The 53,729-nt window shown below is 69.6% G+C and carries 57 protein-coding genes; 24 read left to right on the plus strand and 33 right to left on the minus strand.

The window, feature by feature from the left end; genetic code table 11:
- Positions 1-201: 201 nt before the first annotated feature.
- The 3 genes from ACY34I_RS28950 to ACY34I_RS28960 all read right to left on the minus strand — a co-directional run bounded on the left by ACY34I_RS28950 (position 202) and on the right by ACY34I_RS28960 (position 2,406).
- The gene (locus tag ACY34I_RS28950) at positions 202-648 is read right to left on the minus strand and encodes a DUF6896 domain-containing protein (RefSeq protein ID WP_462758210.1); all 447 of its coding nucleotides are present in this window, start codon (positions 646-648) and stop codon (positions 202-204) included.
- 416 nt (positions 649-1,064) lie between these two features.
- The gene (locus tag ACY34I_RS28955; RefSeq protein ID WP_148803567.1) at positions 1,065-1,697 is read right to left on the minus strand and encodes an adenylate kinase family protein; all 633 of its coding nucleotides are present in this window, start codon (positions 1,695-1,697) and stop codon (positions 1,065-1,067) included.
- 118 nt (positions 1,698-1,815) lie between these two features.
- Positions 1,816-2,406: a hypothetical protein gene (locus ACY34I_RS28960; protein WP_462758211.1), complete on the minus strand. Its 591-nt coding sequence runs from the start codon at positions 2,404-2,406 to the stop codon at positions 1,816-1,818.
- A 142-nt stretch (positions 2,407-2,548) separates the two neighbouring features.
- On the opposite strand from ACY34I_RS28960, the gene ACY34I_RS28965 reads away from it, so the two are divergent.
- The 4 genes from ACY34I_RS28965 to ACY34I_RS28980 all read left to right on the plus strand — a co-directional run bounded on the left by ACY34I_RS28965 (position 2,549) and on the right by ACY34I_RS28980 (position 6,837).
- Positions 2,549-2,893: a VOC family protein gene (locus ACY34I_RS28965; RefSeq protein ID WP_462758213.1), complete on the plus strand. Its 345-nt coding sequence runs from the start codon at positions 2,549-2,551 to the stop codon at positions 2,891-2,893.
- Between the two features lie 262 nt (positions 2,894-3,155).
- The gene (locus tag ACY34I_RS28970; protein WP_462758214.1) at positions 3,156-4,658 is read left to right on the plus strand and encodes an IMP dehydrogenase; all 1,503 of its coding nucleotides are present in this window, start codon (positions 3,156-3,158) and stop codon (positions 4,656-4,658) included.
- A gap of 378 nt (positions 4,659-5,036) precedes the next feature.
- Positions 5,037-5,933 carry a hypothetical protein gene (locus tag ACY34I_RS28975; RefSeq protein ID WP_462758215.1) on the plus strand — a complete coding sequence of 299 codons (897 nt, stop codon included), beginning with the start codon at positions 5,037-5,039 and terminating at the stop codon, positions 5,931-5,933.
- 223 nt (positions 5,934-6,156) lie between these two features.
- Complete coding sequence (locus ACY34I_RS28980; protein ID WP_462758216.1) at positions 6,157-6,837, plus strand: hypothetical protein; 681 nt, start codon at positions 6,157-6,159, stop codon at positions 6,835-6,837.
- A gap of 224 nt (positions 6,838-7,061) precedes the next feature.
- Here the strand turns inward: ACY34I_RS28980 and ACY34I_RS28985 are convergent, their stop codons facing one another.
- The 3 genes from ACY34I_RS28985 to ACY34I_RS28995 form a co-directional block, all read right to left on the minus strand.
- The gene (locus ACY34I_RS28985) at positions 7,062-7,514 is read right to left on the minus strand and encodes a hypothetical protein (RefSeq protein ID WP_264998685.1); all 453 of its coding nucleotides are present in this window, start codon (positions 7,512-7,514) and stop codon (positions 7,062-7,064) included.
- Between the two features lie 185 nt (positions 7,515-7,699).
- Positions 7,700-8,743, minus strand: coding sequence for a zinc-dependent alcohol dehydrogenase family protein (locus tag ACY34I_RS28990; RefSeq protein WP_462758217.1), 1,044 nt, complete (start codon positions 8,741-8,743; stop codon positions 7,700-7,702).
- 35 nt (positions 8,744-8,778) lie between these two features.
- Positions 8,779-10,065 carry an MFS transporter gene (locus tag ACY34I_RS28995; protein WP_462758218.1) on the minus strand — a complete coding sequence of 429 codons (1,287 nt, stop codon included), beginning with the start codon at positions 10,063-10,065 and terminating at the stop codon, positions 8,779-8,781.
- Positions 10,066-10,201: 136 nt separating this feature from the next.
- Here ACY34I_RS28995 and ACY34I_RS29000 point away from each other — a divergent pair, with 136 nt between their 5' ends.
- Positions 10,202-11,101: a helix-turn-helix domain-containing protein gene (locus ACY34I_RS29000; protein WP_148804205.1), complete on the plus strand. Its 900-nt coding sequence runs from the start codon at positions 10,202-10,204 to the stop codon at positions 11,099-11,101.
- 396 nt (positions 11,102-11,497) lie between these two features.
- Here the strand turns inward: ACY34I_RS29000 and ACY34I_RS29005 are convergent, their stop codons facing one another.
- Complete coding sequence (locus ACY34I_RS29005) at positions 11,498-11,890, minus strand: HflX-like GTP-binding protein (RefSeq protein WP_462758219.1); 393 nt, start codon at positions 11,888-11,890, stop codon at positions 11,498-11,500.
- 315 nt (positions 11,891-12,205) lie between these two features.
- Here ACY34I_RS29005 and ACY34I_RS29010 point away from each other — a divergent pair, with 315 nt between their 5' ends.
- The 4 genes from ACY34I_RS29010 (at position 12,206) to coaD (ending at position 14,171) form a co-directional block, all read left to right on the plus strand.
- Complete coding sequence (locus ACY34I_RS29010) at positions 12,206-12,391, plus strand: hypothetical protein (protein ID WP_462758220.1); 186 nt, start codon at positions 12,206-12,208, stop codon at positions 12,389-12,391.
- On the plus strand, positions 12,388-13,005 hold the full coding sequence (locus ACY34I_RS29015; RefSeq protein ID WP_462758221.1) for a GNAT family N-acetyltransferase: 618 nt from the start codon (positions 12,388-12,390) through the stop codon (positions 13,003-13,005). Before ACY34I_RS29010 ends, ACY34I_RS29015 begins: the two co-directional genes overlap by 4 nt.
- Before the next feature lie 89 nt (positions 13,006-13,094).
- On the plus strand, positions 13,095-13,457 hold the full coding sequence (locus ACY34I_RS29020; RefSeq protein WP_462758222.1) for a VOC family protein: 363 nt from the start codon (positions 13,095-13,097) through the stop codon (positions 13,455-13,457).
- A 237-nt stretch (positions 13,458-13,694) separates the two neighbouring features.
- Positions 13,695-14,171 carry a pantetheine-phosphate adenylyltransferase gene (gene coaD, locus ACY34I_RS29025; RefSeq protein ID WP_462758223.1) on the plus strand — a complete coding sequence of 159 codons (477 nt, stop codon included), beginning with the start codon at positions 13,695-13,697 and terminating at the stop codon, positions 14,169-14,171.
- A gap of 43 nt (positions 14,172-14,214) precedes the next feature.
- Here the strand turns inward: coaD and ACY34I_RS29030 are convergent, their stop codons facing one another.
- Together ACY34I_RS29030 and ACY34I_RS29035 are read right to left on the minus strand one after the other, a co-directional pair.
- Positions 14,215-14,712, minus strand: coding sequence for a YcxB family protein (locus ACY34I_RS29030; RefSeq protein WP_462758224.1), 498 nt, complete (start codon positions 14,710-14,712; stop codon positions 14,215-14,217).
- 240 nt (positions 14,713-14,952) lie between these two features.
- Positions 14,953-15,222, minus strand: a complete 270-nt coding sequence (locus ACY34I_RS29035; protein ID WP_148804210.1) for a helix-turn-helix domain-containing protein — start codon at positions 15,220-15,222, stop codon at positions 14,953-14,955.
- Positions 15,223-15,309: 87 nt separating this feature from the next.
- Here ACY34I_RS29035 and map point away from each other — a divergent pair, with 87 nt between their 5' ends.
- A complete protein-coding gene (gene map / locus ACY34I_RS29040) occupies positions 15,310-16,134 on the plus strand; it encodes a type I methionyl aminopeptidase (RefSeq protein WP_462758225.1) in 825 nt (274 codons plus the stop codon).
- 107 nt (positions 16,135-16,241) lie between these two features.
- On the opposite strand, the gene ACY34I_RS29045 is transcribed toward map, so the two are convergent.
- From ACY34I_RS29045 to ACY34I_RS29080, 8 genes are all read right to left on the minus strand, one after another.
- A complete protein-coding gene (locus ACY34I_RS29045) occupies positions 16,242-18,023 on the minus strand; it encodes an ABC transporter permease (protein WP_462758226.1) in 1,782 nt (593 codons plus the stop codon).
- A 1-nt stretch (position 18,024) separates the two neighbouring features.
- On the minus strand, positions 18,025-18,756 hold the full coding sequence (locus ACY34I_RS29050; protein ID WP_462758227.1) for an ABC transporter ATP-binding protein: 732 nt from the start codon (positions 18,754-18,756) through the stop codon (positions 18,025-18,027).
- Positions 18,757-18,799: 43 nt separating this feature from the next.
- On the minus strand, positions 18,800-19,339 hold the full coding sequence (locus ACY34I_RS29055) for a PadR family transcriptional regulator (protein WP_148804214.1): 540 nt from the start codon (positions 19,337-19,339) through the stop codon (positions 18,800-18,802).
- Positions 19,340-19,573: 234 nt separating this feature from the next.
- The gene (locus ACY34I_RS29060) at positions 19,574-20,653 is read right to left on the minus strand and encodes a sensor histidine kinase (protein WP_462758229.1); all 1,080 of its coding nucleotides are present in this window, start codon (positions 20,651-20,653) and stop codon (positions 19,574-19,576) included.
- On the minus strand, positions 20,646-21,362 hold the full coding sequence (locus ACY34I_RS29065; protein WP_462758230.1) for a response regulator transcription factor: 717 nt from the start codon (positions 21,360-21,362) through the stop codon (positions 20,646-20,648). The genes ACY34I_RS29060 and ACY34I_RS29065 overlap by 8 nt, the downstream gene beginning before the upstream one ends.
- Positions 21,363-21,420: 58 nt before the next feature.
- On the minus strand, positions 21,421-22,074 hold the full coding sequence (locus ACY34I_RS29070; RefSeq protein ID WP_462758231.1) for a VanZ family protein: 654 nt from the start codon (positions 22,072-22,074) through the stop codon (positions 21,421-21,423).
- Positions 22,075-22,329: 255 nt separating this feature from the next.
- Positions 22,330-23,373, minus strand: coding sequence for an ABC transporter permease (locus tag ACY34I_RS29075; protein WP_462758232.1), 1,044 nt, complete (start codon positions 23,371-23,373; stop codon positions 22,330-22,332).
- A gap of 40 nt (positions 23,374-23,413) precedes the next feature.
- Entirely contained in the window at positions 23,414-24,136 is a 723-nt protein-coding gene (locus ACY34I_RS29080) for an ABC transporter ATP-binding protein (protein WP_462758233.1), read from the minus strand.
- A gap of 88 nt (positions 24,137-24,224) precedes the next feature.
- Here ACY34I_RS29080 and ACY34I_RS29085 point away from each other — a divergent pair, with 88 nt between their 5' ends.
- Positions 24,225-24,884, plus strand: a complete 660-nt coding sequence (locus ACY34I_RS29085; RefSeq protein WP_148804566.1) for a response regulator transcription factor — start codon at positions 24,225-24,227, stop codon at positions 24,882-24,884.
- Entirely contained in the window at positions 24,871-25,938 is a 1,068-nt protein-coding gene (locus ACY34I_RS29090) for a sensor histidine kinase (RefSeq protein ID WP_187413964.1), read from the plus strand. Before ACY34I_RS29085 ends, ACY34I_RS29090 begins: the two co-directional genes overlap by 14 nt.
- 139 nt (positions 25,939-26,077) lie before the next feature.
- On the opposite strand, the gene ACY34I_RS29095 is transcribed toward ACY34I_RS29090, so the two are convergent.
- Entirely contained in the window at positions 26,078-26,506 is a 429-nt protein-coding gene (locus ACY34I_RS29095; protein WP_148804568.1) for an ASCH domain-containing protein, read from the minus strand.
- Between the two features lie 154 nt (positions 26,507-26,660).
- Positions 26,661-27,134: an aldehyde dehydrogenase family protein gene (locus ACY34I_RS29100; protein WP_462758234.1), complete on the minus strand. Its 474-nt coding sequence runs from the start codon at positions 27,132-27,134 to the stop codon at positions 26,661-26,663.
- A 351-nt stretch (positions 27,135-27,485) separates the two neighbouring features.
- On the opposite strand from ACY34I_RS29100, the gene ACY34I_RS29105 reads away from it, so the two are divergent.
- From ACY34I_RS29105 to ACY34I_RS29115, 3 genes are read left to right on the plus strand one after another with little or no spacing between them, the layout of a single operon-like run.
- A complete protein-coding gene (locus ACY34I_RS29105) occupies positions 27,486-28,391 on the plus strand; it encodes a hypothetical protein (protein ID WP_462758235.1) in 906 nt (301 codons plus the stop codon).
- Positions 28,392-28,400: 9 nt separating this feature from the next.
- Positions 28,401-29,594, plus strand: coding sequence for a sensor histidine kinase (locus tag ACY34I_RS29110; protein ID WP_462758236.1), 1,194 nt, complete (start codon positions 28,401-28,403; stop codon positions 29,592-29,594).
- A complete protein-coding gene (locus ACY34I_RS29115) occupies positions 29,591-30,253 on the plus strand; it encodes a response regulator transcription factor (RefSeq protein WP_462758237.1) in 663 nt (220 codons plus the stop codon). Before ACY34I_RS29110 ends, ACY34I_RS29115 begins: the two co-directional genes overlap by 4 nt.
- A 73-nt stretch (positions 30,254-30,326) precedes the next feature.
- Here the strand turns inward: ACY34I_RS29115 and ACY34I_RS29120 are convergent, their stop codons facing one another.
- A complete protein-coding gene (locus ACY34I_RS29120; RefSeq protein ID WP_462758238.1) occupies positions 30,327-31,508 on the minus strand; it encodes an endonuclease in 1,182 nt (393 codons plus the stop codon).
- Positions 31,509-32,051: 543 nt separating this feature from the next.
- On the opposite strand from ACY34I_RS29120, the gene ACY34I_RS29125 reads away from it, so the two are divergent.
- From ACY34I_RS29125 to ACY34I_RS29140, 4 genes are all read left to right on the plus strand, one after another.
- Positions 32,052-33,149 carry an AI-2E family transporter gene (locus ACY34I_RS29125; protein WP_462758239.1) on the plus strand — a complete coding sequence of 366 codons (1,098 nt, stop codon included), beginning with the start codon at positions 32,052-32,054 and terminating at the stop codon, positions 33,147-33,149.
- 93 nt (positions 33,150-33,242) lie between these two features.
- Complete coding sequence (locus ACY34I_RS29130; protein WP_462758241.1) at positions 33,243-33,677, plus strand: hypothetical protein; 435 nt, start codon at positions 33,243-33,245, stop codon at positions 33,675-33,677.
- Between the two features lie 140 nt (positions 33,678-33,817).
- Positions 33,818-34,375: a DinB family protein gene (locus tag ACY34I_RS29135; RefSeq protein WP_462758242.1), complete on the plus strand. Its 558-nt coding sequence runs from the start codon at positions 33,818-33,820 to the stop codon at positions 34,373-34,375.
- 339 nt (positions 34,376-34,714) lie between these two features.
- Positions 34,715-35,263, plus strand: coding sequence for a GNAT family N-acetyltransferase (locus ACY34I_RS29140; protein WP_462758244.1), 549 nt, complete (start codon positions 34,715-34,717; stop codon positions 35,261-35,263).
- Between the two features lie 26 nt (positions 35,264-35,289).
- On the opposite strand, the gene ACY34I_RS29145 is transcribed toward ACY34I_RS29140, so the two are convergent.
- The 10 genes from ACY34I_RS29145 to ACY34I_RS29190 form a co-directional block, all read right to left on the minus strand.
- A complete protein-coding gene (locus ACY34I_RS29145; RefSeq protein WP_462758245.1) occupies positions 35,290-36,192 on the minus strand; it encodes a ribokinase in 903 nt (300 codons plus the stop codon).
- Positions 36,193-36,450: 258 nt separating this feature from the next.
- Complete coding sequence (locus ACY34I_RS29150; RefSeq protein ID WP_462758246.1) at positions 36,451-38,664, minus strand: Ig-like domain-containing protein; 2,214 nt, start codon at positions 38,662-38,664, stop codon at positions 36,451-36,453.
- A 154-nt stretch (positions 38,665-38,818) separates the two neighbouring features.
- The gene (locus tag ACY34I_RS29155) at positions 38,819-39,775 is read right to left on the minus strand and encodes a glycoside hydrolase family 16 protein (protein ID WP_462758247.1); all 957 of its coding nucleotides are present in this window, start codon (positions 39,773-39,775) and stop codon (positions 38,819-38,821) included.
- 137 nt (positions 39,776-39,912) lie between these two features.
- Positions 39,913-40,989, minus strand: a complete 1,077-nt coding sequence (locus ACY34I_RS29160) for an ADP-ribosylglycohydrolase family protein (protein WP_462758249.1) — start codon at positions 40,987-40,989, stop codon at positions 39,913-39,915.
- Complete coding sequence (locus tag ACY34I_RS29165; protein ID WP_462758250.1) at positions 40,986-41,999, minus strand: ADP-ribosylglycohydrolase family protein; 1,014 nt, start codon at positions 41,997-41,999, stop codon at positions 40,986-40,988. The genes ACY34I_RS29160 and ACY34I_RS29165 overlap by 4 nt, the downstream gene beginning before the upstream one ends.
- Positions 41,996-42,898 (minus strand): carbohydrate ABC transporter permease, encoded by a 903-nt coding sequence (locus ACY34I_RS29170; RefSeq protein ID WP_462758251.1) that lies wholly within the window; start codon positions 42,896-42,898, stop codon positions 41,996-41,998. The genes ACY34I_RS29165 and ACY34I_RS29170 overlap by 4 nt, the downstream gene beginning before the upstream one ends.
- Before the next feature lie 13 nt (positions 42,899-42,911).
- A complete protein-coding gene (locus ACY34I_RS29175) occupies positions 42,912-43,832 on the minus strand; it encodes a carbohydrate ABC transporter permease (RefSeq protein WP_462758252.1) in 921 nt (306 codons plus the stop codon).
- A 6-nt stretch (positions 43,833-43,838) separates the two neighbouring features.
- A complete protein-coding gene (ngcE, locus tag ACY34I_RS29180; RefSeq protein ID WP_462758253.1) occupies positions 43,839-45,275 on the minus strand; it encodes an N-acetylglucosamine/diacetylchitobiose ABC transporter substrate-binding protein in 1,437 nt (478 codons plus the stop codon).
- Positions 45,276-45,293: 18 nt separating this feature from the next.
- The gene (locus tag ACY34I_RS29185) at positions 45,294-46,046 is read right to left on the minus strand and encodes a sugar isomerase domain-containing protein (protein WP_462758254.1); all 753 of its coding nucleotides are present in this window, start codon (positions 46,044-46,046) and stop codon (positions 45,294-45,296) included.
- On the minus strand, positions 46,043-47,020 hold the full coding sequence (locus tag ACY34I_RS29190) for a MurR/RpiR family transcriptional regulator (RefSeq protein ID WP_148803459.1): 978 nt from the start codon (positions 47,018-47,020) through the stop codon (positions 46,043-46,045). Before ACY34I_RS29190 ends, ACY34I_RS29185 begins: the two co-directional genes overlap by 4 nt.
- A 121-nt stretch (positions 47,021-47,141) precedes the next feature.
- Here ACY34I_RS29190 and ACY34I_RS29195 point away from each other — a divergent pair, with 121 nt between their 5' ends.
- Positions 47,142-48,191 (plus strand): N-acetylglucosamine kinase, encoded by a 1,050-nt coding sequence (locus ACY34I_RS29195; protein WP_462758255.1) that lies wholly within the window; start codon positions 47,142-47,144, stop codon positions 48,189-48,191.
- Positions 48,192-48,261: 70 nt separating this feature from the next.
- Here ACY34I_RS29195 and ACY34I_RS29200 read toward each other — a convergent pair whose 3' ends face one another.
- Together ACY34I_RS29200 and ACY34I_RS29205 are read right to left on the minus strand one after the other, a co-directional pair.
- Positions 48,262-49,209, minus strand: a complete 948-nt coding sequence (locus tag ACY34I_RS29200; protein ID WP_462758256.1) for an alpha/beta fold hydrolase — start codon at positions 49,207-49,209, stop codon at positions 48,262-48,264.
- 332 nt (positions 49,210-49,541) lie between these two features.
- Positions 49,542-50,966, minus strand: coding sequence for an MFS transporter (locus ACY34I_RS29205; protein ID WP_462758257.1), 1,425 nt, complete (start codon positions 50,964-50,966; stop codon positions 49,542-49,544).
- A gap of 100 nt (positions 50,967-51,066) precedes the next feature.
- Between ACY34I_RS29205 and ACY34I_RS29210 the strand changes: the two genes are divergently transcribed.
- The 4 genes from ACY34I_RS29210 (at position 51,067) to ACY34I_RS29225 (ending at position 53,504) form a co-directional block, all read left to right on the plus strand.
- Positions 51,067-51,654, plus strand: coding sequence for a TetR/AcrR family transcriptional regulator (locus tag ACY34I_RS29210; RefSeq protein WP_462758258.1), 588 nt, complete (start codon positions 51,067-51,069; stop codon positions 51,652-51,654).
- Between the two features lie 559 nt (positions 51,655-52,213).
- Entirely contained in the window at positions 52,214-52,726 is a 513-nt protein-coding gene (locus tag ACY34I_RS29215; RefSeq protein WP_462758259.1) for a flavin reductase family protein, read from the plus strand.
- A gap of 20 nt (positions 52,727-52,746) precedes the next feature.
- Positions 52,747-53,112: a hypothetical protein gene (locus tag ACY34I_RS29220; protein ID WP_462758260.1), complete on the plus strand. Its 366-nt coding sequence runs from the start codon at positions 52,747-52,749 to the stop codon at positions 53,110-53,112.
- A gap of 5 nt (positions 53,113-53,117) precedes the next feature.
- The gene (locus tag ACY34I_RS29225) at positions 53,118-53,504 is read left to right on the plus strand and encodes a RidA family protein (RefSeq protein WP_462758261.1); all 387 of its coding nucleotides are present in this window, start codon (positions 53,118-53,120) and stop codon (positions 53,502-53,504) included.
- 37 nt (positions 53,505-53,541) lie between these two features.
- Here the strand turns inward: ACY34I_RS29225 and ACY34I_RS29230 are convergent.
- On the minus strand, positions 53,542-53,729 hold a 188-nt coding region (locus tag ACY34I_RS29230), incomplete at its 5' end, for a hypothetical protein (protein WP_462758263.1).

The raw sequence follows: 53,729 nt of genomic DNA on the forward strand, positions 1-53,729 counted from the left end.
GCTTAGTGCTCGCGTGCGGCGGGCGAGTCGGAATGCGGTTGGCCGTCGACCACGGTGGACATGCTCAATTCGGCACGACCGCGCACCGGACGCCGCCGCTCACATGTCACGTACCGTGACGCCCGGTCGGCGGCATATCCGGATACCTGTGAGGTGCACTGCTTCAAGACGGACGGCGGCGGGTTGCCGCGTGTGGGTGATTCACGCTGGACCGCCTGGAGCGTCAGGCAGCGCGAACCAGCGGCCTTCAACCACCTCGCGTAGGTGACCCTCGCCGGCAAGATGGGTACAGGCCGCGTCGATGTCCTCATTGCTGTAGCCGTCATCTGCGGCTTCGTCGAGGAACCAGCGAATGCGCCATGCATCGAACGCTTCAACCTCGCGCCCGAGCAAGGGGTCGGTGACCAGGTCGACGTCGACCTCCCTGCCATCAGAGCTGATCATCCGGCACCCCGCGCCGTGGACGGTGTACTCGATTCCGCTACGGGTGACACCTTCCCTGGGCAACTCTCGACGCGAGCGGACCGCTGCCAGAAGGTCCGCGATGTCCGCGACGGGGAACAAATCGGCGAGCAGCTGACCACGTATCTCGCGCAGGGCAGCGGCGAAGCGCAGCACAGCGCCAACCGACGGAAGGTCCCGGGCCATGCGGCCCAGTATGAGTGTCCTCCCACGCCCTCTGGCGGACCGACCACGAATTCCGCGTCGCCGCCACGTGTGATCATCTCGCCGGGCACTGGGCATCCGCTGATCGGGGCCCGGGGGGTGCCCCCGGGGTATCCAGAGAGCAGTACACGCGGTTCGGCACCGCCACGTTCGCCGTGGGTGTGGGATCGACGGCCAGCCGCCGCGTTGCGGAGCCAAACCCCGCCGCTACCCACGGGGTAACGACCGAGCTCCTGGCGAATGTCTGCGGGCCGAACATGTAGCTCTCATGACGGAAGTGCACTCAATTCGGTATGACCGGCCGCCGTGCCTCGTCACGAAGCGCCCGCAGTGGGTCCGCATGCGCGGAGCCGAGATCCGCGTGGTCATGACGGCGATGCCGCTGCCTGGGCCTCGGGTCATCCGAGTGCCTTGGCGGTGATCTCCGCCGGTGTGAGGGTGGCGTCGATGGAGGTCAGCTTGCCTGATGCGCGGTAGTGATTGAGTGTGGCTGCCGCGGCTGGTCGGTAGGACTGTAGGCCCGCGGTGATGCGGTCGGGGTTGTCGTCGTGGCGCTGGAACAGTTCGCCTCCACAGCGGTCGCAGACGCTGGGGCGCGCTGGGGCAGCGAACTCGGTGTGCCAGGTTCTGCCGCAGCCGCGACAGGTGCGACGGCCGGCCAGGCGGCGAACGACCTCGGCGTCGGGCAGGACGAGGTCGATTGCTCGGTCGATGAGTGTGCCGAGGTCGAACAACACGGCGTCGAGCGCCACCGCGGTGACGGCATGGTTGGGGAAGCCGTCGAGGACGAAGCCGGCGGCGACGTCGGGCTGGGTGAGGCGGTTACGGACCATGGACAGGAGAACATGGTCTGGTACGAGTTCACCAGCGTTCATATGCTTTAGGGCCTGGAGCGCGGCAGGGGTTTTCGCCCGCATCTCGGCTTGGACGGCGTCCGCCAGACTGAGGCAGGGAACGCCGAGACTCGCGGCGATGGAGCCGGCGATAGTCTCCCGACCAGAGCCGGGTGGTCCGAGAACGGCCAGGCGCATCGACGCAGCCTATCGTTGTAGCCGCGAAGGGTGAGGGTGTCGGATCACGCACGGCCGGGTAGCGACGGCGTATCGCTGCTGCCGCCGCCCCTCAGAACCAGGGTGTGAGCCGGTGGTGTCATGGTGATCCATTGGTCAGCAAGAGCATCAGGATGTCGCCGCGGTGCAGGTATGTGGCAGTGTCGTTCGGGCCGCCGTCGAAGTAGGCGGCGTCTGATTGCGGCGGCTGGTCGCTGTAGTAGCCGGTGAGGTACATGAAGTCTGGGTGCACAGACCAGCACGACCAGCCTTCGCCGCCGGCGGCCGGCCTGTCGTGGTCCAGCCAGTTCAGGAACTCGTCGATGACCTTGTCGGCGTGTGCCGCGTCGAGGTGTCGGCGGTATGGGCTGAAGGCCGTGCGCAGCATCCACGACAAGCGGACACGGAAACCTGCCATGCCCAGTTCGGTCAGCTTGAGGGTGGTTGCGTCGGGAACCAGTCGGCCGGACTGCAGATTGTCCCAATGACGGGCGCGGTCGGCGGCGCGCACCATGTCCGGAAACAGTGGGCCGTGGACGAACGCCTCCAGCACCGACAGCCGGTTGCCTGGGGTGATCGGTTCGCCGACGCGTGCTTTGAGTAGCAGGGTGTTGCTGTTCATCACCTCATCAACCGCGGTCAGCAACGCATCGACCGCAGGGACATCAACCTCGGGTAACAGCGAACGCACCAGCCCATCTAACCTCGGCCAGACCCAGGTCTGGGCAGTCGCACACGAGTAGCTCCTCCGGTTGCCGCGCACACTCGGCGGCATGACAGGCGCCGGCTCTTCACCGTGTGCAGGCACGCGGTTACGGGGTTAGGGTGAACGCGTGACGGTCGACCTCTTCGCGGGGCTCCCGGTGAGCGACTACCAGCGCGCGCTCATTTGGTACGAGCGGCTGCTGGGCTCCGAACCCGCGTTCCTCCCGAACGCGACGGAGGCGGTGTGGGAGCTTGCCAAGCACCGATACCTCTACATCGAGGAGCTGCCCGAGCGCGCCGGCCATGCACTGCACACCGTATTCGTCGACGACCTCGATCAGCGGGTCGAGAGCATCGCCGCCCGAGGGATCAAACCCGCCTCGCGCGAGACGTACGGGAACGGTGTGCGCAAGGTGATCTACCGCGACCCCGATGGTAACGAGATCGGCTTCGGCGGCGCCCCGGTCGAGTGACCGGCGCGTCCTGACCGCGGCCATGAGCGGTGAGGACGTGCGCGCGGAGCGGGACTGGCGTATACCGTGCAGCGGCGGAGCGCGTTGCGGTGCTCGCACGGGGGCGCAAGCGGACACGGGCCTCCCGCTGAGCGTGGAGGCCGGCCTCACCTACGGCCGACCTGCCCGGCTATGGGACCGACCGCAGCGGCTGCTGCCGCGCTGGTAGCGTGTGTTTGCATTCCAGCCAGCCCGCCGTGGCGGAGTGTTTTAGGAGCAACGCGTGGCCGTGATCCTCCCCGAGGTTTCCCGCACCCTCAACGAGTACCTGCTCGTGCCGAACCTCACCACCGAGGACTGCACCCCGGACAACGTCGACCTGTCCACTCCCATCGTGCGGCACCCGGTCGGCGGGTCCTCGCCGCTGCGCATCGCTGTACCGCTCGTCAGCGCGATCATGCAAGCGGTCTCCTCGCCCCGCCTCGCCATCGCGCTCGCGCAAACCGGCGGGCTGAGCTTCATCCACCAGAACCAGACCGTCGAGGCGCAGGCTGAGTCCGTCAGCACGGTCAAGCGCCACAAGGCGGGCTTCCGGCACTCCGACATCAACACGAAGCCATCCGCGACGCTCGGCGAGGTCAGCCTTCTGCTCAAGGCCGCCGAACGGGACGTCGCGGTCGTCACCGACGACGGCACCGCGAGTGGCCTGTTCATCGGCCTGATCTCCACCGCCGACTTCCATCCCCAGCGTCACGACCTCAACGGCACGGTCGAGTCCCGGATGCGCCCGGCCAACGGTCTGGTCACCGCGCCACCGACGATTTCACTGTCCGACGCGAACACCCTCATCTGGGACCACCGCCTCGACCTGCTGCCGATCGTCACCGCCGACGGTCACCTCGCCTCGATTGTGCTGCGCCGCGACTACGAGCTGCACAAACAGTTCCGCAGCGAGTCCATCGACGACGATAAGCGGTTCCGGGTCGGTGCCGGGATCAACACTCGCGACTACCGCGACCGGATCCCCGCCCTCGTCGAGGCTGGCGCGGACGTGCTGTGCATCGACTCCTCCGACGGCTACTCGGTCTGGCAGCAGAAGACGTTGCAGTACGCCATTGGTGAGTTCAACGGCACTGTCCCGGTCGGCGCAGGGAACGTCGTCGACGGCCGCGGATTCCGGTACCTCGCCGATGCCGGTGCCGCGTTCGTCAAGGTGGGTATCGGCGGCGGGTCGATCTGCATCACCCGCGACCAGAAAGGCATCGGCCGGGGGCAGGCTTCCGCACTGATTGACGTGGTTGCCGAACGCGACCGGTACGCAGACGAAACCGGCATCTACGTGCCGATCTGCTGCGACGGCGGTCTCCTCGCCGACTACCACATGGCGATCGCCCTCGCCCTCGGCGCCGACTTCATCATGCTCGGGCGCTACTTCGCGCGATTCGACGAAAGCCCCTCCAATCTCGTCAATCTCGACGGGCAGATGTTCAAGGAATACTGGGGTGAAGGGTCCCAACGGGCCCGGAACGTCGCCCGGTACGACCAGGGCGAGACCGAGCTGCCGTTCGAGGAAGGCGTTGACGGCTACGTGCCGTATGCCGGCAGCCTCTACCCCAATATTGCCCGTACGGTCGCGAAACTGCGCGCCACCATGGTGAGCTGCGGTGCCATCACGCTGCCGGACTTTCACCGCGACGCGATGCTTGTTCAGGTGTCGCAGCAGAGCTACGAACAGAATGGCGCCGAAGTCCGGTTGCGCAGCGGCTCAGGCGGCAGCGGACAGTAGAAGGCCGCCCCGTCATCCGCTCGGGCAGCCTGGGCACTGGATCCGCGTTCCCAGGCACGGCACCGCGCTTCATCGCCGTCTCGGCGACGCATTAGCGCTCGGTCCATTGCCCGGGGTGCCGCCCGGCTCAGTCGTCGGCGGCCCTGCGTGGCGGGGCTTGGCACGCACACACGCATGCGTTCACCTCGGCGGTCGGGCGACGCGTTCACATCGGCACGTCCGCGCGCCACCCGTCAGCCGGCTGCGCTCCACCACGCGCGTCTGCGGCAGGTCAGGGCGTCGCGGTGAGAGGTTTGTCCATGGATGCGGGGACTGTCTTGAGCCGCTGCAAACGCGCTGGGCGTTCCTGGCTGTCGACCGGCCGGTACGCTCGCCGCTGTGACTGACGCGCCAACAATCGGCAACGGTGACGAGGCTCCCAGCACAACGCTGCTAGAACGTGTGCTGGCTGAGGCTGCTGAAGTTCTGATCATCGAGGCATCCGTTGACGAGCTCGACCGGCCCGACGCGGCTCGGATTGTGGTGTCGGGCAACGAGGTTGCAGAGCTGACTCCCCTGCTGGCTGTCGTTGACGGCGGCACCGGAGATCACTGTCGGTGCATGGGATGGCCGACAATCCTCGTGTCGGATGCCGCCGGCCGCGAGATCGCCCGCTGGACACTGCATCATCAGACCGCTATTAGCGGCCTCGGAAATTGCGATGCGGACCTCCGTGATGGCCCTGGCCTGACCGCCTGGCTGGCTGACCGAGGGCTGACCGGATCGCGCGAGGTCCAGCAGTTGTTGGCCCGCCAAGCGGCTGAGGAAGAGGCGCGCCGCGTCCAGTGGGTGAAGGCAGCGCCGCCAGCTCTCGCCGAGGCCGCCGAGGCGGCGTCGCGCCGAGAAACCGGCGCGGAGGAAAGGCTTGCCGACCTGGTATCCCGGCGATACCCCGATGCCATCGAGCGCATCCGAACGCTGGTGGCGTGGGCTGGCTTTCCGCCTCGCCACACGACCACGATGGGTGGCACACCGTGGTACGAGCTGGCGCCCGCGCGCATGCTGGTGGCCGAGCCAACCGAGTCGATCTTCAACGCGTTGACGTCGACATCGTTGACTCCGAACCAACTCGATGGTGCCGCAGAGCTGTTTACGTCCCTTGAGTGGATTGGTTCGCAGCGCGCCGACATTCCCGAGTCGCTGAGGTCTGCGCTGATCGCGCACATGACGGCGACCGGGACCGATCCCATGAAGTTCCGGATGCGCCATGGATACGGCGCGGAGCGAACGGAGTGACGCCGGTCGGCGCGCCGCAGGGGCTTTTCCCTGACCGATGGGCCCGGCGCCGCACACTCAATTCGGCTACTTGTCGAGAGTCACGTCGGCATCGACCGTTGCCCGCCGCAACCCACCACGGTCAACGCAGCGATGCGTCCGCCCGTACTCTGCTTCGGTGCACCTCACCTCAACTGCGCCCCGCCCTCGCCGGCATCGGCACGCAGAACCAGCACCCCTCAGGGTGATCGCCGGATTCCTGGCCACGCTGCTGCTCGCCGGCTGCGGGCTCGTCGCTCGCCCCCGCCCCGCCGCCACACTGCGGTTTGAGTTCGCGGCCACCACCGGGGACGGGTACATGAACCAACTGCTCACCATCTACAACGACAGCACCCAAATGCTTGCCCCGACACTGGAGTTCACGGCGCTCGACGCCACCCGAAGCCCGCTACCGACAGTAAAGGTCACCACGGTCTACGGCAGCGACCTGGGCAAGCTGGTCGTCCCACCGGGCGGTGGCGTCGACGTGCTGATCTTCACAGGCGAGGGAGCCCAATTGGCCGAGGATGTGGTCGTGTCCGTGCGCGCCACGGAGACGGTCAAGGCCCCAGCCGTCCATGTCGAGCCCGTTGTCACCCCCGTGGACGAATCCGGCCATGTGCTCGACCGCAACAGCCGGTTCACGGCCGTGTCGCTACGCAATGACGACAGCGAACACATGAGCGTCCGGCTGGTCTACATCATCTGGACCGATCCCGAGAGAGATCAGCGCCAGCAGGCCGATCAGGTCGTACCGGTCGGCGACCTGATAGTCGTACCGCCCAAGCAGACCACTCTGGTGCCGGTGGCCGGCGAGGCGCGGACCGCCATGGCGGGCGCTGCAGGGCGCTTCCCGACAAGCATCAAGGCGTACCTCTCCCGGTAGCCAGCAAGCCGCTTCGACGGCCTCGGATCGACCGAAGAAACTCGGCTACGTCAGTACGTCGGCGCCTATTGTGGAGTTCTCGGTCTCGCGCCACTCGTACTCGGGACTGACAGCCTTGCAGTCAGGGCCGTGTACGCCACACACTCGCATCGGCACCCCCGCGCGTCGAGCGTTCGGCACGTCCATCACTCACGTGTCGATCCGCGGTAGATGTGCGTGCCGCGTCAGCAGACCCAGCAGTAGAGGGAGTTCCTGCTCCGCACCGCGTCAGCCGCCAGTGCCGCCACCTCTCCGATGAGCTCACGGGCAAGCTCGTCGTCGATGGCTTCACCCTCCTCGGCCCGCAGCACGCTCCACCGCTCTGCCAGTCCGCCAAGCGCCTCGGCGTCAGCATCAGCCAACGCCTCTGTGAGATCGCGAGAGACGAGCAGGACCAGAGGGCTATCGCTGCCGGCGACTACGTCCGGGCCTCCCGCAGCGGTGGGTTGTTCAAGCTCCCGGTCCGTCAGAAGGCTCTCCCACTCCTCGAGCGTCGACCAGACGTCGAAGTTGCCGTAAGTCGCCGACTCGAAATCCTCACCTGGCCCGCTCCCGACAACACCGCTCGCGATCGTGTTGTCGCGCGCAGCGAAGAACTTGATGATCGAACTCACGTCGTCATTATCGAGGCTTGCCATCGGGGCACCCTTGGCAGCTGTGGCGGGGTGATCAACCGGCGCGCACGACCTGCGGCTAGATGTGTGCACGTGCGGTCTCCGTCGGCGACGCCTTCAAGCAGGGTGTCGTGGGCGCGTTGCCGCAACGACGAAGGTCCCGCCCTCGTGTCGTTGCGCTGGAACCGAAGGCGGGGCCGTGCACGGCGTCAGGGCTTGATGAGGACCTTGAGGCTCTTGCGGTCGTCCATGTCCTGGTAGCCGGCGGGCACACCGTCGAGGTCGGTGGTGGCGTCGAAGACCTTGCCGGGCTCGATCGCGCCGTCGAGGATGTCGGGCATCAGTTCCTCGATGTATGCGCGCACGGGTGCGGGGCCGCCGGCGAGGATGATGTTGTGGCGGAAGAGGCTGGCGAAGCCGATGGGGGCGTTCTCGTACTGGGGGACGCCGACGCGGCTGATCACACCGCCGGGGCGGACGACGCCGATGGCCTGTTCGTAGGCGGGCATGTAGCCGACGGCTTCGAGCACGGCGTGGGTGCCGTGGCCGCCGGTCAGTTCGCGGACCTTGGCAATGCCCTCGTCGCCGCGTTCGGTGACCACGTCGGTGGCGCCGAACTCGATGCCCAGGTCGGTGCGGGCGTGGTGGCGGCCCATGAGGATGATCTGCTCGGCGCCGAGGCGCTTGGCCGACAGCACGGCCAGGAGCCCGACGGCGCCGTCGCCGATGACGGTGACGGTGCTGCCCTTGCGCACGCCGCCCTTGACGGCGGCGTGGTAGCCGGTGCCGAAGACGTCGGCCAGGGTGAGCAGGGACGGGATGAGCGCGGAGTCCGCGGCGACGGGCAGTTTGACGAGGGTGCCGTCGGCGAGGGGGATGCGGATCGCTTCGGCCTGCCCGCCTTCGCCGGGGATGCCGTCCAAGAAGTTGGCCTGGGGGTGGGAGCAGGAGGTCTGCAGGTTCTCGCGGCAGAACTGGCAAGTGTTGTCGGAGATGGCGAAGGGGGCGACGACCAGGTCTCCGCGCTTGAGGGTGGTCACCTCGGAGCCGGTGTCCTCGACGATGCCGATCAGTTCGTGGCCCATCCGTGCCGGGCCGGCCTCGCGGGGCATCGAGTGGTACGGGTGCAGGTCGCTGCCGCAGATGCAGGACGCGGTGATCCGCACCAGCGCGTCGGTGGGCAGCTTGATCGTGGAGTCCGGGACGTTCTCAACGCGGACGTCGCCGGCACCGTGCATGAGGGTTGCGCGCATGATCTTCCTTTCCTTCGACTTCTTTGTGGGGGTTGTCAGATGGCGGCGCCGGCCCCGGCCAGCGCGTTGGTCGTCGTGGCGTCGCCCGGTTCGGGCGTACGCGCGGCGCGGCGGCGCGCGATGAGTGCCAACGCCACCGCGGGGACCACCGCCAGGACGACGATGACCAGGCCGACCGCGGCGGGGCCGGCGGCTCCGAGCGTGGAGGCCAGCGCCAGACCGGCGATCCAGGAGCCGACGGCGGTACCGGCGTTGAACGCCGACACGGTCAGCGCGGATCCGAGCGTGGGAGCCCTGCCGGCGAAACGCACGGCGAGGGCGATCAGTACCGGGTTCGCGCCCAGCCCGAAGAACCCGAGCAGCACGACGACACCGGCGGTCAGCCACGGCATATTCGATGCCAGGCAGATCATCCCAAGCAGGATCGCGGTGGCGACGGGCGCCACAAGCGTGACCACGTGCGGGTGAGCGTCGCCGTGACGGCCGGCGACCAGGGAGCCCACCAGGGCACCGACGCCGAACCCGACCAGCGCCAGCGGCACCAGTCGTGTCGGCACACCGGCCTGGTCGGTGAGCAGCGGCGCGATGTACGAGTAGGCGGCCAGGACGCCACCGGTGGTCGCCGCGCAGCCGGCCAGTGCCAGCCACAACCGGCCGGACCGCAGCCCGGCCAGTTCGGCGCGCACCGATACCGACCGTGTGTGTCCCTCCTCGTGAGGAACGTGACGGGCAATCAGAGCGGTAGCAGCCAGCGCCAGCATCGCGAGGGCCCAGAACGTGCCCCGCCACCCGATAAGTTGCCCTGCGAACGCGCCGAGCGGAACACCCAGCGCCGTGGCGAGCATGCCTCCGGCGTTCACCAGGCCCATGGCCCGCGCTCCACGCGCCGGCCCCGCGACGCGGGTCGCGACCACCGCGGCCAGCGCCCAGAACGCGCCGGTGGCGAACGCGGTGATCAACCGCGCCAGCAGCAGCACCGCAAAGCTGTCACCAACTGCCACGACGATGTGGCCCACCGCGAAGACCGCCAGCGCGAGGATCAGGGCCACGCGCTGCGGCAGCCGCAGCGTGAGCATCGCCATCAGCGGCGCACCGACGATCATCCCGATCGCGAAGACCGTGATCAGCAGACCGGCATGGGCGACACTGACCTGCAGGTCACCGGCGATATTGGGCAACACACCCGCCACGATGAACTCGGTCGTGCCCATCAGGAACGTCCCCAGCGCGAGAACGTAGATCAACAAGGGCAGTGCAGCGGAACGGGCCGCGCTTGCGCCGGCCCGGGAACCGCCGTTCAGGGGAGTTGTTTCGCCCTGCATACATGAACTCCTGTGCAGCTTCGGAAGCGTCTTCGCATCCATTTGAGCGCCGCACCCGGGCATGAAAAAGGTGGCGTTTATGGGGGGTACAACCTCTCCCCCCGCAAACAGGCTTGGCCCGGCTTACCGTGGGAACATGCCCGACTCGGCCGATAATCGCACCACTATTCGTGACTTCCTGATCAGCCGCCGCGCCAAGATCAGCCCCGAGCAGGCAGGGCTGCCTGCCGGTAGCCGGCGCCGGGTGCCCGGCCTGCGCCGGGAAGAGGTCGCCGTCCTCGCCGGCGTCAGCACCGAGTGGTACACAAGACTGGAGAAAGGCCACATCAGCGGAATCTCCGAAGACGTCCTCGACGCCGTGGCCCGAGCCCTGCACCTCGACGAGGAAGAACGCACCTACCTGTTCGACCTCGCCCACGCCGCCCGGCCGAAAGCCCGCCGAAATCCCCGACGCACTGAGGCGAAGGTCGAACCCCACCTGCAGTGGCTGATCGATTCCATCACGATGTCGGCAGCATTCCTGCGCAACGGACGCCTCGACGTGGTCGCCAGCAACGCGCTCGCCCGCGCACTGCACGAACCCATGTTTACCAGCGACACCACCACGGCCAACGGCAGAGCGAACTTCGCCCGCTACCACTTCCTCGATCCGGCATCACAAGACTTCTTCGCAGACTGGGAAGCCGGCGCCGCCGCGACCGTCGCCCTACTGCGCGCCGAGGCCGGTCGACACCCCGACGACCGGCTGCTGCGTGAACTCGTCGGCGAGCTCTGCACCCTCAGCACCGAATTCCGGGCGATGTGGGCATCACACGACATCCGCATCCGGCACGAAGGAGTCAAACGTCTGCAGCACCCCGTCGTCGGCGCACTCGAACTGACCTACCAGCCCCTCGTACTGCCGGCACCGTCGCGCGCCGTCCACGAGCTGACCGTGTACACCGCCGAGCCTGGAACCATCCACGAAGAGCGGTTGAAAATCCTCGCCACCTGGTCCGCGACCGCCATCGCAGAAGCCGCCCACCGGTCTGACTGACGACATAAAGCACCGGCTACAAGAACCCGGAGAAAGCTGCATCCGCTGGCGACCGCGGCACTCCGCATGATCAGGTGCACGCTCATCGACACGTCCGCGCGTCGCCACCCGTCAGCCGGCTGCGCTCCACGACGCGCGGCATGCGGCAAGTGAGGACGCCTGATCATGCATGTCGGACGGGGCTTCCGGAGGTTGGTCCGCGATGGCGCAGCTGACGGTGACGGTCCAGGTCGTCGGCAACCTGCTGGTGTTCGCGGCGCTGGGTTCTTCGCCCCGCTGCGGTTCGCGGCGTTTGCGTCGGTACCGCGGATTCTGGCGCTCGCGGCGGGCTGCTCGGTCCTGGTCGAGGCCGCACAGTACGTCCTGCGGCTGGACCGGACGTCCTCTGTGGACGACTCACTGCTCAACGGTGAAGAGGTCCTCGCCGCTGATCACGAGGCACCCGAACATGTCTTCGAGAACAGCTCGTTGGTGTTTCGCCAGCGGATTTACGAAGACCGCAACCCCGACCTCCGCGACCCGGCACGCTTGCGCGATTTCGCGTGCTTTGCCGGGGCTGATCAGCGTACGCCGCGAGAACGACTCGGTCATCCTGGCCGCGCCGCCGTGTGAGACACCCCGCCGTTGGACGTGCCGGCCCACTACCCGCCCACCATGTGCCTTCACCAAAGCCGCCAGCAGATCGAGCTTCGCGCCGACCGCCTTATCCTTCGCAGAGAACAGGCCAACGAGCACCACGTCGGCGCCCGCCAGCATGGAGACCGGTGGCCCAGTCGGATCCCGCCGCACGGGAGCATGGTGCCAGACGCCTCACCGGCATCCGCCCGTGCTCACGCGAGGAGGCGCTGGAGTGGGCTGCCAAGTTCGCTGTCGCCTGCCGCTGCGCGCAGGAGGTCAGGGAAATCATGTTCGACCCGCTCGTCTGATCGAAGGAGACCCGCCCCGGCCAGTGCAAGGTTTGCCTTGGGCGGCTCCAAGCATCACAGGCCGCTCATCGGCATGTTCGAGCGTCGGCCGCGCCGATTCACCGTATCGCTGAGTAGCGCGCGGATCGCGGATGCGCGGACGTCCCGAATCAGCGCCCCCGTCTGCCACCATGGGCTCGTGGACGAGCAGATCACGCCGATCCGTCGCACCAACAACGCTGAAGCTGCCGTGGCCTGGTATGCGAGGCCGGGCTGGCTCATACCAAAAGCGGTCGGTGCGCTGCCGACCAAGTGGCTCGCCCACCCCGCCCGCACCGCGAACGTGACCATCCCTACCGTTCTCGGCGAGGAAGTTGCGTCGTGAACGCCGACGCGATCAGACTTCGCCGCGGCCAGCACCGGCAAGGAGCGGACGTGCTGATCGCGAGCCACGCCGCCTACCCGGCATTCCGCCACGTCTTCCCTGACCCTCGGCGCCGCTTGCAGGCACTGCGTCCCTTCTTCGAAGCCACCGTGCGCGACGCGATCCCATTCGGCTCCGTGTACGCCAGTATCGATGCCGGCGCAACGGCCGCCGTCGCGGTCTGGCTGCCTCCGGGCGCTTTCCCCTGGACCGGCACCCGGCAGGCGCGCGCCGTGCCGACACTCATCCAGACCATGATCGCCGCGCCCCGGTCATTCCCCGCCTTCATGCGCCTTGGGTCCAACGCCGCGCGCGCACACCCCACCGAGCCGCACTGGTACCTCGTCGTGCTCGGAGTACGTCCGAGCCACCAGGGCCACGGCCACGGATCCCGGCTCGTCGCCGCGGGACTTCGACATGCCGACCGCGCCGGCACCGCCTGCTACCTGGAGACCTCCGACCCGGACAACGTGGCGTTCTATGAGCGGTTCGGCTTCACCGTCGTCGACGACGCGTTGCCCCTCGTGCCCGGCGGCCCGACCCACATCGCAATGCGCCGCCCACCGGTCAGGTAGCGACCGGCACGTCATGGTTCGAGCGCTTCGCAGCGTCCGCCCTGGCGCCTGGTGAGCGGGGCCCACCACCCGTACGAGCCGGTACTTCCATGCCAAAATCCGGCATGACGATTCGCCGTGCCGTGCCCGATATCACCACCGCCGACCCGGTCGCGAGCAGCAGCTTCTACCAGCTTCTGGGCTTCCGCGAAGAGATGAACCTGGGCTGGGTGGTCAACTTGGTCTCACCGTCCAACCCCACCGCCCAGGTCATCCTCATCACCGAAGATGCAGCGGCCTCCGTAAACCCGGACCTCAGCGTGGAGGTCGATGACGTCGACGCCGCCTACGAGGCGGTACGCGCGACGGGCTCAGAGATCGTGCACCCGATTACCGACGAGCAGTGGGGCGTCCGGCGCTTCTTCGTCCGCGACCCAGACGGCAAGGTGGTCAACGTCGTCAGCCACCGCTGACCGGCAGGAGGGCCAACGGCCTACCGTCCCGACGAGCCTCCTCGCGTCTGGCGAGCTGGTGACTCGTGCGGAGCGTGACGTCTCCGCCGGTCAACGAGCGCTCTAGAAGCGGCAGATCAGGAAGCCTGCGGCGGTCGGCCGTGACGGCGAGGCCCGAAGTCGGGCCGGCACCTGCACTGCTGGCATGATCGTGGCCATGTGGTTGGAGACGCGGTGACGGCTACGTCAACTCCTGGAGTGGCGCCGGCACACGGTTCGCTGGCGATCTATCCCGGTACGTTCGATCCGTTCACCCCGGGGCACCGCGACCTTGTGGCCCGCGCCCGGGTGATGTTCGACCAGGTCATCGTGTTGCTGGCGGTGAACGCCGACAAGCGACCAACCGCCGAGGCCACTGTCAGGGCCGCACGCGTGCGTGACGCCTTGCCGGCAGCCTGGGGCAATGTCGAGGTGGACACCTGGACCGGCCTGACCGCCGCCTACTGCGTGCGCCGCGGCGCCACGGTCATCGTCCGCGGCGTACGTAGGGCCGCGGACCTTCGCCAGGAGTATCAGCTCGCTGCGATGAACGAGCAACTCGGCATTCAGACCGTCTGGTTGCCGTCCCGTCCGGAGCTGGCCGCCACTTCGTCCACGGTCGCACGCGAATACCGCTCGGCACGGTGGGGAAGACCACTGCGCCCTCAATCCAAAAATGCTCGTGACGCACCGTAACGCACCGTAACGCACCGTGACGCCCGGGCGGCGGCAAGTGAGTTCACCGAGGCTGGAGCAGCCCACGTTTGGCCATATACGCTCGCAACGTCTCGGCGTCCTCGGCGGACATCAAGCGGCGTGGGATCACGGTGGCCGGCATCCGGCCGACGTACACGATCCAGAATTCAGGGGTGTCCTTTACCTGGGCGACGCCGTCCCAGGCGATGCCACCGGACTCTGAGCCGCTGCGCATCATGATGTTGTCGTCGGTGATGTCGTAGGCGCCCTCGACAGCGTAGCGACTGGAGCGGCGCCGGGCGCGCAACCGCACCAACGGCGCGTACAGCATCGACAGCAGGCCACCCACGACCATCGCCATGCACAGCGGCGAGATCTGGTCGCCCCAGGCGAACCCCCGCGAGACGGCGAAACCGATCGCCCCGACCGCCGCCAGCACCGCGCCGATATAGCCGTACTTGCGCAGCCGAACACTGCTGAGCGCAGCGGCCACGCGGCCGGGGTAGGCGGGATCGGCTGGGACGTCAAAACGAATGTGCACGCCAGAACGATAGTGCCCCCACCCGCCTCCGGGCAGCGCCTGGCTCGCGCCCCGCTGGCCGGATCGTCGGGGGCCGCCCGTTGTCAGCGGCATGACCGTGTGCCACGCGGGCAGCGGCACTAGCGCTCCGCGACGTGGGGTCTTGCTCATGGTTTTCCAGCGATTGCCGGCACCAGCTACAGGTACTACTTGTCACTTTGCGATGTTGTCGGCCGGTTCCGTGGACGGGTGGGGCAGCGGCTACAGGGCGGCTTCCAGCGAGAGGTCGCTGCCGCGCCAGGTGGCCGCCAACTCCTGCAGCGGCAGGTTGAGTGCCTCACCGAGGCAGATGATCGTGCCGAATCCGGGAGAGGGTAGCCGTCCGGTCTCGATCTTGCGCAGGGTTTCCGGCGAGATGCCAGCCGCATGCGCGACTTCCGCTAGGTCGCGTCCCGCTCGCGCATGGCGCAGCAGGGCGCCGAGACGCTTGCCAGCTTCGATCTGCTCAGGTGTGAGCGGTTGGCGGACCATGCTCCCAGGATATGACTGGTATTACTATACCGGCAAGTGCTAGCGTGCCGGTATAACTATACCGGCACCCTGTGACGCGAGGTATTCGTGATTGAACTGAAGACGCCTGCGGAGATCCAACGCATGCACGTGGCCGGGCGCTTCGTCGCCGAGGTGCTCTCCGAGGTCGGCCAGCTCGCCGACGTGGGCGTCAACCTCTTGGACTTGGAGCACCACGTGCGCGGCATGATCAAGCGGCGCGGGGCGGAGTCATGCTACTGGGACTATGCGCCGTCCTTCGGGCGCGGCCCGTTCCGCAACGTCATCTGCCTGTCGGTCAACGACGCGGTCCTGCACGGCCTACCCCACGACTACACGCTGCGTGACGGCGACGTACTCAGCGCGGACCTCGCGGTCCGCGTCAACGGCTGGGTGGCCGACTCCGCGCGCACGATCGTCGTCGGAACCGCCGCCAAAGAGGACCTGCGGATCATCCGCGCCACCGAGGAAGCGTTGGAGGCGGCGATCGAGGTGGCGCGTCCGGGCAACCGCCTTGGTGACATCTCGGCGGCCATCTGGGCGGTAGCCAACGACTACGGCTATCCGGTCAACACCGAGTTCGGTGGCCACGGCATCGGCCGCACCATGCACGAGGATCCCCATGTTTCGAACAAGGGCCGGGCAGGGCGCGGCCTCACGCTCCGGCCGGGCCTGACCCTCGCGCTCGAACCCTGGTTCGCCCGCACGACCGACCGGATCGTCTATGACGCCGACGGCTGGACCATCCGGTCGGCCGACGGCTCACGCACGGCCCACTCCGAGCACACAATCGCCATCACCGAGGACGCCCCCTTGGTGCTCACCCGGCGTGAACAGGAGGACCCCCTAACGAGGGGTGATTCCGCCAGTCGTCTATCCACAAAGGACGCCTAGCACGCCAACGGTGCATTGTGTAGTTGATGTGTCAGCTGCGAGTGCCGTCTCGCTCGGCGGTTCCGCTCGTCGGTGCCGTGAGCAGACTGTAGGCCATTGGCGGCCGGTCAGGTTGGTGTGGATTGGAGGGCGTCGGCGACCGGGCGGCGGGTGGCGGCCAGGGCGGGGATGGCGCTGAGTGCGGCGACGGTGAGCAGGACCGTAAGCACCAGGGCCAGCATCCAGGAGGCGGGTGCATACTGCGGGTCGCCCGTACTGGCGACCAGATACAGCCCGATGCCGGCCGGGACCCCGAGGGCGACGCCGGGTATCGCGGGAAGAAGCTGCGCCACCGCCATGCCCGCGGTTATTTGTCCGGGTGTGGCGCCGAGCGTGCGGGCGACGGCCAGCGGGTGGCGGGCGTCGAGGACCGCGGTCCAGGTGCTCACGATGGCGTTGATGAGCGCGAGGACGCACAGCACGACGATGACGAGGAACATGGCCTGGAGGGTCCGCGCGCTCTGGGGGTTGGTCAGCTCCGATTCGCCGAGCTTGACCCGCGGGTCCTGCGCCAGGCCCATGAGCAGGGCGGCGACCCCGGTCGTGGTGATCAGGGTGTTCACCATGACGAGGCGGGCGCGGCGGGGGCGGCGGGCGTTGATGCGTACCCCGATCAGCAGGGCGGCGGGCATTCGGCGGGACAGCCAGACGCGCCACCGGCGGCGGCGCGGTGGCGTGGCGGCGTCGGCCAGCGCGTGGACGGTGTCGGTGGTGGCGGCGCGTAGCACGGGTGCCAGCGTCGCCACGGCGGCGATCGCGAGGGCGAGGGCGGTGGCGGCGAGCACGGTGCGCAGCGCGGGTGGATGGGTGCCGGTGGAGCCGAGGAGCCCGGCGCCGGGGTTGGTGAGTGCGGGTGCGGCGAGCCAGCCGGCGGCGGCCAGGCCGGTGCCGGCGGCAGCGAGCCCGATGACGAGGTATTCGGCGAGGTGGACGGCCGCGATCATGGCCGGTCCGGCGCCGACGGCCTTGAGAAGTCCGACCCGGCGGCGTTGGTCGACGACGCGGCCGGCGACGATGTTGGCGACGCTGGCCACCGCGAGGACGGTGAGCAACCAGCTGCCGACCAGTAGCGCCAGACGCGCCTGTTTGACGAGCTTGCCGTCCGCGTCGGCGATCTCCATCCAACTGGTGTATTCGATCCCGCCCACGCTCTTGTGGGTAAACGAGGTGCTGGCGTGCGGGTCGGCGTATTTCAAGTTCAGCGTGTACGACAGCGGCCGCGTGCCGGCCAGCGCACTGATCTGGCTACGGTCGACCCATACCAGGCCGGCGAACTCGGTCAGAGGGCTGCCCTCATCAGCGCGCCAGTCGGCGCGCGGGTAGACGGCCCTGGCGGCGGTGACCGCGGTCCCGACCACCCGCAGCGGGTGGCCGTTGATGTCGACGGTGTCGCCGATGTGCACGCCGAGGGCGTTGGCGAAGGTGGGCTCGATGACCACCCCGCCGGGGCGTACCCAGGTGCCGGCGGTCACCGCGGGCCGGTCGAGCGCCGCCGGGGAGTTGTCCCGGCCCGCGACGACCGCGGGCACGGTCTTGCCGCGTGCGGTCAGCATCAGATAGGCGATCGGGTACGGTCCGCTGTGTGCGGTGACACCGGGCGCGGTGGCCAGCGGCGCGAGGGCGGCCAGGGCCTCCGGGCCCGTCGCTCCCGGCATCGCCACCACGTCGGGGCCCGCGGTGGCGGCCCGGGTCCGCTCGTACGGTTGGGCGAGAGCATTGTTCAGGGCGAGGCCGAGAGTCAGCGTCGCGGTCGCGGCGCTGATCGCGAGCAGCAGCAGTACGGTCTCGGTGCGCCGCCGGCGCAGGTCCCGCACCATCAGCCGGCACACCAGCAACAGACGTCCGGCCACCTCAGCGCCACCCGCCATAGACCGTGCCCGTGCCGGCGGTTTCGGCGAGTTGGCTGTCGTCGGCGAACGACCCGTCCCGCATGGAGATCACCCGGTCGGCGACCGCGGCGATGCGCGCGTCGTGGGTGACCACCACCAGCGTCTGCCCCGCTGTACGCAGCTCCTCGAACAACCGCAGCACCTCCAGGGTGGCGGCGCTGTCCAGGTTCCCGGTGGGCTCGTCGGCCAACACGACCAGCGGCTCGTTGCTCAACGCGCGGGCGATGGCGACCCGCTGACGCTGGCCGCCGGACAGCGCCGACGGCAGGTGCTTGGCGCGGTCGGCGAGCCCGACCCGGTCCAGCAGGTGCATGGCCCGCTTGCGGGCCCGGCGGGGAGACCACCCGGCCAGCAACGCGGCCAGCTCGACGTTCTCCACCGCGGTCAGCTCGTCCATGAGGTGAAAGGACTGGAAGACGAAGCCGATGTGGTGGCGCCGCAGCCGGGCCAGGTCGCGTTCGCTCATCCCGTCGATCCGGTGCTCGGCCAGCCAGATCTCGCCGTCGGTCGGGCGTTGCAGCCCGCCGAGCAGGTGCAGCAGGGTGGACTTGCCGCAGCCGCTGGGACCCATGATCGCCAGCGTCTGCCCGGCGGGCACGTCCAGGTCGACCTCGTCGACCGCGCGGACCAGTGCGCTTTCTCGGCCGTACCACCTGGTCACCCCGCGCGCCCTGAGCAGCGCCGACCCGGTCATGCGGCACCACCGGGCATGTCCTCGCGGCCCTCGCTCCGCTCGGTCATCGGCTCCCCTTCCGTTCAGTCCGGTCGCGTTCGGTCCACATCCGTTCGCACGCTTCCAGCCAGTCCAGGTCGGCCCGTAGCCGCAGCACGACCCCTTCCAACAACAACCCGACGACCGGATCCACCGACCGCTCCATCGCAGCCCGCTGGGTATCCCGCAGCCGGCGTAGCAGCTCGCGCCGCTGCGCATCGATCAGGGCCACCGGATCGGCCAGCCGGGCGGCAGCGGCCGCCACCAGCTTGAGATGGAACTCGCTGAGGTCCGGCTTCGGCCAAGTCACCTCGGCCAGCCACGCGGCGACCCGCTGCTGCCCCGCCGAAGTCAACGCGTACACCCGCCGGTCCGGCCGGTCCGGCAGTCCCTCGGCCCGCTGCGAGGTCACCAGCCCCGCCTTGGCCAGCCGGGACAGCGTCACGTAGATCTGCCCGGCGTTCATCGCCTCGCCGAGCGGGCCGAGCGCGCCACGCATCCGGCTACGCAGCTCGTAGCCGTACGCCGGTTCCTTCGCCAGCATGGCCAGCACCACGTCCTGCACCCAGCACACCCTCCGTAGATCGACAATAGATAACCGCTATCCATGACGCTGTCAAATCGGGAGGGGCGTGCCGCAACAGACCCTTGTAGGTTCTCAATCCTGATGGCGGATTCTCATGATCTTGCCGGGCCGCACTGGCGGATCCGCCATGATCATGAGAGTCAATGGGCGTGGCGCTCGACCTGACCGCCAGGAACGGTGCCAGCCCGCACGGGCCCCGCTCAGGGGCGATGCCTAGGGCGTGCCGGGCAGTCGAACCGTGACGAGAAGACCGCCGTTGGGGCTGGGCACGAGGTCGAGGGCCCCGTCGTGGGCGCGGACGATGCTGTGCACGATGGCCAGGCCGAGGCCGACGCCGGGGTGTTCCTCGGTGCGTACGCGTTCCGTTCCGCGCTGGAAGGGTTCGGTGAGGGTCGGTACCAGTTCCGGTGGGAGCCGGCGACCCGTGTTCTCGACCCGCAGCACGCTCGTGTCGCCGTGTGCCTCGGTGTGGACCGTCACGGTGCCGCCGGCCGGGAGGTTGTGGACGATGGCGTTCTGGATGAGGTTCGACACCATCCGCGACAGGAGTTCGGCGGAGCCGCTGGTCGGGGCCGCCCCGCCGGTGACGTCGAGCGTGGTCCGGCGCTGTTCGGCGAGGGGAAGCAGCGTTTCGGCGGCGTCTTCGGCGATGAGGGAGAGGTCGACGCTCTCGCGGGTGAAGTTTCCGCGGTCGCCGCGGCTGAGCAGCAGGAGGGCCTCGGTGAGGTCGATCGCCCGCGTGTTGACGGCGTGCAGGCGTTCGATGAGTTCGCCTCGGTCCCGCGTGGGGTCTTTGCGGGCGACGTCGAGCAGTGTCCGGGAGATCGCCAGCGGGGTGCGCAGTTCGTGGGAGGCGTTCGCGGCGAACCTCTGTTGCTCGGCGACGTGGGACTCGAGTTGTTCGAGCATCGAGTCGAACGCGTCGGAGAGTTCACGGAATTCGTCCTGGCTGCCCTTCATGCGGATCCGATGGGACAGCGACCCCCTCCCTGCCATCCGTGCCGCATCCGTGATCTGTGTGAGTGGTGCGAGCATCCGGCCGGCGAGGATCCATCCCCCCAGGAGGCCGAACACGAGCAGGAAGAGCATCGCCACGGCCGCGGCGGGGGCGAAGGTGTGCACAAGGAGGTAGCGGTTGGGCGAGATCCCGAGAAGGCCCTGGGAGTTGTCGGGTACGTAGCGCAGCAGGAACCCCCACACCACGGCCAGCAGGAGAGCGCCGGCGACGGCGAGGAACCCGGCGTAGCTGAGGGTGAGTTTCAGTCGGGCGCTGAGCCCTGGGCGTCTAGGCATGCGTACTGCCGGGGGCGGTGGTGTTCCTGCCGGGGGTGGCGGCGCCCATACTGGTGTCGATCCGGTAGCCGACGCCGGGCACGGTGGCGATGATCCATGGTTCGCCGAGCCGTTTGCGCAGTGCGGAGACGGTGATTCGCACGGCGTTGGTGAGGGGGTCGGCGTTCTCGTCCCAGGCCCGTTCCAGCAGGTCTTCGGCGCTGACGATCCCGCCCTCGGCGGCGACGAGGACTTCCAGCACGGCGAACTGTTTGCGGGTGAGCGCGACGTAGCGTCCGTCGCGGAAGACCTCCCGGCGGAAGGGGTCGAGCCGCAGGCCCGCGATCTCGCGGACCGGGGGCCGGGCGTACGCGCGTCTGCGGTCGAGCGCCCTCAGCCGCAGGACGAGCTCCCTCAGCTCGAACGGTTTGGTGAGGTAGTCGTCGGCGCCGAGTTCGAACCCGGAAGCCTTGTCGTCGATCCGGTCGGCAGCGGTGAGCATGAGGATCGGGATGCCGCTGCCGGACGCGACGATGCGCCGGGCGACCTCGTCGCCGGAGGGGCCGGGAATGTCACGGTCGAGGACCGCGAGGTCGTAGGAGTTGACGGTGAGCAGTTCCAGGGCGGCGTCGCCGTCGCCGGCGATGTCGGCGGCGATCGCTTCCAGCCGCAGACCGTCACGGACGGCTTCGGCCAGGTAGGGCTCGTCCTCCACGATCAGCACGCGCATACCTGAAGCCTATAATCAGCATAAAATAGTGCCGGCGTGTGCACACCGGGCACGCGACTCAGTCTGCCGGTGCCAGCGCGGGGCGAGGCTGGTCCGACGGCCTCTCCGCCGTAGTGCGCCACCAGCGGCGCGACGCCAGCGCGGCCAGCACGGCGCCGGCGGCGTTGACCAGAACGTCATCCACGGAGGAAACCCGGTCCAGCCGCAGGACGTACTGTGCGGTTTCGACCAGGACCGAGCAGCCTGCCCCGAGTGCCAGGATCCGCGGCACGGACGCCAGCGCCGCGAAACGCATCGGAGCGAAGAACCCCAGCGCCGCGAAGATCAGCAGGTTGCCGACGATCCCGACCGGCCCCATCGTGAGCAGGTCCCGCAGCGGGACCAGACTCACCCGGCCGGGGACGATGCCGGCCCCCGGGCCCGGCATCATGGTCATCCATACGAACGGCACCGTCCCGTAGACCATGCCCACCTCGGCCAGCGACATCCGCCACGCCGATGTGACGCCGGCAGCAGGCCGGCAGCGCGCCAGGGCCCACACCACCAGAGCGGCCAACGGCAGGGCGACCAGCATCATGAGCAGTACCCCGTTGAACGTATCGAAGCAGCCGTGCCACCGCCCGGCAAGGCACCTCGGAGCGGACATCATCAGCGGCCGCCGCACGACGAACGCCGCGCTCGCCAGGCCGACGATCGCCAGGCTGACCAGCACGATCCTGCGCGTGCGGCGGGGCGGTGCTGACGGAGACGCGCTGTGGTTCATGCTCCCATTGGAAACGGAGGGCCGTTGCGGTGGCGTATGCAATTTTGGATACGTCCGCGATACACGAGATCCCCGGCATCGTCGCCTGGCACCTCTGCCGCGACCGGGGCCCGCAGCCGGCTGGCCAGCCTCGTTTTTGATCTTCGCTTTGGCCAAGGGGCGTGCCGGGTCGGGCATTGGCCCGGCCCGGCATCGGTCCGTCGATCAGCCCCGGAAACGACGGAGGCGGTAGTACGCGTACCCGCAGAGAAGCGCCGTGACGAACCCGAACAGTGCCAACTCCCACCACTGGAACATCCAGTAGCGGTCGCCGGGTTGATAGGTGACGACCTGGTGGTAGTCCTCGCCGATCCGCGCTACGCAGTCGTGCATCCGCTGCCGGACGGCTTCCGGAGCCGGGCCCGCCGGACCTCCCGGCCCCTGGCCGAGCGTCGGGCAGGTCGCTCGCAGCACCTGATCGGTGAGCGGCTCTCCGGCGGCGTCGACGATGCGGACGGACTGGATCCAGGCGTTCGGGATGTCCGGCGTGGTCGGTTGCAACGTGCTCGGTCCGACGCCAAACAGGATGTTCCCGCCCGAGCCGTACCCGGTCGTGTCGGGGTCGAGCGGCATGGACACCACGCGCGGGGCGAACACGAGCGGCCGGATCCACTCGGTCACCAGGATCCGGACTGTCAGCAGACCGGCCAGGGTAAGAGCCATGGCCGGCAGCGTCCGGCGAGTGGCCAGACCCGCGGTCACGCCGAACGCGAAAGCGAACAGCGCGTACCCGATCGGCACGATGTCGCGCTGGTCGAATGTGCCGTAGACGGCCGCCGCCGCGTGGTCCAGCGGTGCGGCCCACCACGTGACGAGTGCGCTGAGCAGTGCGGTCGCCACAACGGTCGCGGTGCCGGCGACCACCAGCTTCACCGCCAGCCAGCGGCTCCGGCTGATGCTCTGCGCCCAGACCAGTCGATGGGTCCCGGCTTCGAACTCCCCGGCGATCATCGGCGCACCCCAGAACGCGCCGATCAGCGCGGGTGCCACGGTCACGACGAGACCGAAGACGGTTCGCGCGGCCGTGTTGTCGAGTGCGAACGCGGTGAGGGCGGGGCAGTGGGCGTCCGATCCGCAGGCGTGCTGCGCGGCTGCGGCGGCGTCGGCGAGATGCGGCCGGGTCGCCACGACCACTGAGGCGACCGCGACGAGTCCGACCACGGCAGTCCAGGCCGAGGTCCGGAACTGGCGGAGCGCGAGCCAGATCATGCGACCTCCCAGGTCATCGTGGCGATGGTGAGCAACCGATTCATTGGGAGGACCCTTCGTCGGTCGCCCGGCCGAGCTCGTCAAGGACCACGCGCTCCAGCTCAGCGGGGGTGGCGCACAGTCCCGCGATCGCGGCGGCGAGCCGGATCCGACCCCCGGCAACGACCACCACGTGGGTACAGGTGTGGGCCAGATCGGCGACCAGGTGCGTGGAGAGCACCACCGCGGTGCCGGTGGCCGTCGCGGCCGCCACCGTCTCGTCCAGGAACGCGCGGCGCGCGAGCGGATCAAGGCTGGCCACCGGTTCATCGAGGACCAACAGGTCGGGGCTTTTCGACAGGGCGAGCGTGAGCGCCAGCTGGCCGCGCTGACCGCCGGAGAGACGGCCGGCTTTCTGCCGGGGCGGCAGTCCCAACCGTTCCACCCGCTCCTTCGCCGCGGCTGCGTCCCAGCGATTTGAGTTGAGCCCCGCACCCAGACTCAGGTGGTCGGCGACGGTCAGGCCGGCGTACGTCGGGGCGTCCTGCGCGACGAACCCGACCCGACCGGACCGCATCGCCGCGTCAGGGGTGCCACCGAGCACCCGGACGGCACCCGCCGTCGGCGATAGCAGGCCCACGATCAACTGCAGCAGGGTCGTTTTGCCGGCGCCGTTCGGTCCGACCAGGCCGACGATCGCGCCCTCAGGCACGGCCAGCGTGCAGTCGCGTAACGCCCACCGTCGCCGGTACCTCTTGGCAAGCTGTTCGGTCTCCAGGATCATGCCGCCAATTTCTACGCCGGCACCGGTGACAGCCCGGTCACAAGCGGCCGTCACCGTACTGTCACCAGTCGGCTGGCATGCTCGACCCATGCGGGTGCTAGTCGTCGAGGATCACGAGCTGCTCGCCCGGACGATCGGCGCCGGGCTGCGTCGCGAAGGAATGGCCGTGGACGTCGTCACCGACGGAGGCCAGGCACTGGAACGCCTGGACCTCGCGCCGTACGACGTGGTGGTGCTCGACCGCGACCTGCCGACCGTCCCCGGCGACGACGTGTGCCGGCGCGTCGGCGAACGCGGCCTGCCCGCCAGAGTCCTCATGCTCACCGCCGCGGCCACGCTCGCCGAGCGGGTACACGGTCTCGATCTCGGTGCCGACGACTACCTGACCAAGCCGTTCGACTTCCCTGAACTGGTCGCCCGGGTCCGGGCGCTCGGCCGCCGATCCGGCCCGCCCGTGCCACCGGTGCTGCGCTTCGCCGACGTGGAACTGGACCCGGCCCGCCGGACCGTCACCCGTGCGGGTCGGCCGGTGGCCCTCAGCCCAAAGGAGTTCGCGGTGCTGGCGCACCTGCTGGCTCGCCCCGGCCAGGTGGTGTCCGCCGAGGAGCTGCTCGACCACGTCTGGGACGAGGCCGCCAACCCGTTCACCACCACGGTCAAGACCACGCTCGGCCGGCTCCGGGCCAAGCTCGGTGAGCCGCCGATCATCACGACGGTCCGCGAGGGCGGGTACCGTGCCGGCGACTGAACGGCCGCGCCTGCGTACCCGGCTCGCGCTGCTGTACGCCACGACGGCGGTCGTCCTGGGCGCCGTACCAGTGGCCGTCGTCGGCCTCGGCACGTGGACCGGCCGGTCCACCCAAGCGGTCGGTGCCGCAGCTGGCGGAGGCACGGTGAGCAACACCGGCCCGGTGCTGGTGGCTGTCGCCGTGGGGTTGCTCGTGGTAGCGCTCGTGGCAGCTCCGATCGGGTGGGCGCTCGCCGGGCGGGCGGTGCGACCGCTCCGGGAGCTCACTTCCGCAGCCGAGGGCGCCACCGCGGACCGGTTACCCGAACACGGCGAACTTGGCCGGTACGAGGAGTTCGCCGACCTGTCCGCCACGCTGGCCGGGCTCTACACCCGGCTCGACGCCGCATACGCCGCACAACGCCGCTTCGTCGCCGACGCCTCGCACGAACTGCGGACCCCGCTGACCGTTCACCGGACGCTGATCCAGGTCACGCTCGCCGATCCGGACGCCGACGCGACGTCGTTCCGCGCCCTGTGCGAGGAACTGCTGCGCATCGGGAACCAACAGGAGCGGCTGGTCACTGCCCTGCTGGCGCTTGCGCAGGGCCAGCAGGGCTCGGGGGCCGCCCAACCGGTCGACCTGGCCACACTCGCCGCCGAGGCGGTGACGGTACGCGGGTCCGCGGCCGCGGGCCCCACCATTCGCGCCGACATTCAGCGGGCCGTCGTGGCACGCTCCGATCCGACGCTGCTAGCCAGCCTGATCGGCAACCTGCTGGACAACGCGATCCACTACAACCTCGACGGCGGGCGGGTCGATGTCGAGACGCGCTGTGATGGGACGCGGGCGGTACTCGCGATCAGCAACACGGGACCCGTTGTGCCGGAGGACGCGATCGACCGGATCCTGCAGCCGTTCCAGCGCCTCGCCGCGCCGCGGATGCACACCGGGAGTAGAGGGCTGGGGTTGGCGATCGTGCGTGCGATTGTGGACAGCCACGGGGCGGACCTGCGGGTGGTGCCGAACCCGGAGGGCGGTCTTACCATCACGGTAGGCTTCGCCGCCGCCTGACAGCGCTCGTCCAGCCGATGTGCGGAACGCCCCCGGCACGAGCCTCGTGCTCGCGACCAGTGCGTTTGCCCAGTCTGATCTTGGGATGGACCGGCGCCCGGGAACGGCGGTCGCATCAGCGCGGGATGATCGCGTGGTGTCAGAGCGCCGTGACGAGGCGGAACCGTTCCAGCACGACTTGCGTGTCATCGTCCACGGTGAAGTCCGGGTTGCCGAGCCAGCCACGGTAGTCCGCTCCGTGCCAGTACTCCTCGTGCCCGGCTCGCCAGGCGGCAACCGAGTCGTCCCCCTCGCCCTCGTCCCGGGCGTGTTCGAGGTTGACGTCACCGAGTCGAGCGACCCGCACCTCGGTCACTTCGATCACCGCGACCCGGCGACCGGCAGAGTCGACCACGGCGGCTCGGGCACCCACGACCGGTAGTGGTTCGTCATCGATTTCGTAGTCCTGCAGCAGCCCGGTAGTGGCGATCTTGGTCCCGTCGAGCACGGCAGCGACCAGCTTGTCGCGCAGCGGACCAGGGAAGGCGAACTCGAACATGGGCAGATCGGCGGCGTCGCTGCTCGTCATGGGCCTGAAGCCTGCTCGCCTCCCTGCGCCCACGCCACCCAATTTATGAGGGGCGCATGCTCGCGGAACGCGTGGGCCGAAGGCATGCGGCCGCCGAACGGCTGCGGATCCGCCGGATCACGTTCACACATCGCCTGCGGGAACACCTGGCGGGTCATCTCGCCGCCCAGTAGGTGCGGGTGTTGACGAACTCGCGTAGGCCGACGGCGGCGAGTTCCCGTCCGTATCCGCTGCGTTTGGTTCCGCCGAAGGGTAGCCGCGCGTCGGAGGCGACAACGGCGTTGATGAAGGCCGCACCGGTGGTGACCTGTCGGGCGAAGGCGGTGCCGTGTTGCGGGTCGGCGGTCCACACGCTCAGGCCCAGCCCGTAGGGCGTGGCGTTGGCCAGCCGGACGGCGTCGGCCTCGTCGGTGGCGATCGCGACGGCGGCGACCGGGCCGAAGGTTTCCTCGTCGAAGGCGGCCATGCCGGGCGCGGCGTTCCCGAGGATGGTGGGCTGGAAGAAGTATCCGCTGCCGGGAAGCGGTCGTCCTCCGGTGAGCAGGGTGGCGCCGGCGGCGAGGGATTCGTCGACCTGTCGTTGAATGGTGTCGCGGAGGTCGCCGCGGGCCATCCTCCACGACGCCATAGCCAGAATCGCGAACAACAACTGGGCCAACCGACTCCACGAACAAATCTCCGACCACATGGTCCCGGAGCACGCCGGCCAGACCGCCTACGCACACGTCATCGCCGCACGAAACCAGGCCCTGCAGGCGATCAACGCCAGTCTTGACGGCTAACCGGCCTGGGGCCTGATCGTCACGGCCGTCGGGCCACCTGCTCTGACTGCGGGGACCTGAGCCGGGCGGGGCGTGGACGAGCGGGGACCTGCCGTATCACCAGCGACATACATGTCCTGGCCCCGCGGCAGATGTCGACTCGACCGCTGGTGGGCGATCGTCGGAGCCGACCGTTTCGACGACCCGACGGAGCTGCCATGCCCACGTACGCCCGCCCCCGCCTGCCTGGCGCTGCTGGCCTCGCCTGCGTCGCCGCCCTGGCGATCGCACTCACTCGGGCCGCCCTGCCCGCAGCGGACGGCTACACGAAGGGATTCGCCCCCTGGTGGGTTCCCGCGGTCGGCGCCCTGTTCGGCGTCGGTGCCGCGCTGGCCATGCGGCGGCGGCCCGGTTCGGTCCGGATACCACGCCTGGCGGTGCTGGCCACCGCGTGGTCGGCGCTCGTCCTGCTGATCTGGTCGGCCGGCGGCGTTGTCTTCGACGCGCTGCGGGCGCTGGCGGTACTCGGTGTGCCAGGGCTGCCACCGGTCGTCGACTGGCCAGGGTTCATGGCCCGCGCCGCGGCGCTCGCGGCCGGGGCGCTGCTGGCCGCAGCCACCCTCCGCCACGCCAGGGCCACCGGTGCAGACCGCGCCCCGAAGGCCTGGCCCGGCTATGCGGCCGCCGTACTGGTCCTGCCGTACCCTGCCCTGAAGGTCTACTGGGCGATGGGTGGCGAGCTGGCGCGGCGGGCGGTCGGCCCGGCCTCTCTCGAGGGCTTCCCCGTCATGGAGCTGGTCGTCTTCGGGGTGGCCGGCGGGATCGCCCTCGCGCTGGTGCGGCCGTGGGGTCGGTTCCTGCCCCGCTGGATGCTGCTTGCCGCCGGCTGGACCGCGACCGGTGTGCTGCTCAGCATGGGGGCACTGGCCGGGCTCGGCACCCTGGCGCAGGCGACGGGCGTGGTCAACGGCCCGGTACGGCTCACCGGCGGCGGGTGGATCGTGGCCTTCGTGTACGGAACCTGGCTGCTGCTCGGTCTCGCTTTCGGCGCCGCCACGCTCGGATACCAGCGGCGCGCCCAGCGGGCACCCGCGCCGTCCGCCCCTCTGTCGACGGCTGCTTAGGCTGGGGGCATGGCGCGCTGGACGGGGCGAGGGGCTCCGCTGCTGTCGGTGCTGGTCGGCCTCCCGATTGCGGCCTCGTCGCTGCTCATGGCGTTTGTGTCGCTGCCGGTCGGCCCGGCCGTACCGCTCGGGTTGGGAGTGCTTGGCGCGCACGCGGCGCTGCTGGCCCGGCGGGCGGCGCCGCGGGCCGCATTCGCTGTGGTGTGTGTCGCGTTGGCGGTGCAGGCCGCCGTCAGCGGACTGTTCCTGATCATGCCCTCGGTGCTGGTCTTCCCGTTCGCCATCTACTCCGTGGCGGTTTACGCGAGTCGACGCTTTGCCGCGGCGGGCCTGGCCGTGGCGGCCGTCGCCGCGGTTCTGGCCACTCTGCGCCTCGTCAACGATCCCAGCGTGAGGGCGGCCGGGCTCCGGCCGAACCCGTTCCTGGTATGCGGCTTGTTGGTCGCGGTCGTGGTCGCGGCGTGGCTCCTCGGCCTTTACCGCCGCACCCAACTGGCCTACCTGGCGTTGCTCGAGGAGCGGGCTCGGCAGGCCGCAGCCGAACAGGAAGAGCGCGCCCGACGGGCGGTCATCGAGGAGCGGAACCGGATCGCCCGGGACATGCACGACGTCGTCGCGCACTCACTTTCCGTCATCCTGAGTCAGGCGAAGGGTGGACAGTTCCTGGTCCGCAGTCAGCCTGAGCGGGCGGCGGAGATACTGGCGACCATCGAGAACGCGGGCCGGCTCGCCCTGACGGACATGCGCGGGCTGCTCGGCGTACTGAGGTCCGCCGAGCCGGACAGCGAAAGCCGAGAGCCCCAGCCGGGGCTGCGGGATCTGCCGCAGCTTCTTGACCGCGTACGGGCCGCGGGCCTGCCGGTCACCCACCACGAACACGGCGCCGCGCGGCCCGTCACCCCCGGCGCCGAACTGGCGATCTTCCGTACCGTGCAGGAGGCGCTCACCAACACCGTCAAACACGCCGGCCCGGACGGCCGGGCGGTGGTTACCGTGAGTTGGACCGTCGACGGCCTCTCCGTGACGGTCCGCGACCGGGGCAACCGGGACGGCGCTCCGGCCGGGACCGGCCACGGCCTGATCGGGATGCGGGAACGAATCGCCGCGGCAGGGGGTTCACTCTCGGCGGGTCCGGCTGACGGGGGCTTCCTGGTGACCGCCCGACTTCCGTACGCGGTGCCGGCGGGCGAGGCAGCCGCATGACCATCCGGATGTTCCTCGTTGACGACCAGGACCTGGTACGCGCCGGCGCAGCGATGATGATCGACGCGCAGGACGACATGACCGTGGTCGGCCAGGCAGCCGACGGGGCGCAGGCGCTCCAGGCGCTCGCCGTCACCGCCGCCGACATCGTGCTGATGGACGTCCGGATGCCCCGCGTCGACGGCGTGGCGGCAACCCGTCAACTCCTCTCCGGTCCCGGGCCGAGGCCCAAGGTCATCGTCCTCACCACGTTCGACCTGGACGAGTACGCCTTCGCGGCGCTGCGCGCCGGCGCCAGCGGTTTCCTGCTCAAGGATGCCCCGGCAGACGAGATGCTCGCCGGCATCCGCGCAGTCCACAACGGAGACGCGGTCATCGCGCCCTCGACCACCCGGCGGTTGCTCGACCGCGTCAGCGTGCACCTACCCGCCTCGCCGGGCGGGCCGGACCCGGCGGCGGCCCTCACCCCGCGGGAGCGTGAAGTGTTGCTCCACGTCGCGCGAGGATCCTCGAACGCCGAGATCGCGGCCCGACTGTTCCTGAGTGCGGGGACAGTGAAGATTTACGTGAGTCGAATCCTGGCCAAGCTCGGCCTACGCGACCGGGTGCACCTGGTCATCTGGGCATACGAGCACCGACTCGTCCACCCCGACGCGTGACCCGGCCGCTGGCGCCTCAGGATCGATGGAGCGATCCGATCGCCGACGCGTGACCCGCGCCGGCGATCGGCGGTCAGCCCCAGATGGCCTTCACCCACTCAGGGTGGTCGATGAACGGGTTGCGGTTGCCCTGCCAGCGCTCGTAGATACGCTGGTTGCGCCGCTGCTCGAAGGCATCCGGCGGGTCCAGCTCGTTCCAGGCCAGCAGCTTCGAAATCCGCCCCAGGTAGGGTGCGGTGCCGTTGCTCACCGAGTCGTTCGGTTCCAGGTTCGGCCAGCCGTCGTCGCCTTCGTACCGGATCGCCATGTACAGGATCATGCGGGCCACGTCGCCCTTCACCGCGTTCCGTGGTTCGAACGAGTCGGCGTCGGTGTAGCAGCCGGGGGCCTCGGCGACGGCGCTGCCGCCCGAGTCGAAGTCCTTGTTGCCGCGCAGCGAGTTGACCGACACGTCCGTCGGACGCAGGTGGTGCACGTCGGTGCCGGGGCCGGCGGCGGTTCCGAAGTCACCGTGCGACTTCGCCCAGACGTGCTCCCGGTTCCAGTCGTCCACGCCGCCCCCGTTGCTGCTCTTGCTCTGCGAGCGCCCGGTGTAGAGCAGGATCACGTTGGCGGAATTGGCCGGGTCCTGGTCGGTGTCCTTGAGCGCCTCCCACACCTGGTCGTACGAGAGCCTGGTCTGCACCTTGATGATGGCGTGCAGCGAGTTGCGCAGCGCCGTCCCGGTCTTGCCTATCGCGCTGGCGTAGTAGGTCGAGTCGTACGGGCCGCCGGTCGAGGTCGGGGTGGGAGAGGCGGTCGGCGACGGGCTCGCGCCGCCGCCCAGGCTCATCGCGGTCGGGTTCTTCAGGCCACCGTGGCTGAAGTAGGCGGTGAGCGTGCCCGTCGCGGTGACCTGCTTCCCGCGCAGCGACGGGTTGGTGAGCAGCCCGAAGCTGCTCCGCCAGGCGGCGGTGACCTGGACGTACAGCATCCGGCTGGTGCTGGTCTCGGTGGCCGCGTCGGCGATCGCGATCGCCGTGTCGGCGGTGTAGTTGGACGTGAGCACCGTGGTTGACGAGGTCGGCTGGCCGATGACGTAGCCCGTCACGGTGGCGGTCCTGCCGTCCTGGGCGGCCAGTGCCTGCGCGACCGTCAGGCTGGTCGCCGCCGATGCCGACCCGGTCACCACCACGGGGGTCACGACGATGACGGCCAGGGCGAACGCCGCGATCAGCCGCCCGGGTCGCGAGCGGATGACGTTCTTCATATCCATGAATGACGATGCTATCCGGGCCGGGGGCAACTCCGGAACATCAGCAGGACAACTTCGCGGCCTCCCCGGCCCTCCGCTTACCGCCAGTAAGGTCTCGCAGAGCCAGCACCGACTTCAAGGACTTGCTGTGGGGGTGGATGCACGAGGGCCGCCGATACCCGCGCCAGGATCCGACCACGGGCGAGTTGCTGTGCCAGCCCGCTACACCCGCCTAACGCCTCTGCCGCCAATGTTCTGGAACGGGCACAGCGGTCTGCCCGACGCTGCAGGCGACTCGGCGGGTGCACGACCTCGTGCAATACCCGTCTGGGCGACCATGAACCGTGCCACCACCGCCCGCCACACCAATGGAGCTGGCTCACTTTTGGGACGTCGAGTGCAGCTTTGTCCAGCTGGGTCCGCCGACGACCAGCTGCCCGGCAATCGGCCGGAAGACTTGCGCTCACATCCAGGTGAGCGGGCGAAGCACGGATGGTTGGGATGGCCCGCCAGCCAACCCGTCCCACAGGCTTACTACCCGATGGCGACGGGTACCGCGCACAGGTGAGCCCACCGTCGCGTCCGGGAAATCTTCCGCCGGCGCCGCTGCTGCGGGCCGCCCTGATCGTCGGCTGCCTGCTGCTGTTGGCCGCTGGTGCCTACCTGGCGGTCCGGCTGCTGGCCATTCTCGCGCCGGTCACCATCGCGGTGATCGTCGCTCTGCTGCTGGCCGCACTCATCGGCCCGCTCACCGAGTACCTGAAACGGCGGTGGTTGCCTCGAACCCTGGCCGCGGCGCTCGCCGTACTCGGGCTCATCGTGGCCGTGGCTGGTGCGTTGTTCTTCGCCGGTCAGGGAATCGCGGCCCAACAAGGGAGCCTGCGGACGCAGATTGGGGCCGGCATCGTCCGGCTGCGGCAGTTTCTCGCCCACGGGCCGCTGCGGATCAGCGACCAGCAAATCGACCGATTCCGGACGGAACTACTTCCCACGCTTCGGCGCGCGTTGCCCAGTCCGCTCACCGGCGCCGCCAGCGCCGTCGAGGTGCTCGGCGCCATCGTCCTGTCGATCATCCTGCTGTTCTTCCTTCTCCGCGATGGGCCCAGCATGTGGTGTTGGCTGGTGCGCCAACTGCCGCTCGGCGACAACCACCGGATCGACCTCGCTGGGCGGGCCGGCTGGCGTAGCCTTTCCTCGTACGCTCGCGGGATCGTGGCAATCGCGGCCACCGACGCGATCGGGATCGGGATCTCTCTGTTCGCGCTGCGGGTACCGCTCGCGCTGTCCCTCACACTGCTCGTGTTCCTCTTCGCGTTCGTGCCGATCGTCGGCGCTGCGGTGGGCGGCGGCCTCGCCGCACTAATCACGCTCGTCACCAACGGACTCGGCGATGCGATTCTCGTGTCCATCGCCGTGGTTGTCGTGCTACAGGCGGAGGGACACCTGCTCCAACCAGTCGTCATGCGCCGCGCGGTGCGCCTTCACCCGGTGGTGACGCTTCTCGCGATCGGTGTCGGCGGCGTGCTGGCCGGAGTGGTGGGCGCGTTGATCGCCGTCCCCATCTGCGCGTTCGTTTACCACGCCACCGGGGCGTACCGCGCCGCGTCAGAGAAGAAGACCGGCGCGGGTGACGGCGCCGGGGACCCACTACCCGACTCATAGTCCCTTGATGGTGGTGAAAGGTCACCACGAGCGTCAGCCGGGTGCACCCGGCCAAGTCTGGATCAGCCAGGCTAGTGGCCTTATCCTGCCGCAGTGCAGCAGACGTGGCGGGTGTCGTTAGTGGGGCGGGCTTTCGGCATCCTCGTTCTGGTTCTGGCCGGCATCGTTGCCTCGGCCATCGTCGTCAGCGGGCTCGATCTGGCCTCGAAGGTCGTTTCTGGGGTGCTGCTCGGCGGCTTGGCGGCTTTTGTCTACGTGAACGCATTGCGTCCGTCGATCACGTTGACCAACTCTGAGCTGGTGATCCGGAACAAGTTCAGGACGTACCGAATCGATCTCAACACGATCGTGCGCGTGGACGCCGGCTATCACGGCATAGGGGTGCAGACAAGGCACGGTCAGGTGGTCCACGGTTGGGCTGTCCAGAAGTCGAACCTCGCCCGATGGCTTGGTCGACACACCCGCGCGGATCTCGTGGTCGAGGCGATCGAAAAGGAGTGTGGGCAGGGGCTGAGCGCGGCGACGTGAGACAGGTCGCGGCTCCAATCGCGCGGCACCGTGAGTCCTGAACTCAAGACCGACCGTGGCACCCATGGTCAACGGCGCGTGCTAGTTGTCCGCTTCTGGCGGTGAGCGATAGGCGCACAGCCTGGCTATGCTGCCTGGTCATGAGCGAGACGGCTCCATCGCCTTCCCCGTCGGCAGCGCCCACCGAGGCCGAGTCCCTGCTGGCTGTCCTCGATCGCAACCGGCGGACCTTCGCCTGGAAGACGTCGGGGCTCGACGAAAAGGGCCTGCGCGCGACCACGGCCGCCAGCGCAATGACGCTCGGCGGTCTCGTTAAACATATGGCCCTGGTCGAGGCAGACTGGCTGGCTGTCAAGCTCGCCGGACATGATTACGGGGCCCCGTGGGAGGCGATCGATTTCGACGCCGATCCTGACTGGGAGTGGCGCACCGGGGCGCTCGACTCTCCGCAAGATGTCTACGCCGTGTGGCGAGACGCCGTCGAGCGATCGCGCAAGCTTGTTGCTGAGGTCATCAAGGAGCGCGGGCTGGACGGACCGGCATCCTTCACCTGGCCGGACGGTCGCACGCCCACTGTCCGCGCCATGCTGTTGGACATGGTTGAGGAGTACGCCCGCCACACCGGCCACGCCGACATCCTCCGTGAAGCAGTGGATGGTCTCGTCGGTGAGGGCGCGCCCGCGGACTTCACCGTATAGGCGAGCCCATCGTTGTGACCGTTCGGCCGGCTGCTGCGCGTGTCCCGTCGGCGTGGTTCCGCCCGCGTGAGCCAAACAAGCCCGCCGAGCGATGCAAGCACATCTCTCACGACTCCCCGGTTGTCCGTGGACCTCTTGCGGACCAGATGCGGACCGCGTACCCGTTAGCGCCTAGGGCAGCCGGTGGGCGTCGGGGCTTCGGGGAAGTCCTCACGTCCATCCAGCCAGCCGGTAAGCCGCTAGCCAGAGTGAAGTCTTCGGGGAACAGTGCATGCTCAAGGCAGCGGACATTTGGAAGGCCGCGATCGCGTCATGGTCAGGGAAGGTGAGTGGGGGGACATGTTTGAGCTGGCATTGCCGATTCGTACCGACCGACTGCTTCTACGTCAGTACCGGGTGGATGACGTGGATGCCTTGCTCGCCTACTACGGCTCCCCGCTGGTTGCTCGCTACGTTCCATGGGAACCGTGGTCGCGCGAGCACGCGGCTGAGCAAGTCGCCAAGCGCATCAACCGGTTGGGGGTAACCGGGACCGAGTCCGCTCTGGCGCTGGTGGTCGAGCATAAGGGCGAGGTCGTCGGCGATGTTGTTCTGTGGCCGGCCGATGAGACGCTGTCTCGGGGTGAGATGGGCTGGATTTTCCACCCGTCGATGTCCGGCCGCGGGTTTGCCACGGAGGCAGTTCGGTCGCTCATCAGCGTGGCTTTCGAGCACTGCGGCATGCACCGGGTAATTGCTCGACTCGATGCGCGCAACGAGGCATCGGCGCGACTGTGCCAACGTGTGGGCATGGTCAAGGAAGCGCACCTGCGCCAGGACTACTGGATGAAAGGCGAGTGGGCTGACACTCTGATCTACGGACTGCTCGCCGAGCAGTGGCGCGGTTAGCCAGGGCGTGTCCGCGGATCTCCTCGTCAGGCAGTCGCCAGACCGTCCAGCCTCTCTGGACCGGTCCGCGCGCCGACCTGGGTGACGGCATGCGAGCCGGCGGCCACGCCTGCGGCGACCGCGTCAGGGAGGGAGGCGCCGGCGGCGAGAGCGACCGCAAGTGCGCCGACGAAGGCATCCCCCGCCCCCACGGTGTCGACGGCGTCGACGATCGGCGCGGGGCAGTGGCCGGACCGGCCGTCCGGGTCGGCGTAAACCGCGCCCTCGGCGCCGAGAGTCACCACGACGGCGCAGCCGGCTCGGCGGGCAGCCGCAGCGGCGCCGGTCGGCGTGGGGACGACGGCGCCGAGCACCACCTGCGCCTCGGTCTCGTTGACCACGAGTACGTCGAGCGCGGCGAGCACGTCGGCGTCGAGCGTGGCGGCGGGGGCCGCGTTGCACACCAGCCGCGCCCCGGCTGCCCGGGTCGCGGTCGCCAACGCCTGAACCGCCGGTAGCGGGACTTCCAGCTGGCAAACGACGACGTCGCCGGCGCGCAGATCGGCTGCGGCGCGGGCGACGTCGTTGTCGTCGACCGCGCCGTTGGCGCCGGGCGATACGGCGATCATGTTCTCCCCGGCGGCGTCGACCAGGATCAGCGCGATCCCGCTGGGTGCGGTCGGGTCCACCAGCACCCCAGCGACGTCGACTCCGGCGGCGGTGAGGTCGGCCCGCAGGTGGCGGCCGTACTCGTCGTCGCCCACCCGGCCGACCATTCGCACCCGGCCCGCGCCGGCCAGCCGGGCAGCGGCGACAGCCTGGTTGGCGCCCTTACCGCCGTTGTGCGTCTGCACGTGTCCGCCGAGCACCGTCTGGCCTGGGGCAGGGAGCGACGGCACGTTCAACACCAGGTCGGCATTGAGACTGCCGAACACGACGATGTCAGGCATAGGACTCCTTGCTGCGCGTGCGGGTACGGGCGGGCGTCGGAATGGCGGGTTGCCGGGCCCCGGCCTCGTGGCGTGCCGCTGCTCCCGCGTACCGTGAGGGTGGGGTCGAGGATGATCGACTCGATTGTGGCCGGTTCGGCGCCGCCGTTGGGGCGACCACCGTGGTCCGGGCGGTCCGGGTGGCGCCACGCAGCACTCTGCCGCCGGGGGCCCGGCGGCAGAGTGCTGGCGGGATGAGTGGCTTCCTACCTGCGCTGGCTACCAGACGACCTCGCCCGGGTGGGCCAGATCTTCGGAGGAGGCCCAGTAGTAGCCCGGTGCCACGATCCGGTGGATCGCGAAACCGGCAGTGCCGCTGGCCGCCGTCTGCGGAGCCGACACACCGCTGACCCGGCCGCTGGCGTCGGCGGACATCCACAAATACTGGCTGGCCGACTTGGTGAAGCGGCCCTCCACCTTTGCCGGCACACCGGCACCGGTTCGCGCGTCGACGACCTGCGCCGTGATCCGGATCGTCCCGTCCGCCAGCGTGGTCGCGGCTTCCTTGACCACCATCGGCCGCAGATTGCTCCGCTCGGTACGGGCCGAGGTGACCGCGGACGGCGGTCCTTCGTTGCCCTTCATGTCCACCGCGGTGATTCGGTAGTAGTACCGCTTGTTGGCCAGCAGGCCGGTGTCGCTGTAGCCCAGGCCGTGGGTGCGTCCGATCAGGTTTCCGGGCACCACCGCAACGTCGTGACTCTCGGAGCGGTAGACGTTGTAGTGGTGCACTTCGCCGTTGTCGTGGGCGCGCCCGTACCGCAGGTCAACGCGGCTGAAATCCACGGTGGTCGCGATGGGTGCGCTGCTGGCCGCGGTCGGTGCCTGCGTGTCGGCCGGCATCGGGGGCAGCAGCCCGCCCGGGGCCCAGGTGGACGGGAGATCCAGCAGGGAGTCGTAGTGGTGCATGGCGATCCCGCCGAATCCGGGGCTGCCGGCGAACTGGTCGTAAACCTTGGCCACTTCGGTCTCCAGGCCGGCCCGGCCCTCCTCGCTGAACGTCACCCACTCCGGGTCACCGCCCACCGCGACCAGGTCGATGGTCTCCACCCCGACCAGCACCGAGCCCGGCTTGCCGATCTGCTGGGCGTACGCCACCTCGGTGGCCGCGTCCCGCACGATCGCCTCGGCGGTGTCCCGGTAGTCCATCAGCGACACGTAGTCGGAGATGTCCTGGAAGTGCTGGGCCATCGTCTTGGTGGCGCCGTGCCAGGTGACCGTCTCGCTGTCCAGCCAGACCGGCATCGCCGGGCCGAACAGGATGCCGGTGCCGGAGGCGTCGCGCCGGTCGATCAGGGTCTGCAACGTGTCCAGCCACTGCAACTGAACGAATGGCCGATCGTCGATGTAGCTGGGGCCGATGATGTACGGCTCGATGTCGACGTTGACGCCGTCGAAGCGCTCTGCCGGGGCGGAGGAGAGGTTGAAGTTGAGCACCTTCTCCATCTCGCGCACCGCATGGTCCCGGTAGCGCCACAGCCCACCGAGGAACGGCGGCCGGGTGCCGCCGGCGATCAGCGCGTGCACCTTGTACCCGCGGTCGTGCGCCCAACGGAGCAGGTCGCGCACCTGCGGCCGCATGTCCTCCAGCATGTTGTTGTCCCAGCCGCGGTCCACGCCGAAGTAGATGGTTGTGATCGGACGCGAGTTGAACGTGGTGGTGTCCGTGGTCAGCGTCGACAGCACCGAGCGCGCGCCCGGGTTGTTGACCAGGTTGTACGACGACTCCTCCCACATCCACATCGCTCGGTCCTGGGCATGCGGAACGACGGGGGTGGGGGCGCCGCCGTTGAGCGACACGTACTGCGCGTGGGAGGTGCCGACGTTCCCACGGCTGTCGGTGGCCCGGGCCTCGATGCTGGACATGGTGTCACCGAACGGGCGCGGGTCCAGCCGGTAGCGGTATGCGTCCCCGACCAGCTCCGCCGGCTGCCACGCGGTGCCGTTGACGCGGACCTCCACGCGCCTGATGTCGTTGCGGCCGGTGGCGCTCAGGGTGACCGTGGTGGGTTCGGTCACGCGGCTGCCCTCAGCCGGCGAGGTCACCGTCACGGTCGGCTTGTTGGCCGCCGGGTTGTCGACATGCATCAGCACCCAGCTCGACCAGACACCGTAGCGGGTGACGTCGCTGATACCCAGTACGGCGATCTCCAGGTCACCGTCGAACGGCCTGGTGTCCAGGTCGTAGCTCCAGGTGCCGGAATCGTCGTTCTCCGGGTCGGTCAGGCGGACCCGGTCCATCCGTTCGCCGTTGACGACGATGTTCAGATCATAGAGACCGTGGTAGCTGCCACTCACTCGAACGATGCCAACCGGCAGCTGGTCGTCCGTGTGGTGCGAGTCGATGCTGACCGCGCCCTCGTCCGCGGCGGCGGCCGGCGCGGACGGACCGATGGCCGTCGCGGCGAGTGCGACGACGAGTGACGTCACCACTGCCTGAGCACGGCGGGCACGGCGACGGATCAGGCCGGTGCGACGGCGCCGCCGAGTGTGTTCCGTGGGGAGGGTCTGGTCGGGTGGGCGTGTGGCGGAGGGGTTCATTGGGCGCTGGCCTTTCTCGGGTGCGGTACGTCGGACAGGAGCTGGGTCAGGGGGTCCACTGCGGCACCGTGTCGAGGTGGGAGACTCCGGCGGCTCGGTAGGCCTCGACCTGGGCGACCGCTTCGTCGGGCGAGATGACCTTGCCGTCGCTGTAATAGAGCCAGTCCACCTGCTGTTGGTAGGTCCGGGGCATGCCCGGTGCGGCGGACATGAGCTGGGAGAACCACAGGTTGAAGTCGATGGCCATCGGCGTCTCCGGGTAGAAATGGGCGCCGAACTGGGCGATCTGCGTGCCGTCGAGGAAGAAGCGGAGCTTCTGGTTGGCTACCTGGATGACCAGGTCGTGCCAACCGGCCTGGCTGCCTTCGATGACCTGGGAGGCGTTGTCCGCCAGCCACGGGTCGGGGCGGTATGTCTCCCAGGCGGTGGCGTACAGGCGTGGCCCGGTCGCACCCCAGCCACCGTTCGGCAGATACTCGAAGTCGAGCTCGCCGTAGTCGGGGTCCAGGTCGTATCGCAGTGGTGTGATGGTGAAGAAGGCTTGGACCACGCTGTCGCCGTCCGGCCCGCTCGCCGGCGCGTCGGTGAACCGCACTCGGGCGGCGTAGGTGCCGGTGTAGAACTTGCGGTCGGGGTAGATCTCGGCCTGGCTGGTGCCGGCCGCGCTACCGTCGGTCTTCGCGGCGAGCTGGAGGAACCGGTTGCCTGGCCGGCTGGCGTCGTCGACGAAGGTCACGTTCTGGCGCAGCCAGGCCGCGCCGGGCACGCCCGGCCCACCGGCCCCGGTACGGACCTGCCAGTGGTGCGCGGTCAGGGCCGGGTCGTCGGCGTTGGCGTAGGAGAAGTCGTCGAAGAGGATGGCCGTCGAACGGGCCGATCCGCCGGTCGCACCGGGGGTGGCCCCAGCGGTCGAGGTTGCCGCGAGGACGACCGTGGTGGCCATCGCGGCGGAGACGGACAGTACGCGGACAGCTCGGCGGTGCGGTGTGGTGGACGATGGCATGATTTGCCTCCGAGGTCTCGGGTCAGCACGAGGTGCCGGCATGCATCGCGAGGTACGGGCCGTAGTAGTGCGCGACAATTCCCCAGTAGCGGGGCAGTCCGATCGCAGTCGCTTGTGGACGGACGCGTCGGCGTGGATTAGACCTGGCCGACTTTGTAGAGGCGGTCGGCCACCTCCACCAGGTCCAGGCCGGCCGTCTCGGGCAGACAGCACCCGATGAGCCGCCGGCACGCCTGCCCCCAGGCGGCGGGCAGCGCGTCGTACCCGGCCAGCGCGCCGCACAGCGCGCCGGCCAGCGCCGGAGCCGAGTCGGCGGTGCGGGCCACGCAGGCCGCCGCGGGTACGGCCTCGGCCAGCCGGCCCCGCGCGGCGGCGACAGTCGCGAACGCCACCGCGAGGGTGTCCGCGGCAGCCACTCCGTAGGTGTAGACGTGGTCGAGTACCTGCTGGTCGAGGGCGGGCACGAGGGCGAACGCGCCGTCGGTCGGGTCGGCCAGGGCGAGTGCCGCCCGTACGTCCCGGCCCACGGCACTGTCCGCGGGCAATTCGGCTAGGGCGGCCTCCAGCGTTCGTGCCAGGTCGCCGTCCGTGGCGATGGCGACCGCTACCGCCGCAGCCACCGCTCGGGCCGCGTGGACGCCGTCGCCGGATTGGGTCACCACCGCGTCGGCCTCGGCGAGCGCCGCGGCGGCAGTCGGGGCGCCGGGGTAGCGCGCGCCGATGGCCACTGCCCGGACCGCCGCCGCGTCGTCGAAGTGGTGCGGGTTGTCGTGTCCGCTGGCCGGTGGATCGATGCCGCGGCGCAGGTTCTCCAGCGCGGTGCGCACCGAGATCCGTCCCCACAGGGACGGCTCGTCGGCCCGCAGCGCCAGTTTCCGCCAGGCCGCCATCAGCGCCTCCCGGTCGCCGTCTGCCGGATCGGCCGTCGAGTCCTGACCGGCGCCGCCCAGCAGGGCGGTGGCGGTGAAGGCGGCCCATTCGGCATCGTCGCCGGGTCCGAGCATCAGCGGTCCCACCGGCTGGTTGAGCGCGAAGGGAACCGGGAGCGTGGTGAGGCTCCGTTCGTCGGCGTACCGGTCGAGCGTCGGCCTGCTCCGCCGGATCCAGTCGACCATCAGGTGCGAACGGTGCCAGCCCGCGGGCCAACCCGCGGCGTCGCCGATCGCCAGGCCGACGAGGGCACCGCGTACCCGGTCGCGCACCTGCCCGGTCATGCGGTCCACATCCCGTCGCGAAGGGCGGCTGCGGCAACGAGGTCGGCGGCGTCCATCGGGTGCCGGCCGGCGACGTCATCGACGCAGGCCCCGGTCAGTGGGCCGATCTGGTCGGCCCAGCGGGTGGGGACCGCGCCCCGGCCGCGCCCGGCGCCGGCCAGGGCTCCGGCGATCGCGCCGATGGTGTCGGCGTCCCGGCCGAGGTTCACCGCGGTCACCACGGACTCCTCCACGTCGCCGTCTGCGGCGAGGTAGGCCCCGACGGCGAGTGCGACCGCTTCGGGGGCAAGATCGGAAAACGGGTAGAAGCGGGGTACCACCGCGTCGTGCAATGCCTCGGTGAGCGCGTCCCCGCGGGCACCGCCGGCGGCCACCACCGTCGCCCGCGCCAGGGTGCGCGCGAGCCAACTGTCGGCCGGCACCGCCGCGCGGGCCGCCTCGGCAACGCGAGTGGGCGCGGCTCCGGTCATCGCGACCGCGACGGCGGCCGCGACGGCACAGCCGCCGTGGAGACCCTCGCCGTCCATCGATACCGTCCCGTCGACCATGGCCAGCCGGGCGGCCACGTCCGGCTGGCCGGCGGCGTAGACCCCGTACGGCGCCGCGCGCATGGCCAGCCCGTCACTCCACGAGTGCCGGTGCCGTCCGGTGTGCGGCGGGTCCCAGCCGCGCGCCAGGTTCAACACCGCGGCCAGTTCGCTGAAGCCGGCCGCGCCGAGCGTCTCGCGGGGCACCAGCGCCGTACGCCACGCGTCGGCCACGTGCGCCGGGCTCAGGTCGCGGCCGTGCCGGTCGAGCAGGTTCGCGACGAAGACGGCGTACTCGGTGTCGTCGGTGCCACTGATCCGGCCGTCGGCGTCCGGCAGCAGTTCGGTCAGCCGCCCGAACTCGGCGCGGATCTGCGCCGGTTCCAGAGTCTCCACGGGCCGGCCGAGCGCGTCGCCGACGGCGAGCCCGAGCAGGCAACCGCGGGCTCGGTCGGCGAGCACGTCGTACGGAAGGCTGCTCATCGGATCGCTCCGGCGGTCAGCCCGGCCTGGATGTGGCGCTGGAAGACCACGTAGACCACCAGCACCGGCAGCATCGCGATGACCACACCGGCGAACATGGCGCTCCAATCACTGCGGTATCCCTGGTTCACCGCGAGTGCGGCGAGGCCCTGGGCCAGCACCTGCCGGTCGGGGTTCGGGTTGAGCACGACCGGCAGCAGGTACTGATTCCACAGACCCAGGAAGTTGAAGATGGCGACGCTGATCAAGCCGGGTTTGGCCATCGGCAGCATCACGCGGAAGAAGGCCACCTCGTGCGAGGCGCCGTCGATGAAGGCGGCTTCCGCGATCTCGTTGGGCAGGGAGCGGAAGAAACCGGTCAGGAAGAACACCGTGAACGGCAGCGCGTACGCCGTGTAGACCAGGATCAGCCCCTGGTACGTACCGATCATGCCGAGTTGGTCCACGACGAAGAAGAGCGGCACCAGGGCGAGGAAGACCGGGAAGGTCATGCCACCCACGAAGAGGTAGTAGACGACCCGGCTTCCGGGAAAGTCGTAGCGGGCGAGGGCGTAGGCCAGCATCGATCCCAGCAGCATGGTGAGCACCAGCGCGCAGCCGACCACGATCACGCTGTTGAGGAAGAACTGCCCGAGATCGGCCTGGTTCCAGGCGCGGGCCCAGTTCTCCCACCGCGGCGTCGCCGGCAGCCGCCACGGGCTGTCGAAGATCTCCGCGTCGGTCTTGAACGAGCTGACCACCGCCCACAGCAGCGGGAGGACGACCAGCACCGCCCAGACCACCAGGAAGGCGTGCGAGAAGGCGTTGAAGAGGCCTGGTAGGCGCCGGCGCGGGAGCTGCGGCGGGCTGGCCGTTCCCGGTGCGCTGGCCCGGGCGATGGGCTGTTGGGTCAGGGTCATGGCTGCTTCCGTCTCAGTACTCGATGCGTTCGCGCCGGGTGAACCGCAGGGTGAGCGCGGCCAACGCGAGGGTGAGGAAGAACATCGCAACCCCCATGGCCGAGGCGTAGCCGAAGCGGCCGTAGACGAAGGCGTTGCGCCACAGGGTGAGCCCGAGCACTTCGGTGGCGTTGTCGGGACCACCGCCGTTGAGCCCCACGGTCAGGATCTGCACGAGGGCGAAGCCGTCCATCGCCAGGATGCCCAGGTAGACGTAGGCGACCTGGACGGTGTCCCACAGCAGCGGCAGCGTGATCCGTCGGAACGTGACGAACCGGCTGGCGCCGTCCATCGCCGCCGCCTCCAGGACGTCCCGCGGAATCGACTGCATCGCGGCGGAGAAGAGCACCACGTAGAAGCCGACCGACCCCCACACCATCACGGTCATCACGGCTGGCAGGGCGAGGGACGGTACGGCCAGCCAGGGGCGGGTGAGCGAGCCCAGCCCCACTGCGTTGAGAGCGCCGTTGAGCAGGCCCGAGTTGGGGGTGTAGACGAACTGCCAGAGCACCGCGACGATGGAGACCGCCAGCAGCTGCGGGAAGAAGTAGACGATCTTGTAGAACTTCGCGCCCCGTACCCCCTGGATCGCCGCCCGGCCACCGCGGCCGGCGAGATTGAGCATGGAGGCCAGGAAGAGCGCGATGCCGATGGTGGCCAGTGGCACGACGAGCAGCATCACCGCGTTGTGGCGCAGCGCCGTCCAGAACAGCGAATCACCGGCGAGCCGCGCGAAATTGTCCAGCCCGATGAACTTCTGTCGGGCGGAGACCCCGCGCCAGTCGGTCAACGCCAGGTAGAACGCCTGGGCGTACGGCGAGATCACGAAGACCGCGTAGAGTGCCAGGCCGGGTAGGACGGACCAGGCCAGGAACCGGTACTTGCCGTGCCGCATGGCCGCCTACCGCTTGTGCTTCGCGATGGTGCTGTCCTTGGCCACGTCGTCGGCCGCCTTCTGCATCCGGTTGATCCAGTCGCCCGGCTTGATGCGCTTGGTGAGCAACTCGCCCGTCGCGTTCGACACGGCGGTGCCCATGGTCGGGTACCACTCGCCGAAGTTGAGGGAGACGACGTTCGGACCCGCCGCCGCCACCATGGCGGCGACGGAGGCCAGGCCGGAGGTCATCGCGACGCCCTCGGTGCCCCCGGCGGTGCTGGGCAGGGTGGCCGCCAGCTCCGCGAACTTCTTCGCCGCCGGCTTGGACACCAGGGTGCGCAGGAACTCCAGGGCACCGTACGGGTTCTTGGCCTTCGTCGGCACGATGAACGACTCGCTCGCGGCACCCTGGATCGCGGTGCCCGGCAGCTTGTCCGAGCTGGACAGGGCGGGCATCGGGGCGACCACCATGTCGAAGCCGGCCGGGGTCACCGCCTTCTGCTCACTCTCCAACCACGACCCGCACGGGATGAACGCGGCCTTCCCCTGGCACCAGGCGTTCTGCGCCTCGGTGTGCGACAGCGCCTCGGATCCGGGCAGGAAGAAACCGCGGTCGACGAGTTGGTAGATCGCCTCGACGGCGCCGACCATCGCCGGGTCGCGCCAGGCGTTCGGCTCGAGATTGTCGAGCTTCGCCATGAGGTCCGGCCCGCCGGCCTTCATGGCCATCGAGAACAGCGGGTCGTTCATGTACTCGGGATACTTGCCCTGGTAGGTCCAAGGCGCGATGCCGGACTTCTTGATCTCCGCACAGAGCGTGAGCATCTCTTCCCAGGTCTTCGGGTACGTCCAGCCGTTCTTCTCGAACAGGGGCTTGGAGTACCACAGGCCGTACACGGTGTAGGCGATGTTGAGCTGGTAACACGTGCCGTCGACGCTGCCCTTCGCCACCACGCCCGGCAGCAACGTGTCGCGTACGGTCTTGCTCTTGTCGTCGATCGACGGCGAGTCCAGCACCTCCTTGAGATCGCGCAACTGGCCGTCGGCGATCAGCGAGGCGATGTCGAGCCGACCGGCACCGGTGTTGTCGATGACGTCCGGCGGGTCGCCCGCGACGAACCGCGGACGCAGCACGTCGCCGACCTTCTGAATCCCCTGGTGGTTGATCTTCACCCCGGGGAACCGCTGCCGGAACAGCTCCTCGTCGAACTTCGCGTACTCGTCGCTGTAGCCACCCTTGAAGATGACGATTTCCAGCGGCTTGTCGGTCGGAGCTCCCAGCGGATTGGCTTCGCTGGTCGAGCCCCGATCGGCGGTCGTCGTCTTGTCATCGCCGGCACCGATGGCGCAGGCCGCGAGCGATCCGGTCACGGGTGCGGCGAGCAGCGCCGCGGCGATTGCCCGACGCATCAGGGTGCGGCGGGACTGCACCACGTGGGGCAGCAAATGGGATGTGGTCACGGCAACCTCGCTTCGTAGTCAGGCGTTACGGCGAATCCGGCCGGCGTAACGAGCCTCTAGTTCGTGGTTGTGCTCGTCCCCGCCGGGGATGTTGGCGGAGAGGTAGATCGGCGGTCGCTCGCCGGCGGCCAGCAGGCGTTGGACGACCTCGACGACGACCATCTGCGCGAGCGTCGCCGCGGTGATCGAGGAGACGGCGCCGATCGCCCCGCCTTCGGGTAGCGGCAGGACGGCGTCGCCGTACGGCGCGCCGTTGTCCAGCACCACGTCGGCGAGGTCCGCCAGACGGTGGCCGGAGGGATGGCGTGGGGAAACCCGCGTGGTGTGCTCCAGGGAGGTGATCGCGATGAGGGCGTGCCCCCGCTGCTTGACCAGGTGGGCGAGCTCGACAACGACCCCGTTGACGCCGGAGTTCGAGGCGATCACGAAGACGTCCCCGGCAGCGACCGGCGCGAGGGCCAGGATCCGTTCGGCCACGGTCGGATCGCGCTCCAGCATCGCGTCTGCGAGCACGCTGGTCGGCTCGCCGCCGAACAGGACGATGTCGCGCAACGCCAACCGGTTGGTGGGGACGAGTCCGCCGGCCCGCCCGGCGATCTCCATGGCCAACGCCTCCGAGTGGCCGGCGCCGAACGCGTGCACCACCCCGCCGCCCTGGATCGCCGCGCTGATCAGATCGGCCGCTTTCTCGATCTCGGCCGACTGGCTGCTGGCCACCCTTTCGAGTCGATCGCTGACCGCGGTGAAATAGGCCTGGCTGGTGAGGGTCATGCTTCCTCCGGCTTCGGTGCGGGCCGCGTACGGCCGTTGGCTACCCTGCGTCTGCCCCGCCGACCGGCCGCGCGACGCGAGTCGTCAGCCTCGTCGGGAAGTCGATGGCCGGCGACCGCCTCGGCGGTCACTTCGAAGGCCGCGCTGCTGCGCTCGAAGGTGCGTTGGGCCAGCACCACGTAGATCAGGTCGAGCACCAGCAGTTGCGAGTGGACGGCGGCGAGCGCCTCGGCCCGGAACGTCGTCTCGTGCGCGGCCGTGGTGAGGACCACGTCGGCCACCTCGGCCAACGGCGAGCGCGGGAAACTCGTCACCGCCACCGTCGTCGCGCCGTGGCTGCCGGCCTCGGCGAGCATCTCGATGATCTCGTGGGTACGCCCCCCGTGGGACAGCCCGATCGCGACATCGCCGGGACGCAACAGCGCGGCGTTCGTCAGCGCGGTGTGCACCTCCGCGCGTGCCCAGCAGACCACCCCGATGCGCTGGAGCCGGAAGGCCATCTCGGCCGCGACGGTGCCGCTGCTGCCGATTCCGAACAGCTCCACCCGCTTGGCACCGGCGAGCGCGGTGACGACCCGCTCGAGGGACTCGCGGTCGAGCCGGCCGACGGTTTCCTGGATGGCCCGGGTGTCCGCGCTGGCCACGATCTCCAGCACCCGGTCCAGCGGGTCCTGCGGAACGATCTCCCGGCCGATGTCCAGCTCCCAGCGGGCCTGCGCCGCCCGGCCGGTCTCGGTCGCGATCGCCACTCGCAGCGCCGCATACCCGGAGAAGCCGAAGACCCGGCAGAACCGGGTGATCGTCGCGGTCGAGGTGCCGCTGCGCTCGGCCAGATCCACGATGGTGGCCAGCGCGGCCTCGGCCGGATCGGCGAGCAGTTGTTCCGCGACCCGCTGCAGCGCGTCGGGCAGCGTGGGCAGCTCGGTGCGGATCCGCCCGAGTACACCGCCCGTGGGCTCCGTGGCAGCCACCATCAGGGAATTCCTTTCACTACCGTCGACTGGCAGTGAAAATTACGATCAGGGGCGCTCGCATGTCAAGGATCGAGAACATTTTTTTCATGCACCTTGCCTCGATCGCGCAGCGGCCCGCACGATGTCCGCGCTACCGACCACCCACATCTGGAGGTGCCCCATCTCCGGCAGCCAACCTCTCGTCCTCGGGCTCGACGTGGGCGGCTCGTCCTCGCGCGCCTTGATCACCACCGCCACCGGCGTACCAGTCGGGTACGGACGCGCGGGCGGCGCCAATCCCGTCTCAACGCCGCCGACGAACGCCGCCGCCACCGTGGCGGAGGCCGTACGCGCGGCCCTGGCCGGCGTCGACCCGGGCGCGATCCGGGCCGCCGTGCTCGGCATCGCCGGTGCCGGCGCGTTTGACGAGCCGGCCACGGCCGCCGCTTTCCAGCGCGCGTGGGCGGACCTGGGGCTGCGCTGCCCTGTCCAGGTCGTCGGCGACGTGATGGTCGCCTTCGCGGCCGGTACCCGACAGCCCTCCGGCACCGTGCTGATCGCGGGCACCGGGGCCATCGCCGCCCAAATCCACGAACGCACGTTGGTGCGCAGCGTCGACGGCCTGGGCTGGCTGCTCGGCGACGAAGGCTCGGGGTTCTGGCTGGGCCGGGCGGCGGCGCAGGCCGTCGCCGGCGCGCTCTACGCCGGCGGTCCACCCGGCCCGCTCGCCGTGCTGGTGACTCGGCAGCTGCTCGGAACGGAGCCCGGGACGGCGCCCCGGGAGTGCGCCGACGCGCTGGTGCGCACCGTGTACGAGCGACCGCCGACCCGACTCGCCCAGCTCGCACCGCTGGTGGCCCGCGCCGCCGACGCCGGCGACCCGGACGCCAAGGCGATCGTCCGATCGGCCGCCGATCGCCTGGCAGCCTCCGTCACCGCGGTCCGCGAGCGCGCCGACGGCACGCCGATCGTGCTCGCCGGCAGCGTCCTCACCGCCGGCCAGATCTTCCAGGAAGCCGTCCGCCGGCGGCTCAGCCGCCGATGGTCGGCGCCGGTGCTGGTCGCGGCGCCAGGCGAGGTCGGGGCCGCCTGGCTCGCCGCGCGGACCCTACCCACCGTTGACGACGACGCCGCCGCGGCGCTGCACGATGCGCTACGGGTGGCCGCCCTGACCCCCGCGCCTGCCCCGTGACCGCCGGTCGCCAGGGTCGCCGCCCGCTGACGCCTTGTGCCGCCAGCCAATCTGCGAGGCCGACAGCCGCCTACCGAGCAGGCCCGGCGGCGACTCGTCGCACCGCGTCCACCACCAGCTGCGGCTGGCCATAATGGACGTAGTGGTCGGTCGTGTCGGCGACCACGTGTTGTCCCCGGCTGGACAGTGCGGCCAGTTGGGCGTGATGCTCGAGCACCTGGCGCGGCTGCCCGGCTGCGGAGATCACGACCACCGGCCGGTCCTGCCAGGCTCCAGGACGTACCGTTGACTGCACCAAGCGCGCGCTGTCCACAGATGCTTCGGCTTCGCCGGCGGCGGCTGCCATGCTGGTGCTTCGATACACGACCGCCGCATGCTCACGTACCGCCTGCGGCGCGCCCGTACTCACGGCCATCCCCGGGGCCAGGCGCACCACACCGATCCGCGCGGCGAACCGGAAGGCTGCCATCTGCGCGCGGATGACCGGGGCGCTCGCCTTCAACGTCCCGGTCTCGCGCTCGTCGGTGACGTCCACCAGCACCAGACCCGCGGTCTCGCCAGGCCAGCGGTCAGCGAACAGACGCACCACGAACCCACCCAGCGAATGACCGACCAGGACGTAGGGCCCGTGCTCGCCCGCTTTGTCCAGGAGAGTGTGTAACTCATCGGCCAGCCGCCCGGCGTCGCGCCGGCCGGGCCCCGGATCGCTCCACGCATAGCCGCCGCGGTCATAGCTGCACGCCCGGATCCGGACCGTCGCCGAGGCCTCGGTCAGCATCTGTTGCACCGTCGCCCACGTCGTCGACGACTCGCCGAGCCCTGCCTCGAACACCACGGTCGGTGCCTTGTCGGCCGATCCGGTGCAGTTCAGATGCAGCCGGCGCCCCCCGATATCGATCAGCCGGCCCGGCGCCGGATGCCGCTGACCGTCACCCCGCCTCGACAGCGTCTCGTAGGTCCAACCAGAGCCGCTGACCACCGCGAAGACCACTACCAGACCAACGACGATCCGCAGCAACGCACGCCGCCAACGCGTCCGGACACGCCGGCGAGGCTCGGCCACGCCATCAAGACGTTCTCCCACACCCTGCGACGGTAGGCACCCGCCACTCCTGCGGCATCCACCTGCGGTCGCGCCGGCCGTACGACTCGCGTCGCCGCCGCCCCACGCCTCTCTCCACCTCCTGGCGGACCGGTTGCTTGCCGACTGCTAGGGGATCGCCCCTACGGCCCAGGACGACGCGAGGAGGAACTCGTCGAAGGTACGTGGTGGCTGGCCGGTCCGGCCGCGTACGTTGCCCCAGGGTGGCGCCCAGCCAGCTGGCCGCAGCCGGATGTGCAGCCCGGCGGTTACCGCGTCCCGCCAGCGCTCGCGGCTGGCTGCGGCGCCGCGTCGCGGGGCTGGGGCACGCTGCGCTGGGGGAAGGCCCGCGTTGCGGCCAGGATGGCGAGCAGCACCAGGGCGATCGTGGCCGCCGTGAAGATCGCCGCACTCAGCGCCGTTCGGGGGCCGTCGGCCAGGGTGCCGGCGTAGACGGCCGTGAGGGTCGCGACGCCGACTGCGCCGCCGAGCTGCTGGAGCGATTGCAACAGGCTCGCGGCCGACCCGCGGTCCGCCGGCCCGGCGCTGGAGAGGATCCGGGTGTTCGCCAGGGTGAAGAACATGGGCGGCCCGAAGCCGAGAATGAACATCGCGACCGCGCCGACCCAGTACGGCGTGTGCGGTGCGAGGAGACCGAACAGGGCCACCCCGGCGGCGGCGAGGGCCGCCGCGAGTCCGGTGGTGGCGCGCTCGCCGAGCCGTACGGCGAGGACGGGTGCGAGCCGTCCCGCGATCATCACCGAGGCGGTGAACGGCAGGAACGCCAACCCGGTGTGCAGCGCGTCGTAGCCGAGTACGTCCTGGTAGAGCAGTGTCGCGGTGTAGAAGAAGCCGAGCATGGCGGCGGGCATGAGCAGCATGCCGGCGTAGGGGACGGCCCGTCCCAGGCTCGACAGTAGGCGGCCCGGGACGATGGGATGGGTGACGCGGCGCTCGACGACGACGAGCGCGGCGAGGGCGACCAGCGCGGCGGCGAAGGCGGCGAGTGTCGCCGGGGAGGTCCATCCGCCGTCGCCGCCGGTGGAGAGCCCGATCACCAGTCCGACCATCGCAATCGACGATGCGCCGGCACCGGCCAGGTCGAGCCCGACCGGCGAGCGCGTGGCCTCGGTGACGAAGGCCCGCACGCCGAGGATGACCAGCGCGCCGATCGGAACGTTGACGAGCATGACCCACCGCCAGCCGACCGTGACGGTCAGCAGCCCTCCAGCGATCAAGCCGACCGCGCTGCCGAGGGAGGCAGCGATCATGACGAGCCCCATCGCGCGGAGGCGGGCCTGGCCGTCGGGCGTGTTGGCGAACAGCAACACGAGCACTCCAGGAGCGGCGAGGGCGGCGCCGGCACCTTGGAGCGCGCGGGCCGCGATCAGGACCGCCCCGTCCGGGGCGATGCCGCCGATCGCGGACGCGAGGATGAACACGGTTACCCCGATCAGCAGCGTCCTGCGCGGCCCGACAAGCGTCCCGATCCGGCCGCTGACCAGCAGGAAGCCGGCGAACGCGACCGAGTACGCCGACATCACCCACGCGAGTTCGACCGGGCCCATGCCGAGGTCCGTGCGGATGTGCGGTAGCGCCACGGTGACGATGACGCCGTCGACCATGAGCATGAGTTGGCAGGCCACGATCGACGCCACCGCCCACCCGGATCTGCCGTTCATCGCACGGGGCATCTGGTGTCCTCCGCTCTCGTTTCGATATCCTTAACCGGAGCCTGTCTCCGCTTCACCGATAGTGGAGACTGTCTCCGCTTAAGTCAAGGAGGTCATCGCGATGACATCGCCGCCCCGTGGCCGAGCCCTGCGCGCGGACGCACGCCGCAACCGCGACGCGATCGTGACGACGGCACGCGAACTCTTCGGGCGGGCCGGCGTGTCCGCGTCGCTTGACGAAATCGCGCGCTGCGCCGGCGTCGGCGCGGGCACGCTCTACCGCCATTTCCCCACGCGCGAGGACCTGGTCGCCGCCGCCCTCGTCGACAACATGGCCGCGATGCGTGAGCGCGGCACGCAGCTCGTGGCCTCGAGCGACCCCTTCGACGCGATGCGCGTCTGGCTGGTCCTGCTCGTGGAGCAGATCAGCACCTACGGCGGACTCCCCGACGCCGTGCTCGACGCCGCCAGGCAGGCCGGCAGCGCGCTCGGCACGACCTGCGCAACGATGCAGCAGCTCACCGCCGACCTGCTGCGGCGGGCCCAACACGCCGGGCTCGTCCGCGACGACGTCACCGCCGAGGACGTCTTCACGCTCGGCAACGCGATCGCCTGGGCCGTCACGAGAGACCGCCCCGCCGACGGCGGCCGACACCTCGTCAACCTGGTCATCCAGGGATTCCGACCGGCCGACCACGCAGCGGCGTAGACGCCGGCGTCACCACCCCGGCACGCAACTGCCCGGTGATCCAACGGAGCCGCGAGCGCCGGGCGGCGACCGACACCGACCGATACTCCTGCCCGACCCGGCTGTCGCTGACGGGCGCCCACTCCGATGGCCCGGGAGCCATCAGAAAACGCCCCCCGCAGATCCAGCTACCGCGCCAGGGACCCGACGGCGGCTGGCAAGCCTGACCGAGCGGTAGCAGGCTCGACCGGCACCGGGCCCGCTCACGCGTCGCGTCCCAATGCTTGAAATCCTATTTACCGCGTAGGGATTTTGGGGTTACCTTGGGAGCCATGATCAGCCAGGTGAACCCCCTCGACGGCACCGCGGTCGCCGTGTCCCGGGGCTGTTGCCGGGGCTGGACCACCGCGCGCGGCTGTTGCCGCTGAGCGCGCATCCCTGACTCCTCCCTGTCGCGACGCCGCCGGCTCGACGACGAGCCGCAGCGTGTCCGCGACCCGATCAACGGCCGCTCGGCGCCGCCCCGCACCCACCTGCGGCGGCAGGCGCACACCCGTCGTTCTCGATCAGGAGGAACGTCATGACTGTCATCGACGAACCGCTCGCTGCGGTCGACCCGGACACGTTCCGCGCCCTGCTGCGCCGGCAGGCCGCGTCGGTCGCCGTGGTCACCGCCGCCGGCGACCCGCCGGTGGGGTTCACCGCGACGTCATTCACGTCGGTGTCCCTGCACCCGCCGCTGGTGTCCTTCTGCCTGGCCCGGTCGTCGTCGAGTTGGCCGACCGTCGCCGGCGTGGAGCACGTCGGGGTGCACCTGCTCGGTGAGGACCAGCGGGACGTCGCGCGGACGTTCGCGACCAGCGGTATCGACCGGTTCGCCGCGCACACCGGCTGGCGGCGCGGCCCGTACGGGGTGCCACTGCTGGACGAGTCGGTCGCCTGGCTGCTGTGCCGGGTGACCGAGCGGGTGCTCGCCGGCGACCACGCGATCGTGCTGGCCGAGCCGCTGACCGGTCGCCACGGGGAGGGCGCCCCGCTGCTCTACCACATGGGGCGGTACGCCGCCCTGCAGCCATCCACGAAGGAGTCGTAAGTGAAGTCGTCATCCCATTTATGGCGACGGGCGAGAGCGCCACCGCGCGGGACCAGACCTGGCAGGCCGCCGTCGGCCAGCGGCGTCTGCTCGGCCGCGCCGCACGCGGAGAGGTGCTCGACGACAACCTCTACACCACCCCTGGCAGGTTCGGCGGCGGCGGAGCGGGCACCACCTGGCTGGTCGGCTCCGCCGAGGACGTGGCGAGGTCGCTGCGCAGGTACCAGGGGCTGGGCATCACCCACTTCGTGCTCTCCGACACGCCCTACCTCCCGGAGATCAGGCGCCAGGGCGACGCGCTTCTGCCGCTGCTGCGCGGAGGCCCGGAAGTCGATTTTCAGGAAAAAGCAATCAATCGATCAATCCCAAAGATCAAGCTAAGGTAGGCGGCATGATCGAGAACATCCACAGCGACCAGGTGGCATCCCTGCCACTGCCGCTGCCGCATGGCACGCGTGCCGGCGACTATGTTTTCATCTCGGGCCAGGTGGCCGTGCGGCCCGACGGCAGCACGATCATCGGCGATTTCGATGCAGAAGTGCGGGCGGTTCTCGACAACGTCCGCGCAGTTTGCCGTGCTGCTGGTGGCGATCTCAGCGATGTATGCAAGGTAACCGCATTCCTGCTCAACGCCACCCTGTTCGAACCGTTCAACGCGATCTACCGCGAGTACTTCGCCGACCCGTTGCCGGCCCGGTCGACGGTGCTGGCTCCGCTGTCCAATCCGGATCTGCGTATCGAGGTCGAGGCGATCGCTTACCTCCCCCGCACGGCGTAGCTGGCGTGGAAAGGGGGTCCCGTTCGGGACGGAGCAGTTAGCCGAACCGACCGCGGCCGAAGACATCGGCCCGCCGCCAGCGCCCGGGTATGTGGCGCAGTTCGATCCGGCCGACCTTACTGGGCACCGCCGGCCTGGTCAGCAGGTGATCTCCGCGCGGTTCCATGCCGAGCATGGTCCGCAGCAACAACAGCGGGGCACCTGTTGACCAAGCCTGCGGGCTGC

Source organism: Micromonospora sp. RTBAU3-60 (genome assembly GCF_054963695.1).

What these genes read in the sequence shown, in the direction of transcription:
- ACY34I_RS28950 (WP_462758210.1), bottom strand. Translation starts at nt 648, where the DNA reads ATGGCCCGGGACCTTCCGTCGGTTGGCGCTGTGCTGCGCTTCGCCGCT.
- ACY34I_RS28955 (WP_148803567.1), bottom strand. Translation starts at nt 1,697, where the DNA reads ATGCGCCTGGCCGTTCTCGGACCACCCGGCTCTGGTCGGGAGACTATC.
- ACY34I_RS28985 (WP_264998685.1), bottom strand. Translation starts at nt 7,514, where the DNA reads ATGGCAAGCCTCGATAATGACGACGTGAGTTCGATCATCAAGTTCTTC.
- ACY34I_RS28990 (WP_462758217.1), bottom strand. Translation starts at nt 8,743, where the DNA reads ATGCGCGCAACCCTCATGCACGGTGCCGGCGACGTCCGCGTTGAGAAC.
- ACY34I_RS28995 (WP_462758218.1), bottom strand. Translation starts at nt 10,065, where the DNA reads ATGCAGGGCGAAACAACTCCCCTGAACGGCGGTTCCCGGGCCGGCGCA.
- ACY34I_RS29000 (WP_148804205.1), top strand. Translation starts at nt 10,202, where the DNA reads ATGCCCGACTCGGCCGATAATCGCACCACTATTCGTGACTTCCTGATC.
- ACY34I_RS29020 (WP_462758222.1), top strand. Translation starts at nt 13,095, where the DNA reads ATGCCAAAATCCGGCATGACGATTCGCCGTGCCGTGCCCGATATCACC.
- ACY34I_RS29035 (WP_148804210.1), bottom strand. Translation starts at nt 15,222, where the DNA reads ATGGTCCGCCAACCGCTCACACCTGAGCAGATCGAAGCTGGCAAGCGT.
- ACY34I_RS29050 (WP_462758227.1), bottom strand. Translation starts at nt 18,756, where the DNA reads ATGACCGGGTCGGCGCTGCTCAGGGCGCGCGGGGTGACCAGGTGGTAC.
- ACY34I_RS29060 (WP_462758229.1), bottom strand. Translation starts at nt 20,653, where the DNA reads ATGCCTAGACGCCCAGGGCTCAGCGCCCGACTGAAACTCACCCTCAGC.
- ACY34I_RS29065 (WP_462758230.1), bottom strand. Translation starts at nt 21,362, where the DNA reads ATGCGCGTGCTGATCGTGGAGGACGAGCCCTACCTGGCCGAAGCCGTC.
- ACY34I_RS29075 (WP_462758232.1), bottom strand. Translation starts at nt 23,373, where the DNA reads ATGATCTGGCTCGCGCTCCGCCAGTTCCGGACCTCGGCCTGGACTGCC.
- ACY34I_RS29080 (WP_462758233.1), bottom strand. Translation starts at nt 24,136, where the DNA reads ATGATCCTGGAGACCGAACAGCTTGCCAAGAGGTACCGGCGACGGTGG.
- ACY34I_RS29085 (WP_148804566.1), top strand. Translation starts at nt 24,225, where the DNA reads ATGCGGGTGCTAGTCGTCGAGGATCACGAGCTGCTCGCCCGGACGATC.
- ACY34I_RS29095 (WP_148804568.1), bottom strand. Translation starts at nt 26,506, where the DNA reads ATGACGAGCAGCGACGCCGCCGATCTGCCCATGTTCGAGTTCGCCTTC.
- ACY34I_RS29100 (WP_462758234.1), bottom strand. Translation starts at nt 27,134, where the DNA reads ATGGCGTCGTGGAGGATGGCCCGCGGCGACCTCCGCGACACCATTCAA.
- ACY34I_RS29105 (WP_462758235.1), top strand. Translation starts at nt 27,486, where the DNA reads ATGCCCACGTACGCCCGCCCCCGCCTGCCTGGCGCTGCTGGCCTCGCC.
- ACY34I_RS29110 (WP_462758236.1), top strand. Translation starts at nt 28,401, where the DNA reads ATGGCGCGCTGGACGGGGCGAGGGGCTCCGCTGCTGTCGGTGCTGGTC.
- ACY34I_RS29115 (WP_462758237.1), top strand. Translation starts at nt 29,591, where the DNA reads ATGACCATCCGGATGTTCCTCGTTGACGACCAGGACCTGGTACGCGCC.
- ACY34I_RS29120 (WP_462758238.1), bottom strand. Translation starts at nt 31,508, where the DNA reads ATGGATATGAAGAACGTCATCCGCTCGCGACCCGGGCGGCTGATCGCG.
- ACY34I_RS29135 (WP_462758242.1), top strand. Translation starts at nt 33,818, where the DNA reads ATGAGCGAGACGGCTCCATCGCCTTCCCCGTCGGCAGCGCCCACCGAG.
- ACY34I_RS29140 (WP_462758244.1), top strand. Translation starts at nt 34,715, where the DNA reads ATGTTTGAGCTGGCATTGCCGATTCGTACCGACCGACTGCTTCTACGT.
- ACY34I_RS29145 (WP_462758245.1), bottom strand. Translation starts at nt 36,192, where the DNA reads ATGCCTGACATCGTCGTGTTCGGCAGTCTCAATGCCGACCTGGTGTTG.
- ACY34I_RS29155 (WP_462758247.1), bottom strand. Translation starts at nt 39,775, where the DNA reads ATGCCATCGTCCACCACACCGCACCGCCGAGCTGTCCGCGTACTGTCC.
- ACY34I_RS29160 (WP_462758249.1), bottom strand. Translation starts at nt 40,989, where the DNA reads ATGACCGGGCAGGTGCGCGACCGGGTACGCGGTGCCCTCGTCGGCCTG.
- ACY34I_RS29165 (WP_462758250.1), bottom strand. Translation starts at nt 41,999, where the DNA reads ATGAGCAGCCTTCCGTACGACGTGCTCGCCGACCGAGCCCGCGGTTGC.
- ACY34I_RS29170 (WP_462758251.1), bottom strand. Translation starts at nt 42,898, where the DNA reads ATGACCCTGACCCAACAGCCCATCGCCCGGGCCAGCGCACCGGGAACG.
- ACY34I_RS29175 (WP_462758252.1), bottom strand. Translation starts at nt 43,832, where the DNA reads ATGCGGCACGGCAAGTACCGGTTCCTGGCCTGGTCCGTCCTACCCGGC.
- ACY34I_RS29185 (WP_462758254.1), bottom strand. Translation starts at nt 46,046, where the DNA reads ATGACCCTCACCAGCCAGGCCTATTTCACCGCGGTCAGCGATCGACTC.
- ACY34I_RS29190 (WP_148803459.1), bottom strand. Translation starts at nt 47,020, where the DNA reads ATGGTGGCTGCCACGGAGCCCACGGGCGGTGTACTCGGGCGGATCCGC.
- ACY34I_RS29195 (WP_462758255.1), top strand. Translation starts at nt 47,142, where the DNA reads ATGTCCGCGCTACCGACCACCCACATCTGGAGGTGCCCCATCTCCGGC.
- ACY34I_RS29205 (WP_462758257.1), bottom strand. Translation starts at nt 50,966, where the DNA reads ATGCCCCGTGCGATGAACGGCAGATCCGGGTGGGCGGTGGCGTCGATC.
- ACY34I_RS29210 (WP_462758258.1), top strand. Translation starts at nt 51,067, where the DNA reads ATGACATCGCCGCCCCGTGGCCGAGCCCTGCGCGCGGACGCACGCCGC.
- ACY34I_RS29215 (WP_462758259.1), top strand. Translation starts at nt 52,214, where the DNA reads ATGACTGTCATCGACGAACCGCTCGCTGCGGTCGACCCGGACACGTTC.
- ACY34I_RS29220 (WP_462758260.1), top strand. Translation starts at nt 52,747, where the DNA reads ATGGCGACGGGCGAGAGCGCCACCGCGCGGGACCAGACCTGGCAGGCC.
- ACY34I_RS29225 (WP_462758261.1), top strand. Translation starts at nt 53,118, where the DNA reads ATGATCGAGAACATCCACAGCGACCAGGTGGCATCCCTGCCACTGCCG.